Here is a 57,671-nt window from a genome sequence, read left to right on the forward strand (position 1 = left end):
GATCGCCGCGCCCGACGATGCGGACGTTGCGATCTACGAAATGGGCGCCGGCAAGCCGGGCGATATCGCCTATCTCACCGAGATTGCACGACCGCATGTCGCACTGGTCAACAACATCGCACCGGCGCATCTGGAACGTCTGGGCAGCCTACTCGGCGTCGCACAGACCAAAGGCGCCATCTACGCCGCATTGCCTGCCGAGGGTGTGGCGGTGATCAACGCCGACGACGCGTTCGGTATGTGGTTCGAACAGCAGTTGCAGGCCCAGCCGGTGCGCGGACGTCGCATCTTGCGCTATGGCTTGCAGGCCAGTGCCGAGATCACCGCGCGTCAACTGCGTCTGCACACCGGCGGCGCGCAGTTCACCCTGGTGACGCCGCAGGGCGAGGCGCAGATTGCGCTGCCGTTGCCGGGCCGCCACAACGTGCTCAACGCACTGGCGGCTACCGGCCTTGTACTCGGTGCCGGCATCGCCTTGCCGGTGATCGCGGCCGGTCTGGCACAGGCACGCGCGGTGGCCGGCCGGCAGATCGCCCAGACCTTGCCCAACGGCGTGGTACTGATCGACGACAGCTACAACGCCAACCCGGGCTCGCTGGATGCGGCCATCGATGCCTTGGCCGCCGCACCGGGCGAAGGCTGGCTGGTGCTGGGCGACATGCGCGAACTCGGCGCCGAAGGCGTCGCACTACACGCCGCCGCGGGGCGTCGGGCGCGCGCGGCCAAGCTGCAGCGGTTGTATGCGCTGGGCGAGCTCAGCGCTGCCGCAGCGCAGGCATTCGGCGAAGGCGCCCGCGTGTTCGCCACGCACGCCGAGTTGATCGACGCCTTGCAGGCAGATCTGGTCGATGCCGCCAGCCAGCAACAGCAAGTGCCGCAGCACGGATCAGGAAATACGCAGGAACATGCAGTGATTCACCAACAGCAATCGCCATCCACCAACGCGCTTCCGGGCGTCGCCTCCATCACGATCCTGGTGAAGGGTTCGCGCGGCAGCACGATGGACCGTATCGTCACCGCGTTGCTCGCACCGGCGGAGGATGCCTCCCATGCTGCTTGAGCTGGCCCGTTGGCTGCAGCAACTGGAGAGCCTGTTCGGGCTGTTCAACTATCTGACCTTCCGCGGCATCCTGGCGGCGCTGACGGCGCTGTTCCTGTCGTTATGGATGGGGCCTGCGGTGATCCGCAAGCTGGCCCAGTTCAAGGGCGGCCAGCCGATTCGCCAGGATGGCCCGCAAACGCATTTTTCCAAGGCCGGCACGCCGACCATGGGCGGTTCGCTGATCCTGCTCACCGTCACCTTGTCGGTGCTGTTGTGGGGTGATCTGCGCAACCGCTACGTGTGGTTGGTGCTGGCGGTGATGATCTGCTTCGGCGCGATCGGCTGGTACGACGACTGGATCAAGATCGTCAAACGCGATCCCAATGGATTGAAGTCGCGCTGGAAGTATCTGCTGCAATCGATCTTCGGTCTGGCCGCCGGCTTGTTCCTGTACTACACCGCCGATGTGCCGGCGGCGATCACGTTCTACATCCCCATGTTCAAGTCGATCGCGCTGCCGCTGGCCGGCGTGAGCTTCGTGGTGATCGCCTACTTCTGGATCGTGGGCTTCTCCAATGCGGTGAACCTCACCGATGGCCTGGATGGCCTGGCCATCATGCCGACCGTGCTGGTGGCCTGCGCGCTGGGCGTGTTCGCGTATGCCTCCGGCAACGTGGTGTTTGCCGAATACCTGAAAATTCCGCTGATTCCCGGTGCCGGCGAGCTGATCATCATCTGCTCGGCGATCGCCGGCGCAGGCCTGGGCTTTCTGTGGTTCAACACCTACCCGGCGATGGTGTTCATGGGCGACATCGGCGCGCTGTCGCTGGGCGCAGTGCTCGGCACCATCGCGGTGATCGTGCGTCAGGAGATGGTGCTGGTGATCATGGGCGGGGTGTTCGTGATCGAAACGCTGTCGGTGATGATCCAGGTGGCCAGCTTCAAGCTGACCGGCAAGCGCGTGTTCCGCATGGCGCCGATCCACCACCATTTCGAGCTCAAGGGTTGGCCGGAGCCGCGGGTGATCGTGCGCTTCTGGATCATTTCGGTGGTGCTGGTGCTGATCGGCCTTGCCACGCTGAAGGTGCGCTGATGAACGACATGTCCCGCCAGGCCACACGACTGGACGCCATCGGCGGCCGCTACGACCCGTGGCTGCTCGGGGCCGCCGTCACGCTCGCGTCGCTGGGCGTGGTGATGGTGGCGTCCAGCTCGATCGAGCTGGAAGCCAGCCCGTTCTATTACCTGACCCGCCACCTGCTGTTTTTGGGCGGCGGCATCGCACTGGCGTTCTGGGCGATGCGCACCGAGCTCAAGACCATCGAACAGCACAACCAGATGCTGTTGCTGGCCTGCTTTGTGCTGCTCGTGGTGGTGTTCGTGCCTGGCCTGGGCAGCACCGTCAATGGCGCCAAGCGCTGGATCAACCTGGGCGTGTCGCGGTTCCAGGTGGTCGAATCGGTGAAGGTGTTCTACATCATCTGGCTTGCGAGCTATCTGGTGCGGTTCCGCGACGAGGTCAACGCGACCTGGCAGGCAATGCTCAAACCGGTATTCGTGGTCGGCTTCTTGGTCGGCCTGTTGCTGCTGCAGCCGGACTTCGGCTCCTCGATGCTGCTGTTGAGCGTGACTGCCTGCATGCTGGTGCTGGGCGGTGCGCCGATCGGGCGCATCATCCTGCCGATCCTGCTGTTGCTGCCGGCCCTGGTGGCATTGGTGATCTTCGAGCCGTACCGCATGCGGCGCGTGACCTCTTTCATGGACCCGTGGGTGGATCAGCTGGGCTCCGGTTACCAGCTGTCCAATGCGCTGATGGCCATCGGCCGCGGCCAGTGGACCGGCGTGGGCCTGGGCGCGTCGGTACAGAAGCTCAACTACCTGCCCGAATCGCATACCGACTTCATCTTCTCGGTGATTGCCGAGGAACTGGGCTTTGTGGGGGTGTGCGGGGTGATCGGGCTCTACGCGCTGCTGGTCGGTCGCGCCTTCTGGCTGGGCATGCGCTGCGTGGAAATGAAGCGGCATTTCTCCGGTTACATCGCCTTCGGCATCGGCCTGTGGATCGCGATGCAGAGCTTCGTGTCGATCGGCGTCAACCTGGGCATCCTGCCGACCAAGGGGCTGACCCTGCCGCTGATTTCGTCGGGCGGTTCGTCGGTGCTGATGACCTGTCTTGCAATGGGTGTGCTGCTGCGGGTGTCCTACGAGGCCGATCGCGCCGAGCGCCTGCGCAGCAAGTTGTCTCCGCAGAGCGCGGCCAGCTCGCCCGCCGAGCCGGCCGAGCCGGTGGTCGATTCGGTGCCGCCGGCGTACGCGCCGGCGCGCACGCCGCAGCGCGATACGGCCGCTGCACCCGCACCGGTTGCCGCCGCCTATGTCGCACCGGCGTCGGCCATCCTGCGCGGCACCAGCCGCATGCAACCGCGTGTGGAACCGACGTTCGGGAGGATTGCGTGAGCGTTTCTGCGAGTGTCGCGCAAACGTCCGCACAGTCGTCTGTGGTGCTGCGGCCGGTCATGATCCTGGCTGGCGGCACCGGCGGGCACATCTTCCCGGGCCTGGCCGTGGCCAAGGTGCTGCGCGCACGCGGTGTGCCGGTGACCTGGCTGGGCGCCGATGGCGCGATGGAAACCCGCCTGGTGCCGCAGCACGAGATTCCCATCGATACGCTGGCCATCAGCGGCTTGCGCGGCAAGGGCGTGGTGAAGCTGCTCGGTGCGCCGGTGCGGGTGATGCGCGCGGTGCGCGCCGCCGGCTTGGTGCTGCGCAAGCGCCAGCCGCGTGCGGTGATCAGCTTTGGCGGCTTTGCAGCCGGCCCGGGCGGCCTGGCCGCGCGCCTGCTCGGTGCGCCATTGCTGGTGCACGAACAGAATCGCGCCCCGGGCATGACCAACAAGGTGTTGTCGCGTTTCGCGCGCCGCGTGCTGACCGGTTTCCCGGGCAGCTTCGCTGGCGAAGAAGCGGTGGGCAACCCGGTACGCGCCGAAATCGCTGCGTTGCCTGCGCCGGCCGATCGTTTGGTCGGTCGCACCGGCCCGGTACGCGTGCTGGTGCTGGGTGGTAGCCAGGGCGCGCGCGTGTTGAATCAGGCGGTGCCCGCAGCGTTGGCCGCACTGGGTCGCCCGGATGTCGAGGTGCGCCATCAGTGCGGCGAAAAGCTGCGCGCCGAAGCCGAAGCGGCTTATGCACAGGCAGGCGTCAACGCCAGCGTCGAACCCTTCATCGCCGACATGGCCGCTGCCTATGCCTGGGCAGATCTGGTGGTGTGCCGCGCCGGCGCATCCACCCTGGCCGAACTGTGCGCCGCCGGTGTCGGCAGCGTGCTGGTGCCGTTTGCCGCCGCCGTCGACGACCATCAAACCCGCAATGCCGAATACCTGGTCGGCGCCAACGCCGCCGTGCTGCTCAAGCAGGACGAGCGCCTGGCAGTGCACTTGCAGCAGGTGCTGCAGACCCTGCTCGCCGACCCGGCCCGGCGCCTGTCGATGGCCATCGCCGCCCGCACCCTGGCCAAGCCGGACGCCGCCGAGCGCATCGCCGACATCATTCTGCAAGAAGCCGGGAGTGGTGAATCGGGAATGGGGAATGGGCAGAGCTCAGAACAAACGCAGGAACACATCTTGATGCACGCAGACAAGCGCACCGACCAAGCATCCGTCGCCGCTGGCGCTCAGCTCCATACGATTCCCGATTCCCGATTCCCGATTTGCGCCACCGCAGGAGGTGCAGCGTGATCCGCCGTCTGCAAGACAGTGGCGATCTGGTGCGGGCGTTCCCGCGCGTGCATTTCGTCGGCATCGGCGGCACCGGCATGAGCGGTATTGCCGAGGTGATGCTGACGCTGGGCTATGAAGTGTCCGGCTCGGACAACGCCGACAACGTGGCCACGCGCCGGCTGGCCAAGCTGGGTGCGCGCGTGATGCGCGGCCATTCGGCGGCCAATGTGCTGGGCACCGATTGCGTGGTGGTGTCCAGCGCGATTCGCGAAGACAACCCCGAGCTGATGGAAGCGCGCAGCCAGCGCATTCCGATCATGCCGCGTGCGGCGATGCTGGCCGAGCTGATGCGTTTCCGTCGCGGCATTGCGGTGGCCGGCACGCATGGCAAGACCACCACCACCAGCCTGGCGGCTGCGGTGTTGAGCGAAGGCGGGTTGGACCCGACCTTCGTCATCGGCGGGCAGCTGCTGGCCGCCGGTGCCAACGCAAAGCTCGGTGGCGGCCAGTGGCTGGTCGCCGAAGCTGACGAAAGCGATGGCAGCTTCCTGCGCCTGAATCCGTTGATGGCGGTGATCACCAACATCGATGCGGATCACCTGGAAAACTACGGCAACGATTTCGCCCGCGTGCAGGCCGCATTCGCCGAATTCCTGCAGCGTCTGCCGTTCTACGGCTTGGCGTTGCTGTGCATCGACGACCCGGAAGTGGCTGCACTGGCCGGCAAGACGCCGCGCCACGTGATGAGCTACGGCATGAGCGAAACCGCCGACGTGCGCGCCGAAGATGTCGTGCAGGACGGCCCGCGCATGCGCTTCACGCTGCGCCTGCCCGAAGGCACCACCACGCCGGTGACGCTTACGTTGCCGGGTCGGCACAATGTGCTCAACGCGCTGGCGGCGGCTGCAATCGGCTGGCAGCTCGGCGTGGCGCCGGAAACCATTGCGCGCGCGCTGGAAAACTTCGCCGGCATCGGCCGTCGTTTCAACGATCTGGGCGAAGTGACCACCAGCAGCGGTGCACGTGTGCGCGTGGTCGACGATTACGGCCATCACCCGCGCGAGCTCGAAGCCGTGTTCGCCGCCGCGCGTGGCGGCTGGCCGGACAAGCGTCTGGTGGTCGCCTTCCAGCCGCACCGCTATAGTCGCACCCGCGATCAGTTCGACGCCTTTGCCGCAGTGCTTAGCACGGTCGATGCGCTGGTGTTGAGCGAGGTCTACCCGGCCGGCGAAGCGCCGATCCCCGGTGCCGATTCGCGTGCACTGGCACGCGCCATCCGGGCGCGCGGCCGCAGCGAACCGGTGGTGGTCGGCCAGATCGCCGGCCTTGCCGAAGTGTTGCCGGACGTCCTGCAAGATGGTGACTTGCTGTTGATGATGGGCGCCGGCGATATCGGTTACGTGGCCCAGCACATCATCAACAACGGGTTTGTCGGAGAGCAGGCATGAGCGCGGTGATCGGCAACGCCCGCACCAGCGATCCGGCAGTCTTCGGTCGCGTCGCCGTGTTGCTCGGCGGCACTTCGTCCGAGCGCGAGGTGTCGTTGAATTCCGGCAGCAATGTGCTGGAAGCGCTGCGCGCACGCGGCGTCGATGCACAGCCGGTCGACGGCATTCCGGCGTTGGCCAAGGCCCTGGTCGCACAGCAGTTCGATCGCGTGTTCAATGTGCTGCACGGGCATAACGGCGGCGGCGAAGACGGCATCGTGCAGGGCCTGATGGACGCCTTCGGCGTGCCGTACACCGGCTCGGACGTGCTGGGTTCGGCGCTGAGCATGGACAAGATACGCACCAAGCAGGTGTGGCTGTCGTTGGGCCTGTCGACGCCGCGCTATGCGCGGCTGGCTGCTGGCGCGAGCGCTGAGGACATTCACGCTGCTGCTCAACACATCGGCTTGCCGGTGATCGTCAAGCCGGCCAATGAAGGGTCCAGCGTCGGCGTCAGCCGCGTGTTCGACCAGGCGCAGCTCGAAGAAGCAGTGACCCTGGCAGCGCGCTACGACGGCGCGCTGTTGATGGAACAATTGATCGAGGGCGACGAACTCACCGTAGCCGTGCTCGGCGACACCGCCTTGCCGTCGATCCGCATCGTGCCCAAGGGGCAGTGGTACGACTACAAAGCCAAGTACATCGCCGAGGACACGCAGTATCTGTGCCCGGGGCTGGAAGGCGAAGCCGAAGCACAGATCCGCCAGCTCGCGCTGGACGCCTTCCGTGCTGCCGGCTGTCGCGGCTGGGGCCGCGTGGACGTGATGCGCGATGGCCGCAGCGGCCAGCTGTACCTGCTCGAGGTCAACACCGCGCCCGGCATGACCAGCCACTCGCTGGTGCCCAAGGCCGCCCGCCAGCTCGGCATCGATTTCGAAACGCTGGTCTGGCGCGTGCTGGAGCAGACGCTGTGAAGCAGGGAATCGGGAGTCGGGAATCGGGAATCGCAACAGCGGCAGCCGGCCGTACGCCGCTGTTGACGATTCCCTATTCCCTATTCCCCATTCCCGCGCGCGGAGCGCGCGCATGAATGCCACCCTGCGCATCCTGGCCTGGTTGCTCGCGCTGGCGTTGGTCGCGCTGCCGGTGGTGGCCGTGCTCAATGGCTGGGTCGGCGCCGAGCGCTGGCCGCTGGCCAAGTTGCGGGTGTCCGGCGACTTCAAGCGGGTGCCGGCAGAGGAGTTGCGTGCGGTGGTGTTGCCGTATGCGCGTGCGGGCTTTTTTGCGGTGAAGTTGCAGCAGGCGCAGGACGCCATCGCGCGTTTGCCGTGGGTGGAAAGTGCGCAGGTGCGCAAGCGTTGGCCGGACGTGCTGGAAGTGCACGTGACCGAGCACAAGCCGTTCGCGCGCTGGGGCACCGACCGCATGCTGTCCGAGCAGGGCCGGCTGTTTCGCACCCCGCCGCTGTTGAAGGATTTCAAGTTGCCGCAACTCGGTGGGCCGGACAGCAAGACCCAGGACGTGGTGGCGCTGTACAACGAGTCGCGCGCGCTGTTCGCACCGACCGGGCTGGATGTGGAGCGTCTTGAAATGGACGCGCGCGGCAGCTGGTCGCTGGGGCTGAGCAATGGCGTGCAGATCGTGGTCGGCCGCGACGATGCACGCGCACGCTTGCAGCGCTTCGCCCGCGTGCTGCCGCAGCTGTCCGATCCACAGCGCCCCATCGCCCGCGCCGACCTGCGCTATACCAACGGATTTACCGTTGAGAGGCGAATGGAGAATGGGGAATCGGGAATGGAGAAGAAGCCCAAGCAGGCATCGCCCGCTACGACTCACGCACTTGTTCTCAATTCTCCCCGCATTCGTGCACCGCTGTTGACCATTCCCCATTCCCCATTCGCTATTCCCGGCTTTAAGACATGAACCGCAAAGGCGACAAATCCCTCATCGTTGGACTGGACATCGGCACCTCCAAGGTCGTTGCGCTGGTCGGCGAATACTCGCCCGGCAATCCGATCGAAGTGATCGGCATCGGTTCGCATGAATCGCGCGGTCTCAAGCGCGGCGTGGTGGTGGATATCGAATCCACCGTGCAGTCGATCCAGCGTGCGGTGGAAGAGGCCGAGCTGATGGCCGGCTGCGAAATCCGCTCGGTCTACGCGTCCATTTCCGGCAACCACGTGCAGTGCAAGAACTCGCCCGGCATCGTGCCGATCCGCGATGGCGAAGTGACCTGGAGCGATCTGGAACGCGTGCTCGATGCCGCCAAGGCGGTGGCCATTCCGGCCGACCAGCGCATCCTGCACGCGATTTCGCGCGAATACGTGCTGGACGATTCGCAGGAAGGCATCCGCAACCCGGTCGGCATGACCGGCGTGCGCCTGGAGGTGCATGCGCACCTGGTGGTGTGCGCGCAGTCGGCCGCCGCCAACATCACCAAGTGCGTGCAGAAGTGCGGCCTGCAGGTCGACGACCTGGTGCTGTCCTCGCTGGCCTCCTCGGTGGCCGTGTTGACCGCCGACGAACGCGAGCTGGGCGTGGTGCTGGTGGATATCGGCGCCGGCACTACCGATCTGGCGGTGTACGTGCAAGGCGCGATCTGCCACACCGCGTCGTTGCCGATCGCCGGCGACCACGTCACCAACGACATCGCGCACATGCTGCGCACGCCCACGCCGGAAGCCGAGCAGATCAAGGTCCGCTACGCCTGCGCGCTGGCACAGCTGGCCACCGCCGAAGAAAGCATCCAGGTGCCATCGGTGGGCGACCGCCCGCCGCGCCGCATGCCGCGCCATGCACTCGCGCAGGCGGTGCAGGGCCGTTACGAGGAAATCTTCGAGATGGTGCAGGCCGAACTGCGTCGTTCCGGCTTCGAAGAAATGGTGCGCGCCGGCATGGTGCTCACCGGCGGCGCCTCGAAGATGGAAGGCGTGGTGGAACTGGCCGAAGAAATGCTGCAGATGCCGGTGCGCGTGGGCATTCCGCAGCACGTCACCGGCCTGGGCGAAGTCGTCGGCAACCCGGTACACGCCTCCGGCGTGGGCCTGCTGCTGATGGGCAGCCAGATCGAACATCCACGCCGCCCGTCGATCCCGACCGGGCGCGCAGGCAGCTTGTTCAAGAAATTGAAGAATTGGTATCGCGGTGAATTTTGAATCGGGAATCGGGAATCGGGAATCGGTTAAAGCAAAGCAAAGCGGGTGCAGCAGGATTGAGTGGAGAGCGGTAAGAGTGGGCAGGGCGTAGTTTTTTTGTGGTTCCGCCGAGGAAACAGTGGTTGGAGCGAAGGTGTTTCGCTGTTGCGATTCCCCATTCCCAACTCCCCATTCCCGGCATTCAAACAACAACATTCGCCGACATGCGGGTGTTGGGCTGGCGAACGGAGCAATCCGATTCCCCATTCCCGATTCCCCATTCACGGCATCTAAAGAGGACACTGACATGGCACATTTCGAACTGATTGAAAAAATGGCTCCCAACGCGGTCATCAAGGTCGTGGGCGTGGGCGGCGGCGGCGGTAACGCGGTTGCGCACATGGTCAACACCAATGTCGATGGTGTGGAATTCATCACCGCCAACACCGACTCGCAGGCGATCAAGAACTGCGGCGCCAAGCTGCAGCTGCAGCTAGGCACCAACGTCACCAAGGGCCTGGGCGCAGGCGCCAATCCGGAAGTCGGCCGTCAGGCCGCGCTGGAAGATCGCGAGCGCATCATGGACGCACTGCAGGGTGCGGACATGGTGTTCATCACCGCCGGCATGGGCGGCGGTACCGGTACCGGTGCCGCACCGGTCGTCGCGCAGCTGGCCAAGGAAATGGGCATCCTGACCGTGGCCGTGGTCACCAAGCCGTTCCCGTTCGAAGGCCGCCGCCGCATGCAGGTGGCGCTGAAGGGCATCGAGGAACTGAGCCAGCATTGCGACTCGCTGATCACCATCCCCAACGAAAAGCTGATCACCGTGCTGGGCCGCAACGCCACCATGATCCAGGCGTTCCGCGCTGCCAACGATGTGCTGCAGGGCGCCGTGCAGGGCATCGCCGACCTGATCGTGCGCCCGGGCCTGATCAACGTCGACTTCGCCGACGTGCGCACCGTGATGTCGGAAATGGGCCTGGCCATGATGGGCACCGGTTCGGCACGCGGCGACGATCGCGCGCAGGCCGCTGCCGAAGCCGCCATCCAGAACCCGCTGCTGGACGATGTGAACCTGGCCGGTGCCAACGGCATCCTGGTCAACATCACCGCCGGCCCGGACTTCACCATGTCCGAGTTCGACGAGATCGGCCGCACCATCGAAGCGTTCGCCTCGGAAGACGCCACCGTGGTCGTCGGCACCGTGCTGGACCCGGACATGCAGGACGAAGTGCGCGTGACCGTGGTGGCCACCGGCCTGAACCGTGCGGTTGCCCGTCAGACCCAGCGTCCGGACCAGCGCGCGCCGATCAAGCTGGTGCGCAATGCCACCACCGGCCAGCCGGAGTTCGGCGATTTCGACACCACCAGCGGCGACGCGGTGTCCAAGGCGGTCGGCGGCAGCATGGGCCTGGGCCTGCGTCGTCCCAGCAGCGACTCGGTCGGCGGCGGCAGCCACAACAGCGGCGGCGCCTCGACGCCGGCTGCAGACCTGCCCAACGATTACCTGGATATCCCGGCGTTCCTGCGCCGCCAGGCCGACTGAGGATCGTCGGCTGCGTCGCTACGGTGACGCAGCCCGTCCCGCCCGGAGTCCGCTTCGGGTTGCATTGCCATGTCATGTCTTTCCTGCCGGATCGGTGCCGATCCGGCAGCTTTTGTTATCGCGTGACTGACTGATTACGGTTGCCGTCACGCGCCACTTGTTAAAATTCGGATAATCTCAACGGATTAGACAGTCGGTTCAGCGTCTGTCTGCATTGTTCATCCAGACTTCGCATATGACCCAGCAACGCACTCTCAAGAACACCATTCGCGCCACCGGCGTCGGCCTGCACAGCGGCGACAAGGTGTACATGACGTTACGGCCGGCTCCGGTCGATCATGGCGTGGTGTTCCGACGGGTGGACCTGGAACCGGTCGTCGAAGTGCCTGCAGATGCCGAGCTGGTCACCGAAACCACGCTGTGCACCGGGCTGACCTGCAACGGCGCCAAGATCCAGACCGTCGAACACCTGATGTCCGCACTGGCGGGCCTGGGTGTGGACAACGTCATCGTCGAACTGTCCTCGGCCGAGTTGCCGATCATGGATGGCTCGTCCGGTCCGTTCGTGTTCCTGCTGCAGTCGGCAGGCATCGTCGAGCAGAGCAAGCCCAAGCGCTTCATCCGGATCAAGCAGACGGTGGAAGTGCGCGACGGCGACAAGGTGGCGCGCTTCGAGCCGTACGAAGGCTACAAGCTGGGTTTCACCATCGAATTCAATCACCCGATGATTCCGGCCAAGCAGTCGCGCCAGGAGATCGATTTCTCTACTTCGGCGTACGTCAAGGAAATCTCGCGCGCCCGCACCTTCGGTTTCATGCGCGACCTGGAATATATGCGCGAGCGCAATCTGGGCCTGGGCGGTTCGATGGACAACGCCATCGTGCTCGATGAGTTCCGCGTGCTCAACGAAGACGGCCTGCGCTACACCAATGAATTCGTGCGGCACAAGATCCTGGACGCCATCGGCGACCTGTATCTGGCCGGCGGCGCCATCCTCGGCGCCTACGAAGGCTTCAAATCCGGCCACGCCCTCAACAACAAACTGGTGCGTGCGCTCCTGGCCGACCAGGCCGCCTGGGAATGGGTCAGCTTCCCGGAAGGCACCGAGCAACCGCCGGTCACCTACGCAAGCCCCGTCTACGCCTGATGTCGGGGAATGCCCTGGTCGGCGTTCGAAGTGTGAACCCGGTCGGATTTCCGGCCCATTCTTAACACTTATTTAAGACTTCCCTAACTCCTGCGGGCCACATGCCCGCTAGGATGCGTCGGGTCGTGCGTGGTCTTCGCAACTCGTTCACGCACTGGCGGCCGCCTCGGATGGGCGGCAAGGCTTCACCGTTTGGTCGGTAACACGTCCTGCAGGGAAGCCAACGCGTCGCGCAAGCCTTTGTGCGTCGCCTCGGATACAGGGTTAGGACGGTCGCGGTTCTGCTGCGTTGGGGAATGCAGCGGCACGGTTGCGTTCTTGACGGTCACCGCGGTGGCCTTCAGTCCGACGGATCGGGCGGCATCCAGGATTTGGGTCTCGGCAAGCCGCACCTTGGCATGCCAGACCGGCGAATCCACCAGAAAAACAAGCTGTTCGCCTCGGACATTGGCCAACCGGCAACGGGTCGCCAGATGAGGTGGTAACAGGGGGCGCAACTGCCGGTCCAGCGCATCGAGCCACAAGGCTCGGCGCAAGGGGTCGCCAGCCTTTTCCCCCAGCGCGGCCTCGATGGCCGGTTGTGGATTGGAAGGGTTGCGTGCGTTGGACTTGGGCTTGGACATGACACTCATATGGCGTTGAACAAAGTTGTAATCAAATCTCGGCAGACCCGGGCCCAGCGTGTGGCCCGACAGTTCCAGGACTTTGCAGCAGATCGGCCGATGGTGGTGCTTGGTGCGGTATTGGGCCTGGGCATGCTGATCGGCGTCGGTGCCAGCACCGCGACCGGCATGGTGACCAATTCGGCGTTGCAGGCCAAGGTCGCGCAGCAGCAGGCCGAGCTGGCCCAGGCGCAGCGCGCCTCGCAGGCGCAGGTCAATGCACTGGCCGCGCGCCTGGGCGAGCTGCAGGCGCAGGCCACCCGCCTCAACGCGTTGGGCGAGCGCCTGACCGAAATGGGCAAGTTGAAGGACGGCGAGTTCGACTTCGACGAGCCGGTCGGCGTCGGTGGCGGCGATGAGCCGGTCAGCGACATGCCGGTGAAGGACCTCAAGCAGACGCTAGGGCAGGTGGAGCAGCAGTTCTCCGCCTCCGGCCAGCAATTGAACGTGCTGGCCTCGCTGATGTTCGATCATCAGCTGGAGCAGAATTCGGTGCCCTCGCGGATGCCGATCCGCAACACCTACATCACCTCCGGTTTCGGCGGTCGTGCCGATCCGTTCGACGGTGGTTCGGCCTTCCACAAGGGCGTGGACTTCCATGCCAACGTGGGCGACCCGGTGCTGTCGGTGGCCGATGGCGTGGTCAGCTACGCTGGCGTACGCGGCGGTTACGGCAACGTGGTCGAAGTGGATCACGGCAATGGCTATGTGACTCGCTACGCGCACAATTCGCGCCTGGTGGTGAAGGTGGGCGATCTGGTGCGCGCCGGCCAGCAGGTCGCGCGTGCCGGTTCCAGCGGCCGCTCCACCGGTGCACACGTGCATTTCGAGGTCTGGGCGGACGGGCGCGTGGTCAATCCGCGCAAGTTCCTGGGTGAAGCCACGCCGGTGGGACGTCAGGGGCGCGGTTGACCAGGGCGCGGGCCGCGCTTGATTCGTGAAGGCCCGCCCCAAGCTACAATAGGGTGTTGCCATCGACAGGGCGCAGTGCGCCCTGTTTCGTTTACGGCGGTCGGGTCTGTGGGGACCGGCGTCGGTCAAACCGTTCCTTTTCAACCGGTTTCTTCAATGATCAACAGTCTGCTTACCCGTGTCTTTGGCAGTCGTAACGAACGCCAGCTGCGCCAGCTCAACCGCCTCGTCACCCAGATCAATGCGCTGGAGCCGACGATCGAGAAGCTCTCCGACGCCGAGCTGCAAGCCAAGACCCCGGAGTTCAAGCAGCGGCTTGCCGGCGGCGAGTCCCTGGACAAGATTCTTCCCGAAGCGTTCGCGGTATGCCGCGAGGCCAGCCGCCGCGTGCTGGGCATGCGCCATTACGATGTGCAGCTGATCGGCGGCATGGTGTTGCACCTGGGCAAGATCGCCGAGATGCGCACCGGCGAAGGCAAGACCCTGGTGGCCACGCTGCCGGTGTACCTCAACGCGCTGCAGGGCGAGGGCGTGCATGTGGTTACGGTCAACGACTACCTGGCGCGCCGCGACGCCGCGCAGATGGGCAAGCTGTACAACTGGCTGGGCCTGAGCGTGGGCGTGGTGTATCCGGGCATGCCGCACAGCGACAAGCGCGAAGCCTACGGCGCCGACATCACCTACGGCACCAACAACGAATTCGGCTTCGATTACCTGCGCGACAACATGGCGCTGTCGCGCGCCGACCGTTACCAGCGCAACCTGCATTACGCGATCGTCGACGAAGTCGACTCGATCCTGATCGACGAAGCGCGCACCCCGCTGATCATCTCCGGCCCGGCCGACGAATCGCCGGAGCTGTACATCCGCGTCAATCGCATCGTGCCGCAGCTGACCAGGCAGGAAAGCGAAGAAGGCGAAGGCGATTTCTGGATCGACGAAAAGGGCAAGCAGGTGCACCTGTCCGAGGCGGGCATGGGCCACGCCGAAGAGCTGCTGTTGCAGGCCGGCATCCTGGAAAATGCCGAAGACGGCCTGTATGCCGCGCAGAACCTGAGCGTGGTGCACCACCTCAATGCGGCGCTGCGCGCGCATGCCATCTATCAGCGCGATGTGGATTACATCGTGCGCGATGGCGAAGTGGTGATCGTGGACGAATTCACTGGCCGCACGCTGTCCGGGCGTCGCTGGTCCGACGGCCTGCACCAGGCGGTCGAAGCGAAGGAAGGCGTGCCGGTCCAGCGCGAGAACCAGACCCTGGCCAGCATCACCTTCCAGAACCTGTTCCGCATGTACAAGAAGCTGTCCGGCATGACCGGTACGGCCGATACCGAAGCCTACGAATTCCAGAGCATCTACGGCCTGGAAGTGGTGGTGATTCCGACCAACCGCCCGACCGTGCGCAAGGATCATCCGGACCAGGTGTTCCTCAACCGCAAGGGCAAGTTCAACGCGGTGCTGGCCGACATCGAAGATTGCGCCAAGCGCGGCCAGCCGGTGCTGGTGGGTACCACCTCGATCGAGACCTCGGAGATGCTGTCCGAGCATCTGCGCAAGGCCGGGGTGAAGCACGAGGTGCTCAATGCCAAGCAGCACGAGCGCGAAGCCACCATCGTGGCCAACGCGGGCCAGCCGGGTGCGGTGACCATCGCCACCAACATGGCCGGTCGCGGTACCGATATCGTGCTGGGCGGCTCGTTGGAATCGGAGTATCACGCCCTCGGCGAAGATGCCAGCGAAGACGCGCGTTTCAAGATCAAGACCGAGTGGCAGCGTCGTCATGACGCGGTCAAGGCGGCCGGCGGCCTGCACATCATCGGTACCGAGCGCCACGAATCGCGGCGTATCGACAACCAGCTGCGCGGCCGTGCCGGTCGTCAGGGCGACCCGGGTTCGTCGCGCTTCTATCTGTCGCTGGAAGACAACCTGATGCGCATCTTCGCCTCGGACTGGGTCCAGAAGGCGATGCGCATGATGGGCATGAAGGAAGACGACGTCATCGAAGATCGCCTGGTCAGCCGTCAGATCGAAAAGGCGCAGCGCAAGGTGGAAGCGCATAACTTCGACATCCGCAAGAACCTGCTGGATTTCGACGACGTCAACAACGATCAGCGCAAGGTGATCTACGCCCAGCGCGACGAATTGCTGGACGCCGAGTCGGTCAAGGACAATGTCGACGGGATTCGCGGCGATGTGATCTACGATCTGGTCGCACGCTTCGTGCCGCCCAATTCGGTCGACGAACAGTGGGACCTGAAGGGTCTGGAAGCCACGCTGGAGTCGGAGCTGGGCATGACCTTGTCGCTGACGGACATGGTGCGCGCGCAGGAAGAAATCGATGCCGAGCAGATCGCCGCCAAGGTGCAGACAGCGGTGGATGCGCATTTCGCCGAGAAGGAAGCGGCCATTGGCGCGGACACCATGCGCGCGCTGGAAAAGCACGTGATGCTGACCGTGCTCGACCAGGGCTGGAAGGAGCATCTGGCCAAGATGGATTACCTGCGCCAGGGCATCTACCTGCGCGGTTACGCGCAGAAGCAGCCCAAGCAGGAATACAAGAAGGAAGCCTTCGAGCTGTTCTCCGAGATGCTGGAGAACGTCAAGCGCGAGGTGATCAACCTGCTGGCGCGCGTGCGCATCCGCAGCGAAGAAGAAGTGGCCGAACTGGAAGAGCAGGAACGTCTCCAGGCGCAGGCGCGCTTGATGGCCTCGCAATTCCAGCACCAGGAGGCGGGCGGCTACGGTGCCGACGAGGAAGTGGAGCAGATGCAGGGCGGCAACGCGCCTGTGCCGGTGTCGCAGGTCACCCGCGACGAACCCAAGGTGGGCCGCAACGACCCATGCCCTTGTGGTAGCGGCAAGAAGTACAAGCATTGCCACGGTCAGCTCAGCTGATGCTGAGCTGACCGTGGAGCAGCCCGCGCCGCGGGCTGCTCACCAGGCGCCCGCGTAGCGGACGCCTGGCGCACGGTCCTTGCTTCCGATCCCCGGCGCCTTCGGCGCGCCCCCCTTACCAAGGGGGGCTTTGCTTTCGGAACTATCGCGATACTTTTGCAAGCCACGAGGTTACGCAGGGAAGGGCGGGGTTGGTTTGCCGTTGAGGCGGAGGTTGGGGATTCGGGACCGGCAATGCCTATGCAACGCCTGCGTTAGCCCATCCCGCATCCCTGCCTCATTGCGCTGTACCGCTCACTCGCGGCACTCTTGCAGCCATGCCTGATTCTCTTCGATCCATTCACGTCGTTGCCGGCGTGATCACCGACCCCCGCGGGCGCATCCTGCTGACCCGCCGTACCGAAACCCGCGACATGCCTGGCCTGTGGGAATTTCCGGGTGGCAAGCGCGAGCCTGGCGAGACCTCCGAACAAGCGTTGGTGCGCGAGCTCAACGAAGAGCTCGGCATCGAGGCGCAGGTGGGCGACTGGGTGATGGAGGTACCGCAGCTTTATCCGGACAAGCGGCTGCGCCTGGAAGTGCGTCATATCACTAGCTGGAAAGGCAGCCCGCGCGGCCGCGAAGGCCAGGCCATGACCTGGGTGGCGGCCGACAAGCTGGTCCGCTATTCGATGCCGCCGGCCGATGTGCCGGTGGTGGGCGTGCTACGGCAGCCGGACCGTTACCTGATCACGCCCGAGCCGGAGGACGAGGCGCGCTGGCTGGAGAGCCTGGAGCTCGCATTGCAGGACGGGATCACCCGGATCCAGCTGCGTGCGCGGCAGCTTGCGCCTGCGCGTTGGCAGGCGCTGTTGCAGCAGGTGATGCGCTTACGTGGCCGCACGCGTGCGCAACTGCTGCTCAATCGCGATATTGCGCTGGCTGCGGACCTGGGTCTCGGCGTGCATCTGGGATCGGAGCAATTGGCCGGTTTGCAGGAACGCCCGTTGCCGGCAGAACAGCTGGTGGCTGCGTCGTGCCATGGCCTGGACGACCTGCGTCACGCCCAACGGCTCGGCTGCGACTTCGCGGTATTGGGCCCGGTGCAGGCGACCGCTTCGCATCCGGGCACCACACCCATCGGCTGGGACGGTTTCGAAACCTTGCGCGAACAGGTCTCGCTGCCGATCTACGCGCTCGGCGGCATGCAGATCGAGGATCTGCGCGAGGCGCGCTCGCACGGCGCGCAGGGCATCGCGGCGATTCGCTCGCTGTGGCCGCAATGAGCGCACCGCAGCGTCCGACGGCCGAACCGCCAGCGCAACGCCCTCGCTAGCTGTCACGGCGTGCAGCGGTCCTGCGGTGATCCTGCGCAGCCGGATGCCACGCAGACGTTGCTAGAACGTCACCCAGAAGCAGTTGTATTGCCTGCGCAGCCGCAGCACGCTGCGCGCCGGCGTGCCGCTGGCAAGGTTCTGTTCCAGCCGCAGTCCCCAGGGGCGCGGGCGGCTGGGCGGGGTGGGGAGCGGCGCATCGATGGCACTGCCATCCAGCGACGGTGTGGGCGTGGTGGTGTCCGCGTCCCAGCTCGGGGTGTCGCTTTGCGGATACATCGGCACGATGTCCAGCAACGGGCGCTGCACGATGGCTTCCAGGCGGCTCAGCACCTGATTGGCGGCGGCATCGGATTGACCGCTCCACAGATACAGGCTGGACAGGCGGTTGACGTCGCGGCTGTCCACTGCCAATTGCAACAACGACACCAGTTCGCTCAGCCGCCGCGGGCAGCCATAGCGATACAGGCCGGTATTGCCTTGCGGGCGGATGGCAGGCGGTGCGCGGCTGGCCGCGCCGACGTCTTCGCAACGCCGGTCGGTGAACAGGGTTTGCCCATCCGGCGCGACGCAGCGATGGATTTCCTGCGCCTGCACGCGCGCGGCGGGATAGGCGCAGAGCAAGAACAACAGGGGCAGAAGGCGATGCATCGACGCAGCGTAGCCGGGCGCGTGTGAGCTGGCGATATGCATGCGCGCGGGTGTGCGAGGGCGAGGACTGGAATGCGAAGCAGGTGCTCAGCGTCCGAGCAGCTGCAACACCTGCGTGGTCGGCTTGGCCAGATTGAGGGTGTAGAAATGCAATGCCGGCGCGCCGCCTGCGATCAGGCGCTCGCACAAGGCCGCCACGACCTCTGCGCCGAAGGCACGCACCGCGTCGGCGTCGTCGCCGTAGGACTGCATCTTCTTGCCGATCCAGCGCGGGATCTCTGCGCCGCACTGCTCGGAAAACCGCCGCAGCTGCGAGAAATTGGAGATCGGCATGATGCCGGGAACGATCGGTATCTCCACGCCCATCCGCTGCACTGCGTCGCGGAAATGAAAGTAGGCATCGGCGTTGTAGAAATACTGGGTAATGGCCGCATCGGCGCCGGCATCGACCTTGGCCTTGAAATAGCGCAGGTCGCTGAGCGCGTCGGCCGCCTGCGGATGGGTTTCCGGATAGGCGCCGACCTCGATCCGGAACGCGTCGCCGTGCTCGGCGCGGATGAAGGCGATCAGGTCCGAGGCGTAACGCAGGTCGCCCGGATGGCCCATGCCCGACGGCAAGTCGCCACGCAGCGCGACGATGCGGGTGCAACCGATGGCCCGATACAGCTTGAGCAGCTCGCGGATTTCCTGCCGGCTACCGCCGACGCAGGACAGATGCGGCGCCGCTTCGAAGCCATGTTTCTGCTTGAGGTGGCGCACCGTCTCGGAGGTATAGCTGAGCGTGGAGCCGCCGGCGCCGAAGGTGCACGACACGTACTCCGGCGCGTAGCCCTTCAACCTGGCTGCTGTGCGGTCCAGTTGCGCGCGCTGATCATCGGTCTTTGGTGGGTAGAACTCGAAACTGAGATGCGTCATCGCGGCGGTTCCGGCGGATCGTCCGGGCATAATATCGCTTCATCGCGATGAATGCATATCTGGCTGCAACGATTCCGATGCGCCTTGTCGTGGGGCGGGCGAGGGCGGCAGCACGCGGAATGGCAGGTTGGCATAGCCGGCGCGACCGGCGTCATCGCGCGCTTCCACGAACAAGCGGTAATTGCCCGGCGGCGGTGCGATCAGGCGCACCTCCTCGCCTGTCCCATGTGCGCGGTTGCGACCACCGGCCACAGGGGGCGGCGCAATGGCGGCAGCGACCAGCGGTGGCAACGTCTCGGGGTCGCCACCGATGCTGCGTGCGGTGCTTTCGCTGCGCACATGCCAGTCGTAGTGCAGTGCGGATGCGCCGCTGGCAACAATGCGTGCGGTCACGGCCTGGCCCGGGCGAAGGCTCACGCTGTCGATGGCGCGTTGGCCAGCCAGCGTGAGCGACGATACCGCTGGCGCCCGCGTGGCCGGCCACTGGCCGGTCCACAGCCACTGCAGCGTGTCCACGCTGGGCGTGGCCTCGCCCGATGACAGGAACAGGCCATACCAGGTGGGCGTGCGCTCCTGCTTGTCGCCCCACAGGAACACGAACGAGCCCAGCCCCTGCCGTGCGTCGCTGGCGATGTAGCTGCGGTAGCGTTGTTCCAGCAAGAGTGCCTTGCGCGTGCTGTCGTCTTCGATCGGTGCGCCCCAGGTGGTGGTCGGCGATTCCCAATGTCCGGTGGGGCCCCACTCGGTGACTACGTAAGCGCCGCGCCAACCGCTCTCGTGCAGCTTCTGCGGCAGCGCTGCGATTTCGCCGTAAAGCTGCACGGCGATCAGGTCCAGTGCCGGCGCGCGCGTCCTGAGTTGGTCGATGAGTTGCTTGTCGAAACCGGCCAGGGTGGTGGTGACCGGATGATCCGGGTCGAGGGCATGGATCGCCTCGGCGATCTCGCCGACCGCATTCCAGACCTTGGGATTGGTGTAATCCAGATTGAGTTCGTTGCCGACCACCCACATCAGCACCGCCGGATGCATCGCCGATTGCCGTACCTGCGCAAGCACGCGCTGCAGTTGCTGCTGCACTGCCGCTGCATCGTCGTAATCGAAGCCGTGTCGCTGGTTGCCGATTTCGATGCCGACCGCCACCTTCAGGCCGTTGCGTTGTGCGCGATCGAGCAGGGCGCGCTGGCGCTGCGGGTCCGGATCCACGCGCCAGGTGCGCAACGCATTGCCGCCGCGTGCGGCCAGCGTTTCCATGCTGCCATTGCCCAGCCCGGCACCCTTGATCACGAAGGGAGCGCCATCCACCAACAAGCGGTAGCCGTCTGCTTCCTGCGCAATGCGCACCTGCGCCGCGCTTACCTGCGTGCTTGCGGACAGTGCGAGCGCGCAGACGGCGATGAGATGCGCATTCCATGGAAGTTGCATGGCGACTCCTGGTGGTTGGCAAGGCACCAGCATAGGCCGGGACACCGTGGTGCGGGCAGCCGCGCAGCATCTGCCTGGTTGGGGTTGCTTGCGGGAAATCGCCTTCGGTTCTGGGGCCGCGGTTGCTGATGCAATCGCGCGCCGCTTTGCGTGCTTGAACCTGCGGCGTATTCGGTGAGCGCAAGCGTGTCGCGGCGCCGGGCTGCATGCGACATGCAGGAAGCGGCGGTGGGCTTGGCACCAAATCCTGGCGTGGGATCTGATCGCATTGGCGCTGCGTCGACGACCGTGCGTTTGTGTTGGCCACGCAATCCAGGGTGGAGGCGCCATGTTGCTGAGCGATGTTGCAGCACGGTTGTTCCCTCGTCTCAGGCGTATTCTGGAAACCCGGCCAACCACTGCATGCGATATGTTGTGGGCGGCTGTCGATTCGACGGACGCAAGACGGATGGCATCTGCAGTGCGGGTGTATGGCATCGCTGCAGCCGCCCGATTGCGCATGCATCCCTGCGATGCTGTCGACGATGAGCGCTTGTCCGATACGCACGCTCTCCTTCGAATGCCACGCAGTATCACGACGTTGTCGAACACCCACCATCGCGCGCTCGCTGCTGCTGCGGCGACACCTGCACGTACACATGGGAGGCATCTGCGCCAGGCGTTGACGCCTGCACGCCTACACTGGACGCACTTTCCATGGAGCGCCTTCATGAGCGATACCACGATGACCGCCATCGCCATCCGCGATGGCAAGGGCGACGCCGACGCGCTGTACGCCACCGAGCAACCGCGCCCACGCCCTGCGCCGGGCCAGGTGCTGATCCGCGTGCATGCCGCCGGCATCAATCGCCCCGATCTGCTGCAACGCGCCGGGCACTACCCGCCGCCGCCTGGCGCGCCGGAAACGCTGGGGCTGGAAATCGCCGGCGAAATCGTGGAGCCGGCTGGTCGCTGGAAGGCGGGCGACCGCGTATGCGCGCTGCTGGGTGGCGGTGGCTACGCGCAATACGCCGCCGTCGATGCGCGTCACGTCCTGCCCATTCCCGCCGGCATGGATCTGGTGCACGCCGCCGCGTTACCGGAAACCATCTTCACTGCCTATGCCAATCTGTTCGAACACGGCCGGCTCGCGGCAGGCCAATGGTTGCTGCTGCATGGCGCAACCTCGGGCATCGGCGTCACGGCGATCCAGATGGCCAAGGCGGCGGGCGCGCACGTGCTGGCTACCGCGCGCTCGGCCAGCAAGGCGGCACAGGCGCGCGAGTTGGGGGCCGATGTGGCGATCGATTCCACCACTGCCTCGTTTGTCGAAGTGGCCAAGGCGCACGGCGGTGTGGATGTTGCGCTGGACATGGTGGGCGCCGCGGTCTTCGCCGACACCCTGGAAGCGCTCAACCCACACGGGCGCATCGTCTATATCGCCTCGCAGGCCGGCGCCACCATCGAGGTGCCGATTCCGGTGCTGATGCGCAAGCAGGCGGTCATCACCGGCTCGACGCTACGCCCACGCAGTGCAGACGAAAAAGCCCGGTTGGCCGCGGAAGTGGAGCGCGTGGTGTGGCCCTGGATCGAGCAGGGCAAGCTGCGCGTACTGCTCGACAAGCGCTTTGCGCTGAGCGAAGCGGCCGCGGCGCATCGTTACCTGGAGCAGGGCAGTCACCTGGGCAAGGTCGTGCTGGAGATTTAGAGCGTTGCCGCTGGCATCCACCAGATCGGCGCCTGCGGCTGCAGGCGCCGTGCGCCCGGCGATCGACAAGCGCCGGCCACGCCACTGCGCAATCGTGCAGGTATCTCGGCACGAGGTTCGCGTGTCGGTTGGCGGTTGCATCGTTTCACGCACACATAGTTCGCACTGCTGCGTCTGAAAGCACTGCCGCCTCGTGAGAATCCGCGGCCTATTCACTCACGATCAATGGCGGCAAACGAATGATGACGCGCTCTTTCGCTCAGGCTGTCCTGGCCTGCGCCGTCGCGCTGGGTATGACCGGTATCGCGCAGGCAGCCGAACCGGCACCTGCGCAAGGCGCCGTCGGTGGCGTGCTGGCGCCGCAACGCATCCTGCAGGTGGGATTGGTGCTCAAGCCGCAGGTGTCCATGCGTCAGCAACAGGCGGCGGTGGAGCAGTGGTTGACCCGCGATGGCGGCGATCCGCTGTTGCGCGGCCAACTCGCTCGTGCATCGGTTGCTTCCACCCGCGATATCGCACAGGTCAAGGCCTATCTGAGCCGGTATGGCATCACCGATGTACGCCCGGCCACCGATGGCCGCCTGCTGCAAGTGCGCGCGACAGCGGCGGCGTTGCAGGCCGCCCTTGGCGCCCCGCTGCGTGCGGTGAGTGCCGATGGCCGCGTCGGCGTTGCCGCCGCGCAGGGCGCGGTCGCAGTGCCGGCCGGCTTGCAGGCCGTGGTGCAAGGTGTGGTCGGCCTGGACGGTACCGCCGGGGCCAAGGTCACGCCGCATGGGGCGCCGCTGAGCGCTGCGCGCGCATCGTTGTCGAACAGTAACGCCGTGACGGCCGCCAGCAGCGGCGGCGCGGAAGTCGTGCGCCACAGTATCGAAGAGCTCAATAGCGCCTATGGCGCCGATACGCTGGCACCGGCCAGCGATATCGTCGGTGCGGTCATTGCCGCCGGCAATCTGGAAAATACCCTCGCGCGGCTGCAGAGCTTCCAGGCGCTGCACGGTCTGCATACCCCGGTGACGGTGGGCGACCCCGGCGCACCGGGGTATCAGTCCAATGCTGCCAGCAAGGATTCGGAAGTCGAGTGGGACATGGATACCCAGTTGCTGGTCGGCAGCGCCGGCGGGTTGAAGCGCCTGATCATCTACAACATCCCGGATTTTTCCTGGAACAGCATCATCGACGGCATGGCGCGCGCGGCCGACGACAACCTGGCCCGCGTAGTCAGCATGTCGATCTATGGGCAGGAACTCCAGGTCAACGACGCGGTCTTCCAGGCCATGGACGCCAGCCTGACCAAGGCGGTGCGCCAGGGACAGAACGTCGTGATCTGCAGCGGCGACGACGGCGTCTACCTGCCGCTGAGCGCACGCGCCAATGCGCCGTATTACGACTCGCTGGCCGGGCGCCCGGACCTGCGCCAGGTCGGTTGGCCGGCGTCGCACCGCTACGCGATTGCGGTGGGCGCCACCGAGTTGCTGACCCAGGGCGGCAACCCCGGACGCTATGCCTCCGAGCGCGTCTGGAATGCCGGTGTCGGCCGCCAACTCAGCCAGGGCGGCGTCAGCAAGATCGCCTATGCGCCGCAGTGGCAGCGCACCCTGCTGCCGGGGCAGACGGCCTCCGGCTACCGCGCAGTGCCCGATGTCAGCTTCAATGGCTCGTTCTACAGCAGTGCGCAGATCCGCGGCACCGATGCACAAGGCAACGAGGCTGCCTGGTATGTGTGGGGCACCAGTGCCGCCACCCCGACCTTCGCCGGCTATATCGCCCGGCTGTTGCAGTCGCATCCCAATCTGGGCTTTGTCGCGCCGCAGATCTATCAGTACGCGAGCCAGCGTCACGATGCACAGCGCGCCCATGACGTCGTGGTCGGCAGCAACGGCCTGTATCGCGATGGATACAACGCGAGCTACGGCTGGGACTTCGCGTCGGGCTGGGGCAGCATGAACATCGGCGACTTCGACCGTTTCCTGACGCAGGCAGCGCCGTGACCTTCACTGCGGGATGAGCGTGCCGCGCGTGCAGGACCCCAACCTCTGCCACTGCGCTCTTGCGTGCGCTGCTGCCACTTGGCGGGGCGGCTTACGGTCGGCCACCGCTGCGATGTGGTGCCGTGGGGGGCGATGACGAACGCGTCGTCGTCATCGTCGCCATGCTCCGGTTGCAAGCCTGGCGCGCAGGGCGGTGGCCGCCGTGCTTGTAGCGCAGCGCGATGGAAGGCGTCCGCCGCCGAGGCATCGGTGGCCGCAAATTTGAGGTGGACGCCGGCCCCCGGAACGCACTGTGCGGCCTGACGCTGCTTCAAGGCCGGGCAGTCTTCGCCGCCGGGCCTGCCATAGCCGGCAGCCTGGTCGCGCGTGCCCGGTGTCAGATCCGACCACACCCCGAACATAGCCAAGCGCGCCCAGCGTTGCGTCGTAAAAGGCGCCGGTTGGTCAGCACGCCGCTGCGCGTTGGTCCATCATGCGCAGCGCCGCGTCGCAATCGCCGACCTCGCTGCGGTGGGTCAGCGGAGGCGTCGATCGTGCGAACGCCCAGCGCAACGTGATGCAACACCGGTGCAGCCTTCAAGGGCGACGGCACATCGGCATGCCGGCGGCGATGCTGGTCTGCATGCGGGCCTGCGTCAATCGCCGGTTGCAACGCGTGTCTGTGGCGTGGTGGTCGGGCGTCGTGCGCGTTGCTGCGGTGCCCGGTGTGCGTGTAGCGCGTCATGCCATGCGTGGTGCAAGCAGGCCGGCCCGTACGCAAAGACGAAACGCCAGGTATAGCAAAACAAGCAGGAGCGATGTCTCGCGGTGGGTCGCGCCCTGACCTTACACTGCGCCGTCGCGTGGGCTTCCCGCATCGCGCCCCTGCAGCGTTGCCCAAGCAGGGCGCGTGAGCAGGTGCTTGCGCCGCTTGCCACCTACTACCAGCACGAAGGTTTCGATGAAGCATCCAGACGCATTGCGTATTGCCCTTGTCGGGATCGGCAAGATCGCCCGCGACCAGCACGTGCCGACCATCGCGGCGCGCGAGGATGTGCAACTGGTGGCCACCGTGAGCCGGCATGGCACGGTCGACGGTGTGCCCGCCTATCACACCCTGGAAGACGCATTTGCCGCCCAGCCGCAGATCGAAGCGGTGGCCTTGTGCACGCCACCGGTCGGACGGCACGTATTGGCGCAGGCCGCGTTGATGGCCGGCCGCCATGTGTTTCTGGAAAAGCCGCCGGCCGCCACGCTCGCCGAAATTCATGACCTGCAAGCCGTGGCGCAGCGCGCGCAACTTACCTTGTTCACCAGCTGGCATTCGCGCTGCGCCGCCGGTGTCGCGCCTGCCCGTGCCTGGTTGGCCGACAAGCAACTCGTACGCGCGCACATCACCTGGAAGGAAGACATCCGCCACTGGCATCCAGGCCAGGACTGGATTCTGGAACCCGGCGGCATGGGGGTGTTCGACCCGGGCATCAATGCGCTCTCCATCGCGACCCATCTGCTGCCACGCAGCTTGGCGCTGCGCGACGCCGAGCTGCATACCCCGGAAAACCGCCAGGCGCCGCTGTATGCCAGGCTCGCGTTCGTCGACACCGCAGGACTGCCGGTGACGGCCGAATTCGATTTCCTGCAGACCGGGCACCAGCGCTGGGATATCGAAGTGGAAACCACCGCGGGCCTGCTCGTGCTCAGCGAAGGCGGGGCCAAGTTGAGCATCGATGGGCAACCGCAGGCGCTGCCTGCGGCCAGCGAATACGACGGCTTGTACGGCCGCTTCATGCAGCTGGTGCGCGCGGGCCAATCGGAAGTGGATATTGCACCGTTCGTGCACGTGGCAGATGCGTTCATGCTTGGCGCACGCCAGGTCACCGCAGCGTTCGCCTGGTAGGTCGGTCAGTCCACTTGGCCGACGGCGAACACCGCCGGCCAGTGCCGGTGGTGCTGCGGCCGGATGCTATCTGTGGACGTTAGGTGCGGGGCACGCAGTCGTGCGCCGCTGCCAGCGTCGTTCGCCCATCGCGGTGCGCGGCGCCGCACCAAACGCGCCGACTGCAACGCATGGCGTCGGTCCATCGATGCAGTGCGCATGTGCGCTGCACCCAATGGCCTGCTGGCGGCGCAGTCGATCGGCGCCAGCCCGCAGAGACAACGAAGCCCCCGTACGCCGGTTTGCGGCGGGGGCTTCGCCTTGATCGTATTGCAGCGTTCTCGTGCGAGGTTGCACGATACGCCGCGCTCACCGTTTCAAGCGACGAGAACACTGCAACGGAGTGTCATCGCCAGACTGTGGTGGTTGCTCAACGGCGCCACATGCGCGCGCCACGCGCCGGCAGGGTGAAGGTGTAGGAGCTGCTGGAAATGCGCACCACGTTGCCCGAGCCCAGCGCGTCCACGTAATCGGCATTCCAGTACAACACGCTGTTGTTCATTCCCACCGTGGTGGTGACCGGGTTGCCGCACTTGTTGATGCCCACGATGCCCAGGCTGCCGCGACGGAACAGGATGTGGCAGGAGCTGGACGACAGGACCTGCATATCGGTGCCCTGCACGCCGTTATGAAAGCCGATCATGCGGCGCAGGTCGTCGCGGAGATAGGCGTTGACCCAGCGGTTGTCGCCGCTTTCGTTGTTGTCGGTATAGATCATCGGCATGCCGCCATTGCGACCGATCAGGTAGGCGTAGGCCAGCGTTTCATCCACCGGGTCGAGAATCGCGTAGCGGAAGCCGGCGTTGTTGGGAATGTCGTGGGTCACTGCAAAGGTCACGGCGCGGTTGCCCGGCAATGCCTGGCCCGACGCGGCGGGGTCCACCAGCTGCTGCATGCTGGCGCCAATGGCGAACGCATTGCGCACCGCATTGAACAATGGAAAGTCGTAGGCCGCATGCGGCGTGGATTGCAGATACGGCGCCAGGAACTGGTCGTAATCGCCATTGCCCGTGCCGCCGCCGGTGATCACTTCGCCGAAGACATACACACCCGAGCGGATGCCGGCATCGAAGACGCGATTGAGATGGTCGAAGGTCATATGCTTGGCCGCATCCACCCGGAAGCCGGTCACGCCAATGCTCTTGAGCGCCTGCAGATAGGCGCGCTGCTGCTGCACCACCCAGTCGTTGCCGATCAAGTCCGGCAGGCCTGGATCGCTGCCGCCGCCGCAGATGCGGTAATTGCGCACCTGGTAGGCGTCGTTGTAGTTGCTGATGCATTGCGCCGGGCCGAAATCGCTGGCGCTGAGGAAGTTTGACTGCAGCGTGCCGAACAGACGCAGCGCATCGTAACGGCCGGGGTTTGCAGCGTACTGCGACAGCACCGCGCTGCCCGGGTAATTGAGGTCCGAACGCGTGGCCGCTTCGTTGGCCATGTGGTTGAACACGATGTCGGCATAGGTTTCCACGCCGTTGTTGGCCAGCGCCTGGACCATCTTCTTGAATGCGGCGGTGTCGCCGAGCGGGTTATCGATCAGGCGGATGTCCTGGGGTTGATAGCGCGCCCACCAGGCACTCCCTTCGGAGCGGTACGCGGGGGCCACCAATACCTTGCGGTAGCCGGCATCGGCAATCTGCTTGGCGCGCGCTTCGACGGTGGCATACGGCCAGTTGAAGGCATGCAGGATGACATCGGCCTGCGCGTTGGCAGTGGTCAGCAGCAGGACCAATGCAGTCAGCAAGAGACGTGCACCGCGTTGCAGCAGTGAAGGTGGAGCATGAGCAGGCGTGTTGCGCATCGGATCGATCTCCAGTGGTAAGCGCAGGCCGACGCGCAGTGCGCGATGCCCGCATCAAGGCCTCCGGCCCCTGTTCCGGAAAGCGCGCGCACGGCGTGCAGCGCGCGGTGATGCTAAGCGCGCATCGCGGCGCAGCATGGGTGTTGTGCATACGTATTCACTGCAGCGGGCCAGCAAACTGCGCGCGGGGTTGGACGCCAACGGCGCGATTGGTCGCAAAAATCAGTGAACCACGCAGCCGTTGCCATCTCGCCCGCACCGGCCGTATCGAATCAAGACCTGGCGATAGCCTAAGTGCATCGTTGACATGCGGCGCGTGCAACGTGGCCGGCGCATCTGGCTAGACCGTCGCTGGTGACATAGAACAGCTGCTTGGCGTTGTTTGTCATTGGCACCGTGCACGTCACCTTTGCACGCCGCGCTGCCTTGTCCGGCAACGCCAAGGTGCCGATTTCCTGCTGCACGCTGCATCCGCATCGCGCCGAGCAGGCACAGCTCATCCCAGCGGCGATAAGGCCGAGCATGCGGCTGGTTGCGACGTGCAGCGGCACGGCCGCGATCCTGACACAGGCGATACCAACGGCTCGGCCCGGCCGCGACGATGAGGCGGCGCTGGCCGCGTTAAACTAGCTGCCAGTCCACTGCCCGGCCTCCCGATGCGCAATCCATTGCAAGAACAGCTGCTCAAGGCCGGCCTGGTGAAAAAGGCCCAGGTGGACAAGGTTGCGCGCGAACAGGTCAAGCAGCGCCATGCCAAGGGCGCGGCGGTGCAGCCGGCGGCGACGGACAAGGTCGATGCGGCGCGCCTGCAGGCCGAGCGTGCCGAGCGCGATCGTGCGCTGGCCGAAGAGCGCAACGTGCAGGTGCGCCGACAGGAGGTGCTCGCGCAGGTGCGGCAGATCGTGGAGACCAACAAGGTCAAGCGCGAAGGCGAGATCGACTACCGCTTCAACGACGGCAGCGTGATCCGCAGCGTGCTTGTCAACACGACGCTGCGCAGCCAGTTGGCCAGCGGCGCGCTGGTGATCGTGCGGTACGGCGATGGCTTTGAGCTGATTCCGCGCGCGGCCGCCGACAAGGTGTACAGCCGCGATGCCGATGCCGTGGTGCTGGACCACGGACGCAACAGCGCGCCGGCCACGCCCGACAGCGATGACGACTACTACAGCCAGTTCAAGGTGCCGGACGATTTGATCTGGTAACGCCGGCGAACTGCCGCATTGGGTGATTGCGGGACGGGGTCAGCGCCACCGCAGGCGCAACAACGCTGCATGCTGCGCACCTGCACGCTGTGGGTGCGTGTTCGCTGACCGCCGGAAACCAGGCCAGGCACTCGCGCCAGGCCGATCGCCGCGCGGTTGGCTGATGCTGATCAACGTAGTCGTGCGAACGCCTGCGCGCTAACCTGGCGCTCTTTGTCGCCGCATAGCCCGCTCATGTCGATCGTCTTGACCCAGTTCGCCCGCACCCGCTTGTTCCCGCGCGATGGGCGTCGCAATGCCATCCAGGACTGCACGCCGGAGCAGTTCCTCCAGCGGCTCAACGATGAGCCGCCGCTACGCGTGATCGAGGGCTATGCACCGTTTTGTCAGTTGCATGTGCACCGCAACTGGACCTCGACCCGCTGCCTCACCGTTCCCGTCACCGATGACAACCGGCACCTGCTGCGTTCCGGCTACGAGGCGCGCAGCACGCAGGAATTGGCCGTGCTGGTGCGTTGGTTCGAAGGTGTCGAGCCACCGGTGGCCGCGTATCTGCTGCCCATCCTCTACAGCCGCGACCAGTTGGCCAAGGAAGGCACGCCCATCGAGGCAGACTGGGGCGTGGTCGGTTGCCTCTACACCGCAGAGCCGGACGAAATTCCGATGGCACCGATCACCATGTTGCGCAATGCCTTGGGCGTGGAAGAGGGCGGCTCGGGTACGCCGCTGGACCGCGATGCCTATCGGCGTAGCGTTGCGTTCTGGGAGCGCAATGCCAATTGGCGTGGGTAAGCAGTTCGGTCGCGCTGCAATGGCCGAGCGCCACGCGCTCCCGGCGTGATTCGTCCCAGCCGTATGGCTGCAGTGCAGTCGCCGCAGACCTGATTCGCATCGGCAGCCTGCGGCTTACCGCAGTGGACGCCGCGATTGGCTTGGTGTGATCCAAACGGGTCGCGCCGGTTACAGGGCGGTCGGCAGGAAGGCCTCTTTGGCGAGCCTTTCCAGGTAGTTGCGCATGCGGTGTTCGATCAAGGCCGGCTCCGTTGGCAGCTGACGCACCGACGCGTTCCCGGTGCGCCGAGCATGGACGCGGGGATACGGCAGCGCCGGCACTGGCAGATCGAGAAATGCACACAGGCGTTCCCAGTGCGCGTCGGCGTCGGCATCGAGCACCAACAGGCGAGACGGCGGTACGCGCGCGATCACGCTCTGGTTCCAGCGACGGAAGTATTCGGTCATGAAGTCGCGATCACCGAGGTGTGCCTGGATGTCGCGACGCAAGAAGCGGCTCACGCGTTGGCCATGGGCGCCAAATAGCGACGGCACGCTGCCGTCGCCGGAGAAGATCGTCGCGCTGACCGAGTCGAACCACGCGTCGGGGTCGCGCATGGTCAGGATCACCTTGGCGCGCGGAAAGTGCGCGGACAATTCGTCCCAGAAGCAGCAACCGGGATAGTCGGTGGTCGCCGCATAGCCGGCGAACAGTGCATCCCAATCCGGGTGCCCGTCGATCGCCGCCTCCCAGCGCGGCAGGTCTCGACGCAGATTCGCTGCCAATTCCATCGCGTGATAGCAGCGGCCCACGCCGAGCTGCTCGAGTGCCAGCTTCAGGGAGAGGGTGCCGGTGCGGCCCAGGCCGGCGCCGATGAGTTGCAGGCTCACGACGTCCGCGCTTGGCCGTGCGCTAGCCACTGCGCTGCGTCTTCGCCGAGTTCCGCATGTGCGCGTTGCACATATGCGTGATTGAGCGCGTCCGGCAGGGCAGTGCGCCAGCGACCGCTGCGACCCTGGTTGAAGAAGGCCTTGCCGCCTTCGCGCCACAGGCCGGCGCCCTGAGGCACGTACCGCGCTGCATGCTGTCGCATGTAGTCGAAGCGGCAGTGCGCCACGATCGTGTCCCATTTGCCGGGTGGAACCGGAATGTCGAGGAAGGCGGCGATGCGGCGGACCTGGCCGGGCAGGTCGTCGAGCAGGTCGTTGTAATGAAGCTGCAGCACGTTCGCATCCTCGCGTCGCTCCCACCACGAACGCACGCCTTCCCATAACGGCCAGAATGGCGCTCCATCATGTTCCAGCCAATGCGCCACATAGGCATCGCGCGTCAGCTGCGGCGGCGGCAGCACGCGCAGCTTGCCGGGTTCGCCACCGCCAGCGTCCAGGCGTGCCTGCGCATCCTGGCTCACCGCGCATTGATGGTCATACAGACTCAGTGCAATGTCGCGTCCATCGCGGCCGATATACAGATATTTGGCCAGCGTGGTGGTGACCAGCGCATCGGCCGGCAAGTGCGTCTTCATGAAGCGTCGATGGTTCTGCGCGTCCAGCAGCGCGAGCTTGGTTGCCTTGTCCGGATAAACGCCGTCGACCCAAGGTGAAATCGCCGAAACATCGACCTCTGCTTCGCCGCCGAAGATCAGTTGCGCCACGATCTGCTGCAGCCAGGTCGTGCCGGCCTTGGCGTAACTGGCGATCACGATATCTCCTTCGCGCAGAGATAGATCGTTCCAGACGCTGGAGTCGAAGAATCGATGTGGATATTCCCTGAGCTTTTTGCGGATATGTAGATCGGTCATGCGGCAGTGCCTAGGCGAGATGCGATGCCCGGTCGTGGCCGTAGTGCGATGCGCACATCCAATGGTCGTAACACGAGCGCGGGAAAAGGCGTGGGGCGAGCATCGGCAGCCAGATGCAGGCTGCGCGACCGCAACACGGTGGCGATGACCGCGGTCATCTGGGTGAGGGCCAGCATGCTGCCGATGCAGCTGCGTGGGCCGCCGCCGAATGGAAAGTAGCTGTAGCGTGCCAGCGAGTGCGTGGCGGTATCGTCTAGCCAGCGGGCAGGCAGGAACGCCTCGGGATCGGGGAAATGACGTTCGTCGCGGTGCACCACCCATGGGCTGATCAGCAGCTGGGTGCCGCTTGGAACGTGGAAGCCGTCCAGGGTGGTGTCGCGTTGCGCAATCCGCGCGGTCATCCAGGCCGGCGGATACAGGCGCATGGCCTCTTTCACGCAGGCCCGCGCATGCGGCAAGCGGTCGAGCAACCCGGTGCCGGTTGCGGTATCAACATCGTCCAGTCCTTCCGCTTCCTGCGTAACCTGCTGCGCCACGTGCGGATGCTGCGCCAGTAGCAGCAAGGTCCAGGTCAGCGCGGCCGCCATCGGTTCCAACGCGGACATCAGCATCGCCGCAGCTTCGTCGCGGCACCAGTGGCTGTCACCCCGTGCAGCGTCGGCCAACAGCAGCGACAGGACCGATGCTGCGTGGGGTGGCTGCTGCCGAGCACGCATCAAAATTTGGTCCAGCGCCAGGTGGAGCTCGTCGCGTGCGTGGCGCATGCGCTGTCGATGCGCCGATGGCCACCACATCGGCACCAGGGATTGATGGCGCGTCTGCTGCAGGATCGTATCGATCATCGGCAGCATGCGCAGCAGGTCCGGTGCATGAACCGGATTTCCAAGGAGAAAGCCGGCGCCCAATTGCGCACATAATCCGGTCATGAGTGTGCGCATGTCCTGTGCAGCGACACACTCGTCCTGTTCGCTTAGAAGCGCCAGCGTGGCAGTCGATGCCTGCACTGCGGCATCACGCACCAAGGCGGCACGAAATGCAGGCTGCAGTGTCTGCCGCCTCTGCCGCCAGACGACGCCACTGCTGTTCATGACCGAGGCGGGGAATGCCGCGCGCCGCGCGATCGGGTCAGGATCGGTTTTTCCGTAAAGCGTCCCATCGTCGCTCAACACCGTAGCGATCGTGGCCGGCGCGGCGATCAGGTATGTGCGTTGGGCGACCCTGACCACGTCGCCATGCGCGCGCACGCACGATTGCAGAAATGCCAAGGGATCTTCGGAGAACTGCCGGCGGTTGCCGAACGCCCAGTGCCCAACCGGGCCGGGTGGGATTGCGTGCCCGCGACCTGAATTCATGCGCATTTGGGTGTGGCAAACGACGAAGCGGACGGCGCGTTGTGGACGGAGCGGGCCGGCGGCGAGGCCACGCTGTCACGGGAGGAGGTCTCGCTTCCCGTGACAGCGTGGGGGTTAGTAGCCGTAGATGTAACCGAGCTTGCGACCCCCGATGGCCTGGATCCAGCGCGACAGGGCATGAAAAAGACGGTTCATCATAATCTCCTTATAAAACGATCGATGGGAACAGCACGCTGATCTGTGTAGAAATTATTCAACAACGGTGTTGTTTGAACAGGGTTCAATAAATTGCATATGCCCTGCATTGGTCAAACCGGATTGCGCAGATCTGTCGCGGCATGCGTAGTATTTCGAGTCGTTGTCTCGGCCGCGAACGCTCACGCCTGCATCGCCGCGTACTATCGCCGAACTGTTCCGAATGCGAGCGCGCAGGATGCCCGGTTATTCCCAATACGATCGGATGGCGGCGTTTTACGACAGCATCCATGATCGTTGGCCGACGCAGGCACTGCAGCGGTGCGTGCAGACTTTGGCGGATCTGGCCGATGGCCGTGCATCGCTGGAGTTGGGCATCGGCAGCGGGCGTATCGCACTGCCGTTGGCCCAATGTGGCGTGCCGGTGACCGGCATCGACAATGCGCGCGCAATGCTTGACGCGTTGCGTGCCAAACCTGGCAGCGATCAGCTGCAACTGGTCCGCGCCGATTTTGCCGATATGCCGTTGAGTGGTCCGTTTGGTCTGATCTACGCGGTGAACGCGTTCGGCTACCTGCTCACCCAGGCCGAGCAGGTGCGCTGCGTCGTCAATGCCGCGCGTTGCCTTGCGCCCGACGGCATGCTCGTGATCCAGACCGCGGTACCTGGCGCCGAAGTGTTCGACGGCAATGGAAAGATAACCCAGGTACTGGATATTCCGGAGTCGCAGCACGAGGGCGCTGCCGTGATGCTGGTGTGCTCGCAACCCGAGCCGGTGCAACAGCGGATCGATCAACGGGCAGTCGTTCTGAGCGAGGATGGCACGCGCATCTTTTCCGAACGTCGGCGTTATGTGTGGCCGTCGGAACTCGACCTGATGGCGCAGATCGCCGGTTTGCGACTGCACACGCGGTGGGGTGGGTGGGGCCGCGAGCCGTACGATGCGCGCAGCCGCATCCAGATCTCGGTGTACGTGCGGGCGGATACACGCAAAGAGCCAGGCACCGGTTCTGTTTCACTGTGAGCAGTAAAGAGCGGCTTATTCCTGCAGGCGGATTCTTGGAGTGGTGCTTGCGCGGGCTCCGTGGGTGGAGGCGCAGGCCAACGTAATGCAGGCGTGGGACAGCATCTCAGCCGGGAGAAGTTCCCGCCAATCACAAACAAAACGGGCGCCTTGCGGCGCCCGTTTGTTTGCATCGCGATGGTTCGCCGATGGATCAGTAGCGATAATGATCCGGCTTGTACGGGCCAGCCACGTCCACGCCGAGGTAGTCGGCCTGGTCCTTGGTCAGGGTGGTCAGCTTCACGCCGATCTTTTCCAAGTGCAGGCGCGCGACTTCTTCATCCAGGTGCTTGGGCAGGATGTAGACCTTCTTCTCGTAGCTGTCGCGCTTTTCCCATAGGTCGATCTGGGCCAGGGTTTGGTTGGCGAACGAGTTGGACATCACGAAGCTCGGGTGGCCGGTGGCGCAGCCCAGGTTCACCAGGCGGCCGTCGGCCAGCAGGAAGATCGCGTTGCCGTTGGGGAACACATACTTGTCCACCTGCGGCTTGATGTTGATCTTCTGCACGTCCTTCAGCGCCTTGAGCGCATCGACCTGGATCTCGTTGTCGAAGTGGCCGATGTTGCAGACGATGGCCTGGTCCTTCATCGCCTGCAGGTGCTCGACGGTGATGATGTCCTTGTTGCCGGTGGTGGTGACATAGATGTCGGCACGGCCCAGGGTGGATTCGATGGTGTTGACTTCGAAGCCTTCCATCGAGGCCTGCAATGCGCAGATCGGGTCGATTTCAGTGACGATCACGCGGGCGCCATAGGCGCGCAGCGAGGCAGCACTGCCCTTGCCGACATCGCCGTAGCCGCAGACCACGGCGACCTTGCCGGCCAGCATCACGTCCATCGCGCGCTTGAGGCCATCGGCCAGCGACTCGCGGCAGCCGTACAGGTTGTCGAACTTGCTCTTGGTGACCGAGTCGTTGACGTTGATGGCCGGGATCAGCAGCTTGCCGGCTTCGGCAATCTGATACAGGCGGTGCACGCCGGTGGTGGTCTCTTCGGAGACGCCCTTCCAGTCCTTGACCACGCGGCCCCAGTAACCCGGGCGCTCGACGGCCACGCGCTTGAGCAACGCCTTGATGACGCCCTCTTCGTGCGAGGAGGCCGGCTCGTCCACCCAGGTGCTGCCGTTTTCGAGCTCGTAGCCCTTGTGGATCAGCAGGGTGACGTCGCCGCCGTCGTCCACCACCAGCTCGGGGCCGGTGAGGGTGCCGTCGGGCAGGGTGAAGGTCAGCGCGTCCAGGGTGCAGTCCCAGTACTCTTCCAGCGTCTCGCCCTTCCAGGCGAACACGGGCGTGCCGGTCGCGGCGATCGCGGCGGCGGCGTGGTCCTGGGTGGAGAAGATGTTGCACGAGGCCCAGCGCACATCGGCGCCGATGTCCTTGAGCGTTTCGATCAGCACCGCGGTCTGGATGGTCATGTGCAGCGAGCCGGTGATGCGCACATCCTTCAGCGGCTTGGTCTGCGCATGCTTGCGGCGGATCGACATCAGGCCCGGCATTTCGTGCTCGGCGATGTCCAGCTCCTTGCGGCCCCAATCGGCCAGGGAGATGTCGGCAATCTTGTAGTCGGTGTGCGGGGTGATCTTTGTGACAGCGTTCATGCAATGGCTCCGGTAGGCAAACGAATGTCTGCAATGCCGGGCGCCGTTGAACGGTAACTGCTGGTCGAGCCTGGCCGTATTGCCTGCACCTTGTGGTGCAGTGAGCGGATCAGTCCGCCCTACCGGTCGCAGCGCCCCTCGACGAGAGTGCCCGATTATATCGGCAGCACCCCCGCGCGGCATGAATTGCGGCCCACCCCCTACCAACGGCAGGGGAGCGGCCGGCAGGCGGCTGCTATGGTCCGGAGTCGATCATCGGCGGGGACGGACAATGCGGGCGAAACGGCATGCGCAAGGCTGGCGGCAGCACACATGGGCGTTGGCAGGGGCGCTGGCATTGAGCGCACCGGTGCTGGCCGGGGCGGCTAGCCCGGCAGCAACCGGCGCGGCAGTCGTGCAACCGGGCCCTGCGTCAGGCAGCAATTACCGACTGCCGTCCAAGGCGCTGCAGGCAGTGGTTGACGCCCCGCGTGCGCCGCTGCTGCAGCTCTCGCCCAGGCGCGATCTGGCCGCGATGCTGCAAATGCCGGCACTGCCTGACATCGCCGAGGTGGCCCAGCAGGAGCTGAAGCTGGCCGGCCTGCGCATCCATCCGAAGACCTTTGCGGCCAGCCGCTTTGCGTTCGCCAGCAAGCTGTGGCTGCTGTCGGTGGCCGACGGCAGCGAGCGGCAGATCGCCGGGTTGCCCTCCCCGCTGTCGCTGGCCGATCTGAGCTGGTCGCCCGACCAACGTTACCTGGCGTTTCGCCGCGAAGATGCCGCCAGCGGCGCCAACGAGCTGTGGCTGGTGGACGTGGCCGCCGGCCAGGCGCGGCGGCTGGTGGCCGGCTTGAACACCAGCGTCAACGACGACTTGCGTTGGTTGCCCGATGGCAGTGGCCTGCTGTTGCAGCAACAGGTGGCAGGGCAGGGCGCGCCGCCGACCCGCGACGCGACGCCAACCGGCCCGGCGACCCAGCAGACCAGTGCGGCTGCCGGGGTGCGCTCGCTGCCCACCTATCAGGACCTGTTGCGCAACGAAGCCGATGCGCGCGTGTTCGAGTACTACGCCACCGGCCAACCGATCATCGTCACGGTGGCCGGGCAGGTGCGCCCGATCGGCACGCCGGGCATCTATCTCAATCTGTCGGTGTCGCCGGATGGCCGTTACATCCTGAGCGAACGCAGCGAGCGGCCGTTCTCGTATCTGGTGCCGGTGGACAACTTCGCGCGCCGCATCGAGGTGCTGGACCTGCAGGGCAAACCGGTGCGCCAGATCGCGCAGCTGCCGCTGGTGGAAGGCCTGCCGACCGGTAACGACGCGGTGCCGACCGGCGTGCGCGACATCGCCTGGCGGCACGATTCGCCGGCTACGCTGGTGTGGGCCGAAGCGCAGGACGGTGGCGACCCGGCACGTGAGAGCAAGGTCCGCGATGCGGTGCGGATGCAGGCCGCGCCGTTTACGCGCCCACCGGTGACGCTGGCGCAGCTGGGTAGCCGCTTTGAAGGCATTCTATGGGGCCGCGGCGACTTGGCGATCGTGAGCGAAAGCTGGTGGAAGACCCGCCGCACCAAGCAATGGCGCGTCGCACCGGATCAACCGCAACGTGCGCCCGAACTGTTGTGGGACCGCTCCTCGCAGGACCGCTACAAGGACCCGGGCACGCCGGCGACGGTGGCCGATGGCAAGGGCCGCCCGCTGCTGCAGACCAGCAGCGATGGCAACAGCCTGTTCCTGTTCGGCAAGGGTGCTTCGCCGGAGGGTGACCGCCCCTTCGTCGATCGATTCGATCTGCGCAGCAAGCAGACCACGCGGTTGTTCCACTCGCAGGCGCCGACCTATTCCGCACCGCTGGCCTTGCTGGACGCACAGGCCACGCAACTGCTGCTCAGCCGCGAATCACCGGAGGAACCGGCCAACTATGTCGTGCAGTCGCTGGGCGATGCGGCGCCTGCACCGCGTGCGTTGACGCACTTCGCACACCCACTGCCGCAGTTGCGCGGCGTGCAGAAAGAGCAGATCCGCTACAAGCGTGCCGACGGCGTGGACCTCACCGCCACGCTCTTGCTGCCGCCCGGTTACGACCCCAAGCGCGATGGCCCACGGCCGCTGCTGATGTGGGCCTACCCGGGCGAATTCAAAAGCGCCGACACCGCCAGCCAGGTCACCGACTCGCCGTACCGTTTCAACGCGATCAGCTACTGGGGGCCGCAGGCGTTTCTGGCGATCGGCTACGTGGTGCTCAACAATCCGAGCATGCCGATCGTCGGCGAAGGCGATGCCGAACCCAACGACACCTATGTGCCGCAGCTGATCGCCGATGCGCAGGCCGCCGTGGACGAAGTGGTGCGGCGTGGCGTGACCGACCGCGAGCACATCGCCATTGGCGGGCATTCCTACGGTGCCTTCATGACTGCCAACCTGCTTGCGCACACGCGCCTGTTCAAGGCCGGCATCGCACGTAGCGGCGCCTACAACCGCACGCTCACCCCGTTCGGTTTCCAGGCCGAAGAACGCAATTACTGGCAGGCGCAACCGGTGTACCAGGCGATGTCGCCGTTCAATTACGCCGACAAGATCAAGGACCCGCTGCTGCTGATCCACGGCCAGGACGACAACAATACCGGCACCTTCCCGATCCAGAGCGAACGCATGTTCGCCGCGATCAAGGGCCTGGGCGGCACTGCGCGCCTGGTGATGTTGCCCAACGAATCGCATGCGTACCGCGCGCGGCAATCGATCATGCAGATGCTGGCCGAAAGCGAGCAGTGGTTGACGACCAATGTCGGCGAGCCGGTGAAGGATGCGAGCGCTTCACGCACACGTTGATCGATGGCGCGCTGGCACCGGTAGGAGCGCGCTTGCGCGCGATGCGGCTTGATCGATAAGGCTTCTCCGCGCCCGGGTGCGCTCCTACAGCAATCGCGGCCGGGCGCACCCGGCAGCATCTGCTGAGCCGTCCAGATCATTGCTGCGATCACCCGTAGGAGCCGGCTTGCCCGCGAGGGCGTTACCGGGAAAGCCGCGCCGCGTAGAGCGGGCTTGCTCGCGAGGGCATTACCGGGAAGACCCCCGTCGCGCGAGAGTGCGCTCCTACGAGAGCCCTCGGATACGCGCATTGGCACACGATGGTTGGTGTTGAAACCGTCACCGTCATCGCGATCATCTAATCCTTTTGGGTTAGTCTTCGACGACTTTGCGCTTGAAGAGGGTGTGCGTTTCCGATGAACGAGTACCGCAGCAGTCTTGTGTTCGCTACCCCCGATCTTCCCTTGCGCGACGATGTGCGTCGGCTCGGTGCACTGGTGGGCGATCTGCTTGCCGAGCAGGTTTCTGCGGAATTCCTCGATGAAATCGAACGCGTGCGCACCACCGCCATCTCGCGGCGCGAAAGCGATGCCCCACCTTCCACGCTGAGCGAACAACTCACCGGGCGGGCGCCGCGCGACGCCGAAGCGCTGGTGCGCGCCTTCAGTACCTATTTCCAGGTGGTCAATATCGCCGAGCGCGTGCACCGCATCCGGCGCCGCCGCGAATACCAGCGCAGCGGCACCGACACGCCGCAGCCCGATGGCCTGCACGACGCATTGCGCCGCCTCAAGGCGCAGGGCGTGACCCTGGACGAACTCAGCCAATGGTTGCCGCGCATCGATGTGGAGCCGGTGTTCACCGCGCATCCCACCGAGGCGGTGCGCCGCGCGCTGCTGGAAAAAGAACAGCTGATGGTCGCCAGCCTTGTCGACAACCTGGACGGCATGCGCACGCCCAACGAACGCGCCAGCGATGCCGCGCGCTTCCGCATGGCCCTGACCGCGTCGTGGCAGACCGCCGATTCCTCGCCGGTGCGCCCCACCGTGGACGACGAGCGCGAGCATGTGGGCTTCTATCTCACCCAGGTGCTCTACCGCGTCATCCCGGTGATGTACGAAACGCTGGAACACGCCATCGAAGAAACCTACGGCAGGGTGCCGGCATTGCCGCGTTTGCTGCGTTTCGGCACCTGGGTGGGCGGCGACATGGACGGCAATCCCAATGTGGATGCCAACACCATCGCCGGGACGCTGGACGCGCAGCGGCGCGCAGTGCTGGACCGCTATCAAAAAGAACTGTGGCAGCTGGCCAGCCTTCTCAGTCAGTCGACCACGCTGGTGCAGGTCAGCCCCGAACTCACCGCACAGCTGGAACGCTACCGCGCACTGCTGCCCGAGGCCGCCGCGCGTTCGCGCCCGCGCCATGGCGACATGCCGTACCGCCTGCTCAACGACCTGATGCGCGCACGACTGCAAGCCACCGTGGACGATGCCGAAGGTGCGTACGCGGCTCCATCGGAGCTCGAACAGGATCTGCAATTGATCCTGGACAGCCTGCAGGCCAACAAGGGCCTACATGCTGGGTGGTTCGCGGTGCGGCGGCTGCTGTGGCGGGTGCGCAGCTTCGGGTTCCATCTGGCGCGGCTGGACGTGCGCCAGGAATCGAGCGTGCATGCGCGCGCGGTGGCCGATGCCCTGGGCCAGGCCGACTGGGATGCGCAGGACGCCACCCAGCGTGCCGCCGTGCTCGGCCCGTATGCCGCAGGGCAGGAGCCCCTGCCGCGCGTGGACGATGAAGGCAACGCGCGTCTGGATGCGGTATTCGCCGCGCTCGCCGATGCACGCACCCGCCATGGCGCCGATGCATTGGGCAGCTACATCATCTCGATGGCGCATAACCGCGCCGACGTGCTGACCGTGCTGGCGCTGGCACGGCGTGGCGGCTTGGTCGACGACGCCGGCGCGGTGCCCCTGGATATCGTGCCGCTGTTCGAAACCGTGGACGATCTGCGCGGCGGTACCGGCACCGTGCAGGACCTGCTGGCCGACCCGGTGTATCGCCAGCATCTGGCCGCGCGCGGCGATACCCAGATGGTGATGCTGGGCTATTCGGATAGCGGCAAGGATGGTGGCATCGCCGCCTCGCGCTGGGGCCTGCAACGTGCGCAGGTCGAGCTGCTGGAAGCGGCGGCCGAGTTGGGCGTGCGGCTGACCTTCTTCCACGGCCGTGGCGGTTCGATCGCGCGCGGCGGCGGCAAGACCAGCCGCGCGCTGGATGCCGCACCGCGCGGCAGCGTGGATGGCCGCTTGCGCGTCACCGAGCAGGGCGAGGTGATCCACCGCAAGTACGGCATCCGCGCGTTGGCGCTGCGCTCGCTGGAGCAGATGACCGGCGCGGTGCTGCTTTCGAGCCTGCGCCCGCGTGCGCCCGAGCCGCGCGAGGCGCGCTGGCGCCCGGTGATGGATCTGGTGGCCGAGCGCAGCACGGTGGCCTACCGCGCCTTCGTCGGTGCGCCGGACTTCATGCAGTACTTCCGCCTGGCCACGCCGATCGATGTGATCGAGCGCATGACGCTGGGCTCGCGCCCGTCGCGGCGGCTGGGCCAGGACGCGGCCTTGTCCAACCTGCGTGCGATTCCGTGGGTGTTCGCGTGGAGCCAGGCGCGCGCGGTGATTCCGGGGTGGTATGGCGTCGGCAGCGGACTGCAGGCCGCGGTGGATGCCGGGCATGAAGACACCTTGCGCGAAATGGCGCAGGACTGGCCGTTCTTCCGCACCTTTCTGGACGACATCGCCATGGTGCTGTCCAAGGGAGATCTGAATATCGCCGAGTTGTTCTCGCGCTTGTCCGGCGACCTGCATACGCGGTTTTTCCCGCTGATTCGCGACGAGCTGGCGCTGACCAAGGGCTGGGTCAAGGCGCTGCTGCAACAACAGTCGCTGTTGCAGCACGACCCGCGGCTGGCGTTGTCGATCCGCCTGCGCAACCCGTACATCGACCCGATCAGCGTGCTGCAGGTGGACCTGCTGCAACGCTGGCGGGCAACCGACGGCGAAGACGAAGCGCTGCTGCGTGCGCTGGTGGCCTGCGTCAATGGCGTCTCGCAAGGCGTGCAGAACACCGGTTGATCGCATGGCCGGCTGCAGGGGCGGGTAGGGAGCAGATCCACCGCAAGCCAGCGGCAACCACGCCGTTGGTCGGACAGCGCAGGGATTGAACAAGCGGACTCTGGCGTAAACGGACAAATCTGTCCGATAATGCCGGCATGATGACTTCCCGCCCCGATGCCGCGCTGCGCCGCCGGCAGATTCTCGATGCCGCCGACGAGGTGTTCAGCGAACACGGCGTCAATGCCCCGCTGGAGCTGGTGGTGGAACGCGCCGGTCTGGGGCGCGCCACGCTGTACCGCAATTTCCCCGACCGGCTGGCGCTGCTGACGGCATTGATGGCGCGTGGCCTGGATGGGTTGGAGCGCCTTGCCGCCGATCTCGGCGACCGCCCGGATGGCCTGGCGGTGCTGCTGCACGATGTCGCCGAGCACATCGCCCAGTCGTCGCCGCTGGTGGATTTCTGGCGCTCGATCGAACGCGCGCACCCCGCGGTGGAGGCAGCAGACCGGCGTGTGGTCGGCATCTTCCTGCCGTTCGTGCATCGCGCCCGCGACGCCGGGCTGTGCCGGGCCGATGTCGACGAGGAGCACGTGCTGCTGGTGATCGACATGCTGGGCAGCTGCCTGCGCGGCAACGACGAGGCAGAACGCAAACGGCTTGCGTATCGCTCGGCCGACCTGTTGATGCACGCGCTGGGCATGCAGGTGCCCGCAGGCGGCACGCGGTGACACCGGCCACACGTGCCCGCATCGGGCGCTGGGCCCTGCGCGTTGCGCTGGTGCTGGCCGCCGCATGGGGCGGACTGGCGATTTATTACGCACTGACCGGCAACGCCTTCGTACGCGCCGGATGGGTGGCCTCGTGGTGCGCGATGGCGGTGGCAGCGTTATGGGGGATGCGTCGTGGCCGCGAGAACTGGGCCCTGGTGGGCATCTTCAGTGCCGCGTTCGTGGTGCTGGCAGTGTCGTGGTGGATGATGCAGCCCAGCCAGGACCGCGACTGGGCCGACGATGTCGCCCAGCGTCTGCAGCCGCAGGTGCACGGCAACATCGTCACCCTGCACAACGTGCGCAACTTCGATTGGCGCAGCGAGACCGACTATGTGCCGCATTGGGAGACGCGCCACTACGATCTGAAACGCCTGGTCAGCGCGGATCTTGCGCTCTCGTACTGGATGGGCCCGGCGATCGCGCACACGCTGGTGTCGTTCGGCTTCGACGACGGTTCGCACGTGGTGTTTTCGCTGGAAATCCGCAAGGAACGTGGCGAATCGTTTTCTGCGTTGGGTGGATTCTTTCGTAGTTTCGAAGAAACCCTGGTCGCCGCCGACGAACGCGACATCCTGCGCGTACGCACCAACGTGCGTGGCGAAGACATGTACCTGTATCGCCTGGCGATTCCCAAGGCCGGGCTGCGCCGCATGTTCATGGGATATGTGGAACTGGCCAACCAACTCGATCGCAAGCCGGCGTTCTACAACACGCTCACCAGCAACTGCACCACGATCGTGTTTGCGCTGGTGCGGCAACTGCAGCCCACGCTGCCGCTGGATCATCGCCTGCTGCTGTCCGGCTATGTCGACGAATATGCCTACGACCACCATGGCCTGATGCCCGGTTATCCCTTCGCCACCTTGAAGCAGCGCGGGCATTTCACCGCGCGCGCGATCGCCGCCGACAAGGCCACGGATTTTTCTGCGCGCATCCGTGCCGGCATGCCGTTGGCACCGGCGCCAGGCGCAACAGCGATCACGCCGCGATGATGCCGCGCATGCCCCGATCTCGTGCCGCTGCATTCCTGGCGGGAGTGCTGGCAACTATGTGGTTGAGCGGCTGCGCCATGGTGACCGTGCAGTCGCGCAACAGCGGCGACTACATCGCGCAAACGCGGGGCGATGTGCTGAGTACCGGCCAATTGAGTCAGTCCGGCAGCGAGACCTTGCAGGTTGCCGGCTTGCAGCCCAAGGCCTGCCGCGCTGCGCTGCTACCGTGCCTGCAGCAGCTCACCAGTGAGGCCGGTATCGGCGATGAGCGGCGCTTGGCCACGCAGGCAGAACTGTGGACCGCGCGGGCCATCGCACTGAGCGGGCGCAACCCCGCCACGATGAGCGATGCCGCGGTGGAGGCCTGGCTGGAAGCGGCGCGGCATGCGTATGCGTACTTGTTTTTCACCGCGCGTGCGCCCAGCGCGCGGGCGTTCGAGAACCGCCAGTCGCAGGTGCGCGATTACTACAATTACACCGTGCAGCAGGTGGTGGAGCGCTTGTTCGCACGCGCGCAGCAAGCCGGGCAAGCCACCCCGGCATCCACCGCGGTCGGGCGCTGGCAGCTCGACGTCGATTTGTCCGCCTATCGGCTGCCGGGCGACGGCAATACACCGCGTGCGATCTTTGCCGCTTCGGCGCTGCGCTTCAATGGCCTGCGCAGCACCTACCGGCGCGATGGATTCGGCGCCGAGCTGGTCGCGGAAGTGGACCCGCAAGTGGTTGGCGACCCCGCTGGGCTGGCGTTGCAGCAGGCCGTCGCGGCGGGTGCAGCGCCCGATCGCCCGTTACCGACGTTCAGCGAAATGCCGTACGCGCCGGCAACGATATTGCTGCGTTTTGAGGGCCAGACGCTCGCTGAGGTGTTACGCAGCCACCTCGCTACCTTGGTGCCGTACGACCCGTATCGCCAGAACGAAGTGGTGCTGCATGGCCAACGCGTGCCGCTGGCAGGCAACTTCACTGCCGCGTATGGATTGTGGCTGGCCAAATCCGGATTTGCGGAGCAGTCGCTGCGGTCGATGCTGGGCAGCGCACGCGGTATCGATCGTCCGCACCTGTATCTGATGCAGCCCTACGATCCCGATCGACGCGTACTGCTGATGCTGCACGGTCTGGCCAGCAGCCCGGAGGCATGGGTCAATGTGGCCAATGAAGTGATGGGCGATGAAACGCTGCGCCAGCGCTACCAGATCTGGCAGGTGTATTACCCGACCAACGCGCCGATGGCGATCAACCGTGCGGAAATTCAGTCGCTGGTGGAACGCAGCCTGCAGCACTTCGATCCGTCCGGCAGCGCGATCGCCTCGCACGAGATGGTGTTGGTCGGGCACAGCATGGGTGGGGTGATCGGGCGTCTGCTGGTGTCGTCCTCTGGCGAGCGGTTATGGGATTCCCTGCTGCAGAACTACCGGCTGGACGGCGAACGCGGCGCGCGTATCCGCGCCAAATTGTGGCCGTTGCTGCACTTTTCGCCGATGCCGCAAGTGGACCGCGCCATCTTCATTGCCGCGCCCCATCGCGGTACGCCACTGGCCGAGGGCGGGCTGGGGCGGTTTGTCGGTAAATTGATACGCCTGCCGGGCGCGTTGCTGGATCGCTTCGGCGATGTGATGCAAGACCTGGCCAACAGCGAACGCGACGATCCGGGCGGCGCTCCCCGCCGCAAAGGCCGCGCGCTGGTACCCACCAGCATCGACAACCTGCGCGACACCGATCCGTTCGTGCGTGCCACGATGGATCTGCCGATCTCTCCAAAAGTGCAGTACCACACCATCATCGGGCGCGAGAAACCGCAGATGCCGCTGGCCGATTCCGACGACGGCCTGGTGCCGTATCGCAGCGCGCATCTGGACGGCGCGGCCTCGGAACTGGTGGTGACCTCCTGGCACAGCGTGCAGGAAACGCCGCAGGCCATTCTGGAGATTCGTCGCATCCTGCATGTGCAGTTGCAGGCAGAGCAGCAGGCCGCGAACGCGCCGGGCCGCTAGGCTGCCGGTCGGGCGGCTGCAGTTCCGCGTGCTCCACCGGCGGCACCGGCATGCAGCCTGCAAGCCCGCGTCTTAGCGCCATGTTGACCGCGCGCATGCTATCAGGCGGGTCTGGTACAGGCTCGAACAAGGAAGAGGCGATGCGCAAGCTGTCGGCGATGTTGTGGGTACCGGTGTTGTTGGCCGGATGCGGGCGTGGCGAAGCTCCACAGGGTGCAACCACTGCTGCCAGTGCAACGGCCGCTGCACCGCTGCAGCCTGCAGGCACGTCCCAAGCTGCGGTGGCCGCCGAACAGGCCGCACCGGAATTTCCGGCCATCCCCACCATCGTGGTGCCCGAGATCGTTGGCGTCACTGCCGCGCAACGTGTACTGGAAGCATCGCTGCAGGACATTCTCGACCCGATCGAAGGCGTCAGCGTCGCCCCGGCACGCTGCGGCGATGGCGGTACCCTGATCACCGATGCCGGCATCACCAGCGTCGACGCCAACGGCAACCTGGTGCGCAATTGCGAGGGCGGCCTGTTCGATCTCGAGGCCGACGGCAGTGGCACCGCCAACTTCGAGGGCGGGCTGGTCAACGTCAATGCCGACGGCAGCGGCACCATTAATGCGACCGGCGACGGTGGGTCCGGTGGGGCGCTCATCGATGTGCAGTCCGATGGTGGCGGCACCTACAACGGCCCGGCCGGCTTGATCAGTCTGGACGGCAAGGGCGCCGGCACCTGGAACAGCGAAAAGAGCGGGCTTGTCGACAATCGCGGCGATGGCAGCGGCACCTGGAACGGGCCACGCGGGCTGGTCACCATCAACGCCGACGGCTCGGGCACCTGGAACGGTCCCGATGGCCTGGTGCAGAACCACGGCGACGGCACTGGCACGGTCGGTACGCCGCCGCGCGAAGTCCGCATGCCGCCGCTACCGAAAGTGCCGCCGGCAGGCCGCTTCCCGCCGCTGCAAAAGTTCGCACCGCCCGGCGCACCCTGCGGCTACCTGATCACCTTGAACGACCGCATCCTGTTCGACTTCGACAAGTCCGACATCCGCCCCGACGCGGCGCGCGTGCTCGACACCCTGAGCGCCGCACTGAGCAAGGTCACGGCAACGGACATGCAGGTGCGCGGGCACACCGATGCCAAGGGCAGCGATGATTACAACCAGGCGCTGTCCGAGCGCCGCGCCAATGCCGTGCTGGCGGCGTTGCGCGCTCGTGGCGCCGCGCAGTCGGCCAACGCAAAGGGCTATGGCGAATCGCAGCCGGTGGCGCCCAATACCGTCAACGGCCAGGACAATCCGGGCGGGCGGCAGCTCAATCGACGGGTGGAGATCTTCCTGCGGACCTGATGCAGGCGCGCGGCGGGAGGGCGCTTGACCGCACGGTACGGGCTGCCTTGCGTGCCACCGTGATGCGTGTCGGTCGCAGGCTGGCGGGTGGCCCAAGGCCGCCGACCACACCTACCGTGCGCACCTGCGCAATCGTCGGATGACCGAGATGCGTGTCTGCGCCACCACCAGGCTCCATGCATCCACGGTCCGTGCATCGCATCGCTAACGCATGCCCTGTTGTCGGTGGGTGTACGCGCCAGGCAGGCAGCGCACACCTTCGACAAATTTCGCCTCCATACGGCCACGACTGTGCCGACTTGCGCATGCGTCGCGCGCATTTGTCATGTTCGCAAACACGGTCACCAAACTGACATACCGCATCACCACCATGCGCGGCGCCTGCTCGCAGGTGTGATGCAGTTCCGCCTTCGCTGGCTGCGTCGCTTCCCCACATTCGCGGCGGCGCAGCCTTGGCGCGTGTCCATGGCGCGCTGCTGCATTCATCGGATCCAATCATGATCGTTCGCTGTCCGCTGTTGCGTCCTTCGCGGTTGTCGCAGGCGCTGTGCTTATCGTTGTGCGCCCTGTGCGGCCATGCCGCGGCCCAGGAGACGCAGGCCACTACGCCTGCGCAGGGCGAGATGGCCACGCTGGACAAGGTCACCGTCGCGGCCACGCGCTATAACGCGACCGACATGCAGATGGCCGCCACCAATACCGTCAACGTGTTGTCGGCCGACGATCTCAAGACCACCGCCGTGCACAATGTCGCCGAAGCGCTGGGCCTGATGCCGGGCGTCAACGTGATCAATACCGGGCAGTCGTATTTCGGCGGCATCGACGGCGCCGCGCGCGGTGAAGGCATGTTTTCATCGGTACGCGGCCTCAATGCCGAATACAACGTCAACCTGATCAATGGCATCAACGTCGCCCAAGGCATGCCGTACAGCCGCGGCGTGCAATTGAGCCTGCTGCCGCCCTCGGGCCTGCAGACCATCGTGTTGAACAAGACCTCCACCGCCGACATGGACGGCGATGCGATCGGCGGCACCATCGATTACCGCACGCCCAGCGCATTCGATTCACCCGATCGCCAGGGCGGCAGCGTGACCTTGAGTGGACGCCTGGAAAGCCGTGCACGCGACTACGGCGATTCAGGGCTGGGCAGTGGCGCAGCTGGCGATTGGCATGCGCGTTTCGGCAATGCCGGGCAGTTCGGCGTGTCGGTCAGTGCGTATTACGACGAGCGCCATTTCGTGAACAGCGAAGTGGCCTCTGCCTCGGCGGCACGCAACGATGGCGCATGGAAATTCGCGCGTGCCGATGCCAGCGGCAAGCTGGCCGCTGGCGCCGACCCGCAAGAGGTCTTGCAGAGCACCGGCGTCAATATCGGTTACTCGCAGGGCGACACACGCCGCTACGGCGGCAACGCGGCCTTCGATTGGCGCGTGGATCCCAGCTTGCATCTGTATGCACGCATGACCTATGCCTTCGCCAAGACCGAGCAGAACACCGGCTACACGCAGTTCGTGCCGGCCAGTGTCAGCTTCACCCAGATCGGCAGCAGCGGCGTGTATCAGCCGCAGATCAACCGCGTTGCAGTACGTTACTGGTACGAAACCAACCCCGAGCAGGCCGACCTTGCCACCGTGCAGTTCGGCGCAGAAAAACAGCTTGGCCATTGGACGTTCGCACCGAACATCTTCTACGGCACCGGCAATAACGACCGCCCGGATCATGTGGAAATCTCCGCGCGCAACGACCAGTACAGTTCGACCAACTTCGCCTATGGCGCCAACCGTTTCATCAGCTACGACGGCGACGGTTTCCCGATTCCCTTGCTCACCCCGGCCATGCAGGCGCAGGCCTCGGACGTGGGCAGCCTGTATGCGCGGCGTACCGGGCAGATTTCCAAGCAATACAGCGGCCAGGACAAGGGCGGCGGCAAGTTCGACGTGGCATATGACTTCGATGCGGGGCTGCTTAGCCGCATTGCCTTTGGCGTGAAGTATGTCGACAGCTCGCGCAGCTTCACCGACCGCGATTGGACCAATGCCAAATACACCGATGGCACCTTGCTGCGCGATACCGGCCTGATCGCGCAGCGCTACGATGCGGTCTATCCAGGCCAGTACGCGTTTCCCACCGTGCGCCTGAGCAATGCTGCGCTCAACGACCTGATCGCACGCACGCTCACCCCCGCCAGTTTCGACAGTTGCGGCCAGTTGGCCATCAACAACCTCAACTGCAACACCATGCGCGCGACCGAAGCGGTGAGCGCTGCCTATGCAATGGCCACCTTGCGCACCGGCAACTGGGAAATCCTGCCGGGCGTGCGCTTCGAACACACCGCCATCACCAACACGTTCTGGGCGCAGCCGGCCGCCATCAACAGTGCCGAGCAGATCGGCGCATTCGCCAATAACCACACGCGCTACAACGTCGCCTTGCCCAGCGTGTTCGTCAATTACCGGCCCGATGGCGATGGCGCGGTGTATCGCGGCTCGGTATGGACCAGCTACACGCGTCCGGCCTTCGTGCAGCTAGGCGGCGGCCGCTCCACCGACATCTCCAGCGATGGCCAGACCACCATCACCGAAGGCAACCCGGACCTGAAACCGATCAAGTCGCTCAACGTGGACCTGTCGGGCGAATGGCAGAACGACAGCGGCGGCCACGCCATGTTGGCCGGCTACTACAAGCGCCTCACCGACTACATCTACGAAAGCGGTTCGAACGCCGCCAATGCCGGCGAAAGCCAAAGCGGCAATCTGCGTTTCGTGCGTCCGCAAAACGGCGGCGACGGCCGCGTGCTGGGCATGGAAGCAGCCGTGCGGCAAACCTTCCAGGGCCTGCCCGCACCGCTGGACGGCTTCGGCATCGGTGCCAATATCACCCGCCAGACCACGCGCGTGGACCTGGGCGAAGAAGGCTTCGCACACGAACGTATCCAGAACGCGCCGAACCTGCTCGCCAATGCGGAGCTGTTCTACGAAAAGGGGCCGTGGTCGGTGAACCTGAGCTATCACTACTCCGGCGAATACTTGTCGGTGTACGACTATCTCAACCAGGGCGCAAACTGGGACAACCTGTGGATCAAGCCGATCACCCGGGTGGACCTGCATCTGGGCTTTGCGCCAAACGATCACCTGCGCGTGGATCTGTCGGTGGCCAACCTCACCAAACAGCACAGCTATTGGGCGCATGTTGGCCATGACACCGATGCGATTTCCGACATCGTCGATTCCGGCATGACCAGCCTGTTGACCGCCAAGTATGTGTTCTGATCGCGCACGATTCGCATGCGACGACCTTCCAGGCGCGCAGCAAGATGCAGAGGTCACGACGGACGCGCGGCATCGCGCAGACCGTGCATGCGCTTGCGATGGAAGCGAGCAGTGGGCATTGCAACGCGCGTTGTCGGCCAGCGGTGGGGAGCCGCGATGGGCCGCCCGCGTTGTCGTGCGCATAGGTGCCGCGATGGGGATCGCGGCACCTACGCGGCAGGCCAGACGCGAGCAGGGCGCCGGTATTGCACCGAGGTCCGGCACGCCCCGTGGCACGCCGGTTGCTACCGGCAGTGTGCTGTGCGTGGTATTGGCGGCTGCGTTGGCGTTGGGCGGCTGCACCACGTCGATCCCGAGCGTGTCCACCGCGCGCGGCTCCACAGCGCACGGTGGCGATCAGCCGACGGGCATCGCCGGCAAACAGGTGGGCACCGGAGCGCCGGCATCCAAGCAGGCCGCGCAACTGGAGCGCGTGGTGGTGATATTCCGGCATGGCGTGCGCGCACCGCTGCAAGGCGAGGCCGCCGCCGCGCACTATGCCGACCAGCCCTGGCTGCAGTGGTCCACGCCTGCCAGCCTGCTCACTCCGCATGGTCGCCAAGGCGTGCGCTTGAGTGGCGAGTACCTGCGTCAGTGGCTGGTGCAGCAGGCGTTGTTGCCGGGCAACGGTTGCCCCGCACCTGGCAGTGTGTCGGTGTGGGCCAATACCGATCAACGCACCATCGAGAGCGGCGCACTGCTGGCTGGCGCGCTTGCACCCGGCTGCGGCCTCGTGGCCGGGCATCGGGACGCTGGCAGCAACGATCCGCTGTTTCGACCGATCGAAGCCGGCACGGTGCCGTTCGATGCGGCGGCAGCGGTCGCATCGATCCAGCACCAGACCGGTGGCCCTGCCGCCCTGCTGCAAGGCCATGCTGCCGAGCTGCAGGCACTGCAGCAGATTCTGGGCTGCGCGCGGACGCCGTGCGAGTTTGCGCAGATGCCGTCCACGCTGACGCCGTCGGCCAACGGGCGCGGGCTTAAATTGGGTGGACCAATTGACCTGACCTCCGGCACCGGCGAGGTGTTGCTGCTGCAATACGCAGAGGGCCTGCCGCTGTCGCAGGTCGGTTGGGGCCGCGCGACGCCCGAGCGCCTGGCCCAGGTCTCACGCTTGCATGCATTGCTGTTCGATGTTTACGCACGGCCGCACTACATGGCCTCGCGGTCGGGCGCACCGCTGGCGCGCGAGGTCTTGCAACGTTTCGGCGACGCGCAGGCGCCGAAGGTCTCGGTGTTCGTCGGCAGCGACACCCACATCGCCGCATTGAGCGGCCTGCTGGATGTGCATTTCCATCTGCCCGGCTACGGCGCCGACGACCCGCCACCGGGCGGCGCATTGGTGCTCGGCCTTTGGCGCGAGAGCGACGGCCGCCAGCTCGTGCGCGCCCGTTACCTGGCGCAATCGCTGGATCAACTGCGCACGCTGGCACCGCTGGATCTGGCCCATCCGCCGCTGCAGCAGGACCTGTCGCTGGGCTTGTGCGCTCCGGGGCAACGCATGGCCTGCCCATTGGCGGATTTTGCGATGGCGCTAGAACAGCAGTTACAGCTCGATCGGTAGCGACAGGTTCGCGACCGCTGTTCTGCGGTGGTCCACATGGCATGTGGCTTCGCCCGTACCCTCACCCCAACCCCTCTCCCGTGGGGAGAGGGGCTTGAGCAGCGGGTGGCGTCGTTGTCCCTTCTCTCGCAAGGCGGGAGAAGGTGCCCCGTAGGGGCGGATGAGGGCGCGTGCGCAGCCACGTGCGATCGGGCAGGTGAGTGGCTTTGCCCGAACCCTCACCCCAACCCCTCTCCCGTGGGGAGAGGGGGCTTGAGCAGCGGTGGCATCGTTGTCCCTTCTCCCGCAAGGCGGGAGGTGCCCCGTAGCGGCGGATGAGGGCGCGTTCGCAGTCTCGTGCGATTCGGCAGGTGACTGGCTTCGCTCCGTACCCTCACCCCAACCCCCCTCCCGTGGGGAGAGGGGCTTGAGCGGCGGTGGTGTCGTTGTTCCTTCTCCCGCAAGGCGGGAGAAGGTGCCCCGTAGGGGCGGATGAGGGCGCGTTCGCAGTCTCGTGCGACTGGGCAGGTGAGTGGCTTCGCCCCGTACCCTCACCCCAACCCCTCTCCCCTCGGGGAGAGAGACTCTATTTCGTCACGCCCGTACGCGTGCGGGTCCGCCGTTAGCCGAAGCCTTCGCAACCTGCCACTTCCTGGCGTTGGGCAACCCACCGACAACCCCAAAAACGCAACTGGGCCGCATCAGCGGCCCAGTCGTTACGCGTCTACCTGGCTCCCGCAGGAGCGGGGCGATTATTTCAGCTTGGCGGCGGCACGCAGGGCGTCGGCGCGGTCGGTCTTTTCCCACGAGAACGAGGTCGCGCTGTGCTGCGCGCCGGTGCCGTCGGTGTAGGTGAAGTCATTCGGCTTGCGGCCGAAGTGGCCGTAAGACGCGGTCTGCTGATACATCGGGTGGATCAGGTCGAGCATCTGGATGATGCCGAACGGACGCAGGTCGAAATGCTTGCGGATCAGCTTTTCGATCTGCTCGTCAGCGATCTTGCCGGTGCCGAAGGTGGTGACCGAAATCGAGGTCGGCTCGGCCACGCCGATGGCGTAGGAGACCTGCACTTCGCAACGGTCGGCCAGACCCGCGGCCACCACGTTCTTGGCGACATAGCGCGCGGCATAGGCAGCCGAACGGTCGACCTTGGACGGATCCTTGCCGGAGAACGCGCCGCCACCATGACGGGCCCAGCCGCCGTAGGTGTCGACGATGATCTTGCGACCGGTCAGGCCGCAGTCGCCCACCGGGCCGCCGATCACGAACTTGCCGGTCGGGTTGATGTGGAATTTGGTGCCCTTGTGCAGCCACTTGGCCGGCAGCACCGGCTTGAGGATTTCCTCGCGTACCGCTTCGATCAGGTCCTTCTGCTTCACGCCCGGGTCGTGCTGGGTCGACAGCACCACCGCATCGATCGCCGTCGCCACGCCATCTTCATAGCGCAGGGTGACCTGCGACTTGGCGTCCGGACGCAGCCAGGACAGTGCCGAGTTCTTCTTCTTGCGGATCTTGGCCTGCTGCTCGACCAGGCGGTGCGAGAGGTGGATCGCCGCCGGCATGAAGCTGTCGGTTTCGTTGGTGGCATAGCCGAACATCAGGCCCTGGTCGCCGGCACCCTGCTGCTCGGGGTTCTTGCGATCCACGCCCTGGTTGATGTCCGGCGACTGCTTGCCGATCAGGTTGAGCACGCCACAGGTCTCGCCGTCGAAGCCGACGTCGGAGCTGTTGTAGCCGATGTCCAGGATCACCTTGCGGGTCAACGCTTCCAGATCGATCCAGGCACTGGTGGTCACTTCGCCGGCCACGATCGCAACGCCGGTCTTGACCATCGTCTCGCATGCCACGCGGGCGCGCTTGTCCTGGGCCAGGATGGCGTCCAGCACTGCGTCGGAGATCTGGTCGGCGATCTTGTCCGGATGGCCTTCGGAGACCGATTCGGAGGTGAACAGGTAGCTGGACATCAGGCTTATATCCCTTAATTCGGATGAAAAGATGGGTGCGGATGATACACGCCCCGTGTGTCGGTTGCATTGTGCGCCTGAATGGATCGCTTTGGGGTTAAGCCGAGATCGGTCCCCCTACCGGACGCCTGCGCCTGTGCGTTGCCCATGACGATTCGCTGCCCAGCGATGCGGCGGTGCCGGCCGGCGGCATGCCGCATCAACCATCCCGATCCGTGCATGTGCGGCCTGCTAGCATCGGCCGATGGATTCATTGACCCAGATCGTTCTTGGCGGCGCCATCGCTGCCGCCATCGCGCCGCCCGGACAGCGGCGTGCCGCCTTGTTGGCCGGCGCGGCACTGGGCACCTTGCCCGACCTCGACGCGCTGGCCTTGCTGCCGCTGACCGACGACCCGGTCACCCTGATGACCGTGCACCGCAGCGTCAGCCATTCGTTGTTCGTGCTGCCGCTGGTGGGCTGGTTGATCTGGTGGCTGTTCCGCCGCTACGGCAATGGACGCGTGGCCAGCGCACCCACGCGCTGGTTCTGGGCGATCCAGCTGGCCTTGATCACGCATCCGCTGCTGGATGCGTTCACTGTCTACGGCACCCAGCTGTGGTGGCCGTTGCAGCCGCATCCGACGATGTGGTCGAGCATGTTCATCATCGACCCGGCCTACACGTTGTGGCTGTTGCTCGCCTGTGCGGTGGCCTGGTTTGCGCGTGCGCGCCCGCTTGCGCAACACGTGTTGGTGATCGGATTGGTGGCGAGCACCGCGTATCTGGGTTGGTCGTTGATTGCCAAGCAACTGGTCGACCGCCAGGCCGACCGTGCGCTGGCGGCGATGGGCCTGGCCGATGCGCCGCGGTTCTCGGTCCCGATGCCGCTCAACACCTTGCTGTGGCGCGTGGTGGCGATGACGCCCAACGGCTATGTCATTGGCGAGCGTTCGCTGGTGGCCGACACCGGCCCGATGCACTTCCGTGGGTTTTCCAGCAACACCCAGGCCTTGGGCGAAGTGGCCAGCTTCGATTCGGTACGTCGGCTGACCTGGTTCAATCGCGGCTTCATGCGTGCGCGCCTGGTCGACGATGACCTGATGCTCAGCGACCTGCGCATGGGCCTGGAACCGGACTACAACTTCAACTTCGTGGTGGCCCATCGCGACAACGGAACCTGGCAGCCGATCGTGCCGCGGCAGGTGCAGGCGGCATACCGTGCGCCGGTGGCCCGCGATCAGATCGGCGCGGTGCTGGGGCAGATGTGGCATCGCATCTGGCACGAACCGCGCAGCACCGTGCTGACCGGCGACCTGGAACATATCGGCCCCCCGGTCGCCGCGCCCGCATCGGCCACTCAATAGACCGTGGCGCGCGCCTGCACGAACGAATAGAAAAACACGGCGTCCGGGTCGCTGTGCACCTGCGCCAGCTCGCGGTGCATGCCCTCCACGGTGGCGGCCTCGACCGCGCCGGCCTGCAGTAATTGGTCGGCCGCCGAGAGCAGCACTTCTTCCCAGAACCCGATCATGGTCTTGCGCCGGCCCGGTTCGCGGTTGTCCAGGTGCAGCGTCTTGATCTGGGTGTGCACATCGCGAAACCCCCCGGCCAGCAGCAGGTTGCCCAGCTTGGCGCCGACGAACGGGTCGCCGCCCTGGTCGTGCTGGAAATCGTTGAAGGCCATCCAATAGCGCCACAGGTTGGGCGAATACGGATGCAGCAGGAACGAGGCATTCATCACCTCGGTCACATACACCGGCGAGCCGGGCAGCAGCACGCGCCGCACTTCGTTGAGTACGCGCGCAGGCGAGGGCACGTGTTCGAGCACCCAGCACAGAAACGCCGCATCGAACTGGCGCGCTTCGAACGGCAGGTCGCTGGCATCGGCCTGTTGCAGGGTGTAGCGCGCGCGGCACCATGCCAGCCGCTCGAGGTTTGCGCGTGCCGCGCCCAGTTGCGCTTCGCTCAAATCCACGCCGGTGACATGCAGCTCGGGAAAACGGCGCAACAGGATTTCGGTCTGTGCGCCGACGCCGCTGCCCACTTCCAGCAGGCGCCGCGCGCCGCTGTAGTCGATCTCATTGAACAGCGTGGTTTCCAGCAAGCGTGCCTGTTTGAGCAGACGCGCCTGTTCGGTGGCGGAAAAGCCGTGCAGATAGGTCGGGGTGTCGCTCGGTGCGCTCATGCGTGCGGCTCCAGCAGCACAGAAAACCTCAGGCAGCGTCCGATAGTGCGGGCGGTACGCCGGCGATCAAGGCATCGAAGTAATCGCGCGTCAGCGTCAACTGCGCATCGGGGGTTTCGGCGCGATTGACCACCGCCCGGAAGTCGGCGCTTTGCGGATGGTCCTTGGCATACCACCCCAGATGCTTGCGTGCGATGCGCACGCCCTGCGGTTGGCCATAAAACGCGTGCAGTGCTTCCAGGTGGCCGAGCAAGGTGTCGCGCACGAACGCCAGCGACGGTGGCGGCAATACCTCGCCGGTGGCCAAGAAATGCGCCACTTCGCCGAAGATCCACGGGCGGCCTTGCGCGGCGCGGCCGATCATCACCGCATCGGCGCCGGTGTCGCGCAGCACCTGGGCGGCTTTCTGCGGCGAGTCGATATCGCCATTGGCAACCACCGGGATCTGCAGCGCGGCCTTGATCTGCGCAATCGTCGCGTACTCGGCGCTGCCGGTGTAATGCTGGTCGCGGGTGCGCCCGTGTACGGCGAGCGCGGCGATGCCGCAGTCCTGCGCGATCCGCGCGATGGTCGGGCCGTTGCGGTGGTCGCAATCCCAACCGGTGCGGATCTTCAACGTCACCGGCACGTTCACTGCCTGTACCACCGCGGTCAGGATGCGCGCCACCAGGTCTTCATCGCGCATCAACGCCGAGCCGGCCCAGGCGTTGCAGACCTTCTTGGCCGGGCAACCCATGTTGATGTCGATCAACTGCGCACCGTGGTCGACGTTGTAGCGCGCTGCCTCGGCCAGTTGCTGCGGCTCGGTGCCGGCGATCTGCACGCTGATCGGGTCCGGCTCGCCGGCGTGGTCCATGCGGTGCAGCGATTTGCGCGTGCCCCAGAAACGCGGGTCGGAAATGGTCATTTCCGACACCGCCAGGCCCGCGCCCAGCCGCTTGCACAGCAGCCGGAACGGCTTGTCGGTGACGCCCGCCATGGGCGCGAGGATCACCTTCGGAGCGATGGAGTAGGGGCCGATCTGCATGGCGCTAGTGTAACGTCAGCGGTGACAGCCCTTCGTACCGCCAACCCTGCGGCGGCCGGGCAGGCACTGCCGCAGGTATGGCCTACTGCGAGACGGCCAAATTATCCAGGTACAGCTTGGCCTGGGTGCCGGCGCTGGCGCGGTACTCGACCACGTTATCGCCGGCATTCAAGGTTGCCGTCAGCGGACTGCTGGCCCAGTCGCTGGCCGAGCTGGTCTGGGCGAAGGCCGGAGTGCCGACACGCACGCCGTTGACGTACAGGTCCACGGTGGCGACGCTGGCGCCCGGTGCGGAATAGCGCGTGGCCAGCGTGTAGGTTCCGGCCTGCGGCACGTTGATGGTGGTCCGCAGGCGTGCGCCAGGGTTGCCGCCGAAGTCGACATATCCCAAGCCCTGGAAATTGTGCACCGTGCCGGAGACGCCATTGGGGACCAGACTGCCGATGCGCAGGAAGTCGAAGTTCTCCGCTTCGTATTGCCGCACACCGGTATAGGCGGGTGGCGCGGCAGGCGC

40 protein-coding genes, 3 pseudogenes and 1 riboswitch (2 of these 44 only partly in view) are annotated in these 57,671 nt (G+C 65.6%); of the genes and pseudogenes, 28 read left to right on the forward strand and 15 right to left on the reverse strand.

What is annotated here, in order from left to right; all coding sequences use genetic code 11:
• The 10 genes from ACCQ03_RS04320 to lpxC form a co-directional block, all read left to right on the forward strand.
• Positions 1 to 1,060: the 3' portion of a UDP-N-acetylmuramoyl-tripeptide--D-alanyl-D-alanine ligase gene (locus ACCQ03_RS04320; RefSeq protein WP_209225695.1), read on the forward strand. It extends 452 nt beyond the left edge of the window; the window shows 1,060 of its 1,512 coding nt (coding positions 453-1,512); its start codon lies off the left edge, out of view; the stop codon is at positions 1,058 to 1,060.
• Positions 1,050 to 2,135, forward strand: coding sequence for a phospho-N-acetylmuramoyl-pentapeptide-transferase (mraY, locus tag ACCQ03_RS04325; protein WP_003485285.1), 1,086 nt, complete (start codon positions 1,050 to 1,052; stop codon positions 2,133 to 2,135). The genes ACCQ03_RS04320 and mraY overlap by 11 nt, the downstream gene beginning before the upstream one ends.
• Positions 2,135 to 3,499, forward strand: coding sequence for a putative lipid II flippase FtsW (gene ftsW / locus ACCQ03_RS04330; RefSeq protein ID WP_057678884.1), 1,365 nt, complete (start codon positions 2,135 to 2,137; stop codon positions 3,497 to 3,499). Before mraY ends, ftsW begins: the two co-directional genes overlap by 1 nt.
• Positions 3,496 to 4,776 carry an undecaprenyldiphospho-muramoylpentapeptide beta-N-acetylglucosaminyltransferase gene (gene murG / locus ACCQ03_RS04335; RefSeq protein WP_057678885.1) on the forward strand — a complete coding sequence of 427 codons (1,281 nt, stop codon included), beginning with the start codon at positions 3,496 to 3,498 and terminating at the stop codon, positions 4,774 to 4,776. The genes ftsW and murG overlap by 4 nt, the downstream gene beginning before the upstream one ends.
• Positions 4,773 to 6,206 carry a UDP-N-acetylmuramate--L-alanine ligase gene (gene murC, locus ACCQ03_RS04340; protein WP_209225692.1) on the forward strand — a complete coding sequence of 478 codons (1,434 nt, stop codon included), beginning with the start codon at positions 4,773 to 4,775 and terminating at the stop codon, positions 6,204 to 6,206. The genes murG and murC overlap by 4 nt, the downstream gene beginning before the upstream one ends.
• Positions 6,203 to 7,159: a D-alanine--D-alanine ligase gene (locus ACCQ03_RS04345; protein ID WP_057678887.1), complete on the forward strand. Its 957-nt coding sequence runs from the start codon at positions 6,203 to 6,205 to the stop codon at positions 7,157 to 7,159. The genes murC and ACCQ03_RS04345 overlap by 4 nt, the downstream gene beginning before the upstream one ends.
• 112 nt (positions 7,160 to 7,271) lie before the next feature.
• On the forward strand, positions 7,272 to 8,108 hold the full coding sequence (locus tag ACCQ03_RS04350; protein ID WP_057678888.1) for a cell division protein FtsQ/DivIB: 837 nt from the start codon (positions 7,272 to 7,274) through the stop codon (positions 8,106 to 8,108).
• Complete coding sequence (ftsA, locus tag ACCQ03_RS04355; protein WP_209225690.1) at positions 8,105 to 9,340, forward strand: cell division protein FtsA; 1,236 nt, start codon at positions 8,105 to 8,107, stop codon at positions 9,338 to 9,340. Before ACCQ03_RS04350 ends, ftsA begins: the two co-directional genes overlap by 4 nt.
• A 286-nt stretch (positions 9,341 to 9,626) precedes the next feature.
• Positions 9,627 to 10,865, forward strand: a complete 1,239-nt coding sequence (gene ftsZ, locus ACCQ03_RS04360) for a cell division protein FtsZ (RefSeq protein WP_017155387.1) — start codon at positions 9,627 to 9,629, stop codon at positions 10,863 to 10,865.
• A 235-nt stretch (positions 10,866 to 11,100) separates the two neighbouring features.
• Positions 11,101 to 12,012, forward strand: a complete 912-nt coding sequence (lpxC, locus tag ACCQ03_RS04365; RefSeq protein WP_017155386.1) for a UDP-3-O-acyl-N-acetylglucosamine deacetylase — start codon at positions 11,101 to 11,103, stop codon at positions 12,010 to 12,012.
• Between the two features lie 185 nt (positions 12,013 to 12,197).
• Here lpxC and ACCQ03_RS04370 read toward each other — a convergent pair whose 3' ends face one another.
• Positions 12,198 to 12,644 (reverse strand): DciA family protein, encoded by a 447-nt coding sequence (locus ACCQ03_RS04370; protein WP_081022882.1) that lies wholly within the window; start codon positions 12,642 to 12,644, stop codon positions 12,198 to 12,200.
• On the opposite strand from ACCQ03_RS04370, the gene ACCQ03_RS04375 reads away from it, so the two are divergent.
• The 3 genes from ACCQ03_RS04375 to ACCQ03_RS04385 all read left to right on the forward strand — a co-directional run bounded on the left by ACCQ03_RS04375 (position 12,645) and on the right by ACCQ03_RS04385 (position 17,746).
• Positions 12,645 to 13,586 carry a M23 family metallopeptidase gene (locus tag ACCQ03_RS04375; RefSeq protein WP_017158828.1) on the forward strand — a complete coding sequence of 314 codons (942 nt, stop codon included), beginning with the start codon at positions 12,645 to 12,647 and terminating at the stop codon, positions 13,584 to 13,586.
• Positions 13,587 to 13,742: 156 nt separating this feature from the next.
• Entirely contained in the window at positions 13,743 to 16,481 is a 2,739-nt protein-coding gene (gene secA, locus ACCQ03_RS04380; protein ID WP_057678890.1) for a preprotein translocase subunit SecA, read from the forward strand.
• 317 nt (positions 16,482 to 16,798) lie between these two features.
• Positions 16,799 to 17,746 (forward strand): Nudix family hydrolase, encoded by a 948-nt coding sequence (locus tag ACCQ03_RS04385; RefSeq protein WP_057679393.1) that lies wholly within the window; start codon positions 16,799 to 16,801, stop codon positions 17,744 to 17,746.
• Positions 17,747 to 17,857: 111 nt separating this feature from the next.
• On the opposite strand, the gene ACCQ03_RS04390 is transcribed toward ACCQ03_RS04385, so the two are convergent.
• Genes ACCQ03_RS04390 through ACCQ03_RS04400 form a run of 3 tightly spaced genes read right to left on the reverse strand, consistent with a single transcriptional unit; the run spans position 17,858 to position 20,782 of the window.
• Positions 17,858 to 18,487, reverse strand: a complete 630-nt coding sequence (locus ACCQ03_RS04390; protein WP_017155380.1) for a hypothetical protein — start codon at positions 18,485 to 18,487, stop codon at positions 17,858 to 17,860.
• Positions 18,488 to 18,532: 45 nt separating this feature from the next.
• The gene (metF, locus tag ACCQ03_RS04395) at positions 18,533 to 19,360 is read right to left on the reverse strand and encodes a methylenetetrahydrofolate reductase [NAD(P)H] (RefSeq protein ID WP_057679392.1); all 828 of its coding nucleotides are present in this window, start codon (positions 19,358 to 19,360) and stop codon (positions 18,533 to 18,535) included.
• 39 nt (positions 19,361 to 19,399) lie between these two features.
• Positions 19,400 to 20,782, reverse strand: coding sequence for a glycoside hydrolase family 2 TIM barrel-domain containing protein (locus tag ACCQ03_RS04400; RefSeq protein ID WP_057679391.1), 1,383 nt, complete (start codon positions 20,780 to 20,782; stop codon positions 19,400 to 19,402).
• A gap of 709 nt (positions 20,783 to 21,491) precedes the next feature.
• Between ACCQ03_RS04400 and ACCQ03_RS04405 the strand changes: the two genes are divergently transcribed.
• From ACCQ03_RS04405 to ACCQ03_RS04415, 3 genes are all read left to right on the forward strand, one after another.
• A complete protein-coding gene (locus ACCQ03_RS04405; RefSeq protein WP_209225688.1) occupies positions 21,492 to 22,469 on the forward strand; it encodes an NAD(P)H-quinone oxidoreductase in 978 nt (325 codons plus the stop codon).
• A 239-nt stretch (positions 22,470 to 22,708) separates the two neighbouring features.
• Positions 22,709 to 24,457 carry a S53 family peptidase gene (locus ACCQ03_RS04410; RefSeq protein ID WP_209225685.1) on the forward strand — a complete coding sequence of 583 codons (1,749 nt, stop codon included), beginning with the start codon at positions 22,709 to 22,711 and terminating at the stop codon, positions 24,455 to 24,457.
• A gap of 940 nt (positions 24,458 to 25,397) precedes the next feature.
• Positions 25,398 to 26,333, forward strand: a complete 936-nt coding sequence (locus tag ACCQ03_RS04415) for a Gfo/Idh/MocA family protein (protein WP_057679387.1) — start codon at positions 25,398 to 25,400, stop codon at positions 26,331 to 26,333.
• Between the two features lie 409 nt (positions 26,334 to 26,742).
• Here the strand turns inward: ACCQ03_RS04415 and ACCQ03_RS04420 are convergent, their stop codons facing one another.
• Entirely contained in the window at positions 26,743 to 28,113 is a 1,371-nt protein-coding gene (locus ACCQ03_RS04420) for an alpha-amylase family protein (RefSeq protein ID WP_017155373.1), read from the reverse strand.
• A gap of 347 nt (positions 28,114 to 28,460) precedes the next feature.
• Positions 28,461 to 28,641: pseudogene (locus ACCQ03_RS04425) on the reverse strand (hypothetical protein).
• A 185-nt stretch (positions 28,642 to 28,826) separates the two neighbouring features.
• Here ACCQ03_RS04425 and ACCQ03_RS04430 point away from each other — a divergent pair.
• On the forward strand, positions 28,827 to 29,372 hold the full coding sequence (locus ACCQ03_RS04430) for a DUF2058 domain-containing protein (RefSeq protein ID WP_057679384.1): 546 nt from the start codon (positions 28,827 to 28,829) through the stop codon (positions 29,370 to 29,372).
• 234 nt (positions 29,373 to 29,606) lie between these two features.
• Positions 29,607 to 30,164, forward strand: coding sequence for a DUF3228 family protein (locus ACCQ03_RS04435; RefSeq protein WP_057679383.1), 558 nt, complete (start codon positions 29,607 to 29,609; stop codon positions 30,162 to 30,164).
• 168 nt (positions 30,165 to 30,332) lie between these two features.
• Here the strand turns inward: ACCQ03_RS04435 and ACCQ03_RS04440 are convergent, their stop codons facing one another.
• Genes ACCQ03_RS04440 through ACCQ03_RS04450 form a run of 3 tightly spaced genes read right to left on the reverse strand, consistent with a single transcriptional unit; the run spans position 30,333 to position 33,210 of the window.
• On the reverse strand, positions 30,333 to 31,034 hold the full coding sequence (locus tag ACCQ03_RS04440; protein ID WP_057679382.1) for a sulfotransferase family protein: 702 nt from the start codon (positions 31,032 to 31,034) through the stop codon (positions 30,333 to 30,335).
• On the reverse strand, positions 31,031 to 31,945 hold the full coding sequence (locus tag ACCQ03_RS04445) for a sulfotransferase domain-containing protein (protein ID WP_057679381.1): 915 nt from the start codon (positions 31,943 to 31,945) through the stop codon (positions 31,031 to 31,033). Before ACCQ03_RS04445 ends, ACCQ03_RS04440 begins: the two co-directional genes overlap by 4 nt.
• Positions 31,942 to 33,210, reverse strand: coding sequence for a cytochrome P450 (locus ACCQ03_RS04450; RefSeq protein WP_057687035.1), 1,269 nt, complete (start codon positions 33,208 to 33,210; stop codon positions 31,942 to 31,944). The genes ACCQ03_RS04445 and ACCQ03_RS04450 overlap by 4 nt, the downstream gene beginning before the upstream one ends.
• 520 nt (positions 33,211 to 33,730) lie before the next feature.
• Here ACCQ03_RS04450 and ACCQ03_RS04455 point away from each other — a divergent pair.
• Positions 33,731 to 34,516 carry a class I SAM-dependent DNA methyltransferase gene (locus ACCQ03_RS04455; protein ID WP_057679416.1) on the forward strand — a complete coding sequence of 262 codons (786 nt, stop codon included), beginning with the start codon at positions 33,731 to 33,733 and terminating at the stop codon, positions 34,514 to 34,516.
• Between the two features lie 193 nt (positions 34,517 to 34,709).
• Here ACCQ03_RS04455 and ahcY read toward each other — a convergent pair whose 3' ends face one another.
• A complete protein-coding gene (ahcY, locus tag ACCQ03_RS04460) occupies positions 34,710 to 36,152 on the reverse strand; it encodes an adenosylhomocysteinase (RefSeq protein ID WP_039569415.1) in 1,443 nt (480 codons plus the stop codon).
• 31 nt (positions 36,153 to 36,183) lie between these two features.
• Positions 36,184 to 36,298: riboswitch (S-adenosyl-L-homocysteine riboswitch) on the reverse strand.
• 125 nt (positions 36,299 to 36,423) lie between these two features.
• Here ahcY and ACCQ03_RS04465 point away from each other — a divergent pair.
• The 6 genes from ACCQ03_RS04465 (at position 36,424) to ACCQ03_RS04490 (ending at position 47,149) form a co-directional block, all read left to right on the forward strand.
• The gene (locus ACCQ03_RS04465; protein WP_209225683.1) at positions 36,424 to 38,961 is read left to right on the forward strand and encodes a S9 family peptidase; all 2,538 of its coding nucleotides are present in this window, start codon (positions 36,424 to 36,426) and stop codon (positions 38,959 to 38,961) included.
• 395 nt (positions 38,962 to 39,356) lie between these two features.
• Complete coding sequence (gene ppc / locus ACCQ03_RS04470; RefSeq protein WP_057679419.1) at positions 39,357 to 42,071, forward strand: phosphoenolpyruvate carboxylase; 2,715 nt, start codon at positions 39,357 to 39,359, stop codon at positions 42,069 to 42,071.
• 137 nt (positions 42,072 to 42,208) lie between these two features.
• Entirely contained in the window at positions 42,209 to 42,781 is a 573-nt protein-coding gene (locus tag ACCQ03_RS04475; protein ID WP_209225680.1) for a TetR/AcrR family transcriptional regulator, read from the forward strand.
• Positions 42,778 to 43,815: a DUF4105 domain-containing protein gene (locus ACCQ03_RS04480; RefSeq protein WP_209225678.1), complete on the forward strand. Its 1,038-nt coding sequence runs from the start codon at positions 42,778 to 42,780 to the stop codon at positions 43,813 to 43,815. Before ACCQ03_RS04475 ends, ACCQ03_RS04480 begins: the two co-directional genes overlap by 4 nt.
• On the forward strand, positions 43,812 to 45,806 hold the full coding sequence (locus tag ACCQ03_RS04485) for an esterase/lipase family protein (RefSeq protein WP_209225676.1): 1,995 nt from the start codon (positions 43,812 to 43,814) through the stop codon (positions 45,804 to 45,806). The genes ACCQ03_RS04480 and ACCQ03_RS04485 overlap by 4 nt, the downstream gene beginning before the upstream one ends.
• 140 nt (positions 45,807 to 45,946) lie before the next feature.
• Positions 45,947 to 47,149, forward strand: a complete 1,203-nt coding sequence (locus tag ACCQ03_RS04490; protein ID WP_485130632.1) for an OmpA family protein — start codon at positions 45,947 to 45,949, stop codon at positions 47,147 to 47,149.
• A gap of 204 nt (positions 47,150 to 47,353) precedes the next feature.
• Here the strand turns inward: ACCQ03_RS04490 and ACCQ03_RS04495 are convergent.
• A pseudogene (locus ACCQ03_RS04495) lies at positions 47,354 to 47,648 on the reverse strand (hypothetical protein).
• On the opposite strand from ACCQ03_RS04495, the gene ACCQ03_RS04500 reads away from it, so the two are divergent.
• Both ACCQ03_RS04500 and ACCQ03_RS04505 read left to right on the forward strand, forming a co-directional pair.
• Positions 47,647 to 50,418, forward strand: a complete 2,772-nt coding sequence (locus tag ACCQ03_RS04500; protein WP_209225672.1) for a TonB-dependent receptor — start codon at positions 47,647 to 47,649, stop codon at positions 50,416 to 50,418. The pseudogene ACCQ03_RS04495 and the gene ACCQ03_RS04500 overlap by 2 nt on opposite strands.
• Complete coding sequence (locus tag ACCQ03_RS04505; protein ID WP_209225670.1) at positions 50,408 to 52,021, forward strand: histidine-type phosphatase; 1,614 nt, start codon at positions 50,408 to 50,410, stop codon at positions 52,019 to 52,021. Before ACCQ03_RS04500 ends, ACCQ03_RS04505 begins: the two co-directional genes overlap by 11 nt.
• A gap of 731 nt (positions 52,022 to 52,752) precedes the next feature.
• On the opposite strand, the gene metK is transcribed toward ACCQ03_RS04505, so the two are convergent.
• The gene (gene metK / locus ACCQ03_RS04510; protein WP_057679414.1) at positions 52,753 to 53,964 is read right to left on the reverse strand and encodes a methionine adenosyltransferase; all 1,212 of its coding nucleotides are present in this window, start codon (positions 53,962 to 53,964) and stop codon (positions 52,753 to 52,755) included.
• 244 nt (positions 53,965 to 54,208) lie between these two features.
• Between metK and ACCQ03_RS04515 the strand changes: the two genes are divergently transcribed.
• Positions 54,209 to 55,309, forward strand: a complete 1,101-nt coding sequence (locus tag ACCQ03_RS04515; RefSeq protein ID WP_057679413.1) for a metal-dependent hydrolase — start codon at positions 54,209 to 54,211, stop codon at positions 55,307 to 55,309.
• On the opposite strand, the gene ACCQ03_RS04520 is transcribed toward ACCQ03_RS04515, so the two are convergent.
• From ACCQ03_RS04520 to ACCQ03_RS04530, 3 genes and pseudogenes are all read right to left on the reverse strand, one after another.
• Positions 55,303 to 56,130 (reverse strand): class I SAM-dependent methyltransferase, encoded by an 828-nt coding sequence (locus tag ACCQ03_RS04520; protein WP_017157339.1) that lies wholly within the window; start codon positions 56,128 to 56,130, stop codon positions 55,303 to 55,305. The genes ACCQ03_RS04515 and ACCQ03_RS04520 overlap by 7 nt on opposite strands.
• Positions 56,131 to 56,158: 28 nt before the next feature.
• The gene (gene dusB / locus ACCQ03_RS04525) at positions 56,159 to 57,157 is read right to left on the reverse strand and encodes a tRNA dihydrouridine synthase DusB (protein WP_057679412.1); all 999 of its coding nucleotides are present in this window, start codon (positions 57,155 to 57,157) and stop codon (positions 56,159 to 56,161) included.
• Positions 57,158 to 57,239: 82 nt separating this feature from the next.
• Positions 57,240 to 57,671, reverse strand: a pseudogene (locus ACCQ03_RS04530) (glycoside hydrolase family 98 domain-containing protein) (it continues 1,915 nt past the right edge of the window).

The organism is Xanthomonas sp. NCPPB 3569, from assembly GCF_041475645.2.
Classification (GTDB): domain Bacteria; phylum Pseudomonadota; class Gammaproteobacteria; order Xanthomonadales; family Xanthomonadaceae; genus Xanthomonas; species Xanthomonas phaseoli.

Excerpts from the sequence above, each read along its gene's own strand:
- mraY (WP_003485285.1), top strand. The coding sequence starts at position 1,050 with ATGCTGCTTGAGCTGGCCCGTTGGCTGCAGCAACTGGAGAGCCTGTTC.
- ftsW (WP_057678884.1), top strand. The coding sequence starts at position 2,135 with ATGAACGACATGTCCCGCCAGGCCACACGACTGGACGCCATCGGCGGC.
- ACCQ03_RS04345 (WP_057678887.1), top strand. The coding sequence starts at position 6,203 with ATGAGCGCGGTGATCGGCAACGCCCGCACCAGCGATCCGGCAGTCTTC.
- ACCQ03_RS04350 (WP_057678888.1), top strand. The coding sequence starts at position 7,272 with ATGAATGCCACCCTGCGCATCCTGGCCTGGTTGCTCGCGCTGGCGTTG.
- ftsA (WP_209225690.1), top strand. The coding sequence starts at position 8,105 with ATGAACCGCAAAGGCGACAAATCCCTCATCGTTGGACTGGACATCGGC.
- ftsZ (WP_017155387.1), top strand. The coding sequence starts at position 9,627 with ATGGCACATTTCGAACTGATTGAAAAAATGGCTCCCAACGCGGTCATC.
- lpxC (WP_017155386.1), top strand. The coding sequence starts at position 11,101 with ATGACCCAGCAACGCACTCTCAAGAACACCATTCGCGCCACCGGCGTC.
- ACCQ03_RS04370 (WP_081022882.1), bottom strand. The coding sequence starts at position 12,644 with ATGAGTGTCATGTCCAAGCCCAAGTCCAACGCACGCAACCCTTCCAAT.
- ACCQ03_RS04375 (WP_017158828.1), top strand. The coding sequence starts at position 12,645 with ATGGCGTTGAACAAAGTTGTAATCAAATCTCGGCAGACCCGGGCCCAG.
- secA (WP_057678890.1), top strand. The coding sequence starts at position 13,743 with ATGATCAACAGTCTGCTTACCCGTGTCTTTGGCAGTCGTAACGAACGC.
- ACCQ03_RS04385 (WP_057679393.1), top strand. The coding sequence starts at position 16,799 with ATGCCTGATTCTCTTCGATCCATTCACGTCGTTGCCGGCGTGATCACC.
- ACCQ03_RS04390 (WP_017155380.1), bottom strand. The coding sequence starts at position 18,487 with ATGCATATCGCCAGCTCACACGCGCCCGGCTACGCTGCGTCGATGCAT.
- metF (WP_057679392.1), bottom strand. The coding sequence starts at position 19,360 with ATGACGCATCTCAGTTTCGAGTTCTACCCACCAAAGACCGATGATCAG.
- ACCQ03_RS04400 (WP_057679391.1), bottom strand. The coding sequence starts at position 20,782 with ATGCAACTTCCATGGAATGCGCATCTCATCGCCGTCTGCGCGCTCGCA.
- ACCQ03_RS04405 (WP_209225688.1), top strand. The coding sequence starts at position 21,492 with ATGAGCGATACCACGATGACCGCCATCGCCATCCGCGATGGCAAGGGC.
- ACCQ03_RS04410 (WP_209225685.1), top strand. The coding sequence starts at position 22,709 with ATGATGACGCGCTCTTTCGCTCAGGCTGTCCTGGCCTGCGCCGTCGCG.
- ACCQ03_RS04415 (WP_057679387.1), top strand. The coding sequence starts at position 25,398 with ATGAAGCATCCAGACGCATTGCGTATTGCCCTTGTCGGGATCGGCAAG.
- ACCQ03_RS04430 (WP_057679384.1), top strand. The coding sequence starts at position 28,827 with ATGCGCAATCCATTGCAAGAACAGCTGCTCAAGGCCGGCCTGGTGAAA.
- ACCQ03_RS04435 (WP_057679383.1), top strand. The coding sequence starts at position 29,607 with ATGTCGATCGTCTTGACCCAGTTCGCCCGCACCCGCTTGTTCCCGCGC.
- ACCQ03_RS04445 (WP_057679381.1), bottom strand. The coding sequence starts at position 31,945 with ATGACCGATCTACATATCCGCAAAAAGCTCAGGGAATATCCACATCGA.
- ACCQ03_RS04455 (WP_057679416.1), top strand. The coding sequence starts at position 33,731 with ATGCCCGGTTATTCCCAATACGATCGGATGGCGGCGTTTTACGACAGC.
- ahcY (WP_039569415.1), bottom strand. The coding sequence starts at position 36,152 with ATGAACGCTGTCACAAAGATCACCCCGCACACCGACTACAAGATTGCC.
- ACCQ03_RS04465 (WP_209225683.1), top strand. The coding sequence starts at position 36,424 with ATGCGGGCGAAACGGCATGCGCAAGGCTGGCGGCAGCACACATGGGCG.
- ppc (WP_057679419.1), top strand. The coding sequence starts at position 39,357 with ATGAACGAGTACCGCAGCAGTCTTGTGTTCGCTACCCCCGATCTTCCC.
- ACCQ03_RS04475 (WP_209225680.1), top strand. The coding sequence starts at position 42,209 with ATGATGACTTCCCGCCCCGATGCCGCGCTGCGCCGCCGGCAGATTCTC.
- ACCQ03_RS04485 (WP_209225676.1), top strand. The coding sequence starts at position 43,812 with ATGATGCCGCGCATGCCCCGATCTCGTGCCGCTGCATTCCTGGCGGGA.
- ACCQ03_RS04490 (WP_485130632.1), top strand. The coding sequence starts at position 45,947 with ATGCGCAAGCTGTCGGCGATGTTGTGGGTACCGGTGTTGTTGGCCGGA.
- ACCQ03_RS04500 (WP_209225672.1), top strand. The coding sequence starts at position 47,647 with ATGATCGTTCGCTGTCCGCTGTTGCGTCCTTCGCGGTTGTCGCAGGCG.
- ACCQ03_RS04505 (WP_209225670.1), top strand. The coding sequence starts at position 50,408 with ATGTGTTCTGATCGCGCACGATTCGCATGCGACGACCTTCCAGGCGCG.
- metK (WP_057679414.1), bottom strand. The coding sequence starts at position 53,964 with ATGTCCAGCTACCTGTTCACCTCCGAATCGGTCTCCGAAGGCCATCCG.
- ACCQ03_RS04515 (WP_057679413.1), top strand. The coding sequence starts at position 54,209 with ATGGATTCATTGACCCAGATCGTTCTTGGCGGCGCCATCGCTGCCGCC.
- ACCQ03_RS04520 (WP_017157339.1), bottom strand. The coding sequence starts at position 56,130 with ATGAGCGCACCGAGCGACACCCCGACCTATCTGCACGGCTTTTCCGCC.
- dusB (WP_057679412.1), bottom strand. The coding sequence starts at position 57,157 with ATGCAGATCGGCCCCTACTCCATCGCTCCGAAGGTGATCCTCGCGCCC.